Annotated in this window: 59 protein-coding genes, 1 other RNA gene and 2 other annotated features; of the genes, 51 read left to right on the top strand and 9 right to left on the bottom strand. The window is 44.9% G+C overall.

Going from position 1 to position 56,786, the window contains the following annotated elements; all coding sequences use genetic code 11:
- The first annotated feature begins 76 nt into the window (after positions 1–76).
- The 16 genes from B5G00_RS08050 to queA all read left to right on the top strand — a co-directional run bounded on the left by B5G00_RS08050 (position 77) and on the right by queA (position 17,488).
- Positions 77–457 carry a GntR family transcriptional regulator gene (locus tag B5G00_RS08050; protein WP_087271181.1) on the top strand — a complete coding sequence of 127 codons (381 nt, stop codon included), beginning with the start codon at positions 77–79 and terminating at the stop codon, positions 455–457.
- Positions 450–1,331, top strand: a complete 882-nt coding sequence (locus B5G00_RS08045) for an ATP-binding cassette domain-containing protein (protein WP_087271177.1) — start codon at positions 450–452, stop codon at positions 1,329–1,331. Before B5G00_RS08050 ends, B5G00_RS08045 begins: the two co-directional genes overlap by 8 nt.
- Before the next feature lies 1 nt (position 1,332).
- The gene (locus B5G00_RS08040) at positions 1,333–2,013 is read left to right on the top strand and encodes a hypothetical protein (RefSeq protein WP_087271174.1); all 681 of its coding nucleotides are present in this window, start codon (positions 1,333–1,335) and stop codon (positions 2,011–2,013) included.
- Positions 2,014–2,028: 15 nt separating this feature from the next.
- Positions 2,029–2,736 carry a hypothetical protein gene (locus B5G00_RS08035; protein ID WP_087271171.1) on the top strand — a complete coding sequence of 236 codons (708 nt, stop codon included), beginning with the start codon at positions 2,029–2,031 and terminating at the stop codon, positions 2,734–2,736.
- Positions 2,737–2,825: 89 nt separating this feature from the next.
- The gene (locus tag B5G00_RS08030) at positions 2,826–4,481 is read left to right on the top strand and encodes a 2-isopropylmalate synthase (RefSeq protein WP_087271168.1); all 1,656 of its coding nucleotides are present in this window, start codon (positions 2,826–2,828) and stop codon (positions 4,479–4,481) included.
- A gap of 64 nt (positions 4,482–4,545) precedes the next feature.
- Entirely contained in the window at positions 4,546–5,397 is an 852-nt protein-coding gene (locus B5G00_RS08025) for a cell wall hydrolase (protein WP_087271166.1), read from the top strand.
- Positions 5,398–5,413: 16 nt separating this feature from the next.
- Complete coding sequence (gene thrC / locus B5G00_RS08020) at positions 5,414–6,904, top strand: threonine synthase (RefSeq protein ID WP_087271163.1); 1,491 nt, start codon at positions 5,414–5,416, stop codon at positions 6,902–6,904.
- A gap of 74 nt (positions 6,905–6,978) precedes the next feature.
- Positions 6,979–7,803 carry an HD domain-containing protein gene (locus B5G00_RS08015; RefSeq protein WP_087271159.1) on the top strand — a complete coding sequence of 275 codons (825 nt, stop codon included), beginning with the start codon at positions 6,979–6,981 and terminating at the stop codon, positions 7,801–7,803.
- Between the two features lie 36 nt (positions 7,804–7,839).
- Positions 7,840–8,022: non-coding RNA, 6S RNA (gene ssrS, locus B5G00_RS08010), on the top strand.
- 27 nt (positions 8,023–8,049) lie between these two features.
- Complete coding sequence (locus tag B5G00_RS08005; protein ID WP_087271156.1) at positions 8,050–9,114, top strand: aldose epimerase family protein; 1,065 nt, start codon at positions 8,050–8,052, stop codon at positions 9,112–9,114.
- A 169-nt stretch (positions 9,115–9,283) separates the two neighbouring features.
- Positions 9,284–10,714, top strand: coding sequence for a SpoIID/LytB domain-containing protein (locus B5G00_RS08000; RefSeq protein WP_242971321.1), 1,431 nt, complete (start codon positions 9,284–9,286; stop codon positions 10,712–10,714).
- A gap of 20 nt (positions 10,715–10,734) precedes the next feature.
- Complete coding sequence (locus B5G00_RS07995) at positions 10,735–11,676, top strand: YihY/virulence factor BrkB family protein (protein WP_242971320.1); 942 nt, start codon at positions 10,735–10,737, stop codon at positions 11,674–11,676.
- Between the two features lie 41 nt (positions 11,677–11,717).
- Positions 11,718–11,940: a binding site (T-box leader), on the top strand.
- A 272-nt stretch (positions 11,941–12,212) separates the two neighbouring features.
- Complete coding sequence (gene pheS / locus B5G00_RS07990) at positions 12,213–13,232, top strand: phenylalanine--tRNA ligase subunit alpha (protein WP_087271149.1); 1,020 nt, start codon at positions 12,213–12,215, stop codon at positions 13,230–13,232.
- A gap of 14 nt (positions 13,233–13,246) precedes the next feature.
- Positions 13,247–15,664, top strand: coding sequence for a phenylalanine--tRNA ligase subunit beta (pheT, locus tag B5G00_RS07985; RefSeq protein WP_087271146.1), 2,418 nt, complete (start codon positions 13,247–13,249; stop codon positions 15,662–15,664).
- A gap of 43 nt (positions 15,665–15,707) precedes the next feature.
- Complete coding sequence (locus B5G00_RS07980; RefSeq protein WP_087271142.1) at positions 15,708–16,313, top strand: histidine phosphatase family protein; 606 nt, start codon at positions 15,708–15,710, stop codon at positions 16,311–16,313.
- A gap of 149 nt (positions 16,314–16,462) precedes the next feature.
- Positions 16,463–17,488, top strand: a complete 1,026-nt coding sequence (queA, locus tag B5G00_RS07975; protein ID WP_087271139.1) for a tRNA preQ1(34) S-adenosylmethionine ribosyltransferase-isomerase QueA — start codon at positions 16,463–16,465, stop codon at positions 17,486–17,488.
- Positions 17,489–17,575: 87 nt separating this feature from the next.
- Here queA and B5G00_RS07970 read toward each other — a convergent pair whose 3' ends face one another.
- The gene (locus B5G00_RS07970) at positions 17,576–18,907 is read right to left on the bottom strand and encodes an MATE family efflux transporter (protein WP_087271136.1); all 1,332 of its coding nucleotides are present in this window, start codon (positions 18,905–18,907) and stop codon (positions 17,576–17,578) included.
- A gap of 262 nt (positions 18,908–19,169) precedes the next feature.
- On the opposite strand from B5G00_RS07970, the gene B5G00_RS07965 reads away from it, so the two are divergent.
- The gene (locus tag B5G00_RS07965) at positions 19,170–20,309 is read left to right on the top strand and encodes a glycerate kinase family protein (RefSeq protein ID WP_087271132.1); all 1,140 of its coding nucleotides are present in this window, start codon (positions 19,170–19,172) and stop codon (positions 20,307–20,309) included.
- Between the two features lie 122 nt (positions 20,310–20,431).
- The gene (locus tag B5G00_RS07960) at positions 20,432–21,967 is read left to right on the top strand and encodes an ASKHA domain-containing protein (RefSeq protein ID WP_087271129.1); all 1,536 of its coding nucleotides are present in this window, start codon (positions 20,432–20,434) and stop codon (positions 21,965–21,967) included.
- 55 nt (positions 21,968–22,022) lie between these two features.
- On the opposite strand, the gene aroA is transcribed toward B5G00_RS07960, so the two are convergent.
- Positions 22,023–23,300: a 3-phosphoshikimate 1-carboxyvinyltransferase gene (aroA, locus tag B5G00_RS07955; protein WP_087271126.1), complete on the bottom strand. Its 1,278-nt coding sequence runs from the start codon at positions 23,298–23,300 to the stop codon at positions 22,023–22,025.
- 8 nt (positions 23,301–23,308) lie between these two features.
- The gene (locus B5G00_RS07950; protein WP_087271123.1) at positions 23,309–24,406 is read right to left on the bottom strand and encodes a prephenate dehydrogenase; all 1,098 of its coding nucleotides are present in this window, start codon (positions 24,404–24,406) and stop codon (positions 23,309–23,311) included.
- Positions 24,407–24,709: 303 nt separating this feature from the next.
- Between B5G00_RS07950 and B5G00_RS07945 the strand changes: the two genes are divergently transcribed.
- The 3 genes from B5G00_RS07945 to leuS all read left to right on the top strand — a co-directional run bounded on the left by B5G00_RS07945 (position 24,710) and on the right by leuS (position 31,460).
- Positions 24,710–26,797, top strand: a complete 2,088-nt coding sequence (locus tag B5G00_RS07945) for an elongation factor G (protein ID WP_087271120.1) — start codon at positions 24,710–24,712, stop codon at positions 26,795–26,797.
- 202 nt (positions 26,798–26,999) lie between these two features.
- The gene (locus tag B5G00_RS07940) at positions 27,000–28,652 is read left to right on the top strand and encodes a hypothetical protein (RefSeq protein WP_087271118.1); all 1,653 of its coding nucleotides are present in this window, start codon (positions 27,000–27,002) and stop codon (positions 28,650–28,652) included.
- A gap of 85 nt (positions 28,653–28,737) precedes the next feature.
- Positions 28,738–28,974: a binding site (T-box leader), on the top strand.
- Between the two features lie 71 nt (positions 28,975–29,045).
- On the top strand, positions 29,046–31,460 hold the full coding sequence (leuS, locus tag B5G00_RS07935; protein WP_087271115.1) for a leucine--tRNA ligase: 2,415 nt from the start codon (positions 29,046–29,048) through the stop codon (positions 31,458–31,460).
- A 440-nt stretch (positions 31,461–31,900) separates the two neighbouring features.
- On the opposite strand, the gene B5G00_RS07930 is transcribed toward leuS, so the two are convergent.
- Complete coding sequence (locus B5G00_RS07930) at positions 31,901–32,506, bottom strand: GNAT family N-acetyltransferase (RefSeq protein ID WP_087271112.1); 606 nt, start codon at positions 32,504–32,506, stop codon at positions 31,901–31,903.
- Between the two features lie 214 nt (positions 32,507–32,720).
- On the opposite strand from B5G00_RS07930, the gene B5G00_RS07925 reads away from it, so the two are divergent.
- From B5G00_RS07925 to B5G00_RS07860, 15 genes are all read left to right on the top strand, one after another.
- Complete coding sequence (locus B5G00_RS07925) at positions 32,721–33,794, top strand: alpha/beta hydrolase (RefSeq protein WP_087271109.1); 1,074 nt, start codon at positions 32,721–32,723, stop codon at positions 33,792–33,794.
- An 85-nt stretch (positions 33,795–33,879) separates the two neighbouring features.
- Positions 33,880–34,335: a flavodoxin family protein gene (locus B5G00_RS07920; protein WP_087271106.1), complete on the top strand. Its 456-nt coding sequence runs from the start codon at positions 33,880–33,882 to the stop codon at positions 34,333–34,335.
- 122 nt (positions 34,336–34,457) lie between these two features.
- Positions 34,458–34,733 (top strand): hypothetical protein, encoded by a 276-nt coding sequence (locus B5G00_RS19320; RefSeq protein WP_242971319.1) that lies wholly within the window; start codon positions 34,458–34,460, stop codon positions 34,731–34,733.
- Positions 34,734–34,747: 14 nt separating this feature from the next.
- Positions 34,748–34,960: a dihydrofolate reductase family protein gene (locus tag B5G00_RS19315; RefSeq protein WP_242971318.1), complete on the top strand. Its 213-nt coding sequence runs from the start codon at positions 34,748–34,750 to the stop codon at positions 34,958–34,960.
- 71 nt (positions 34,961–35,031) lie between these two features.
- A complete protein-coding gene (locus B5G00_RS07910) occupies positions 35,032–35,901 on the top strand; it encodes an alpha/beta fold hydrolase (protein ID WP_087271102.1) in 870 nt (289 codons plus the stop codon).
- 142 nt (positions 35,902–36,043) lie between these two features.
- Complete coding sequence (locus tag B5G00_RS07905; RefSeq protein WP_087271099.1) at positions 36,044–36,400, top strand: hypothetical protein; 357 nt, start codon at positions 36,044–36,046, stop codon at positions 36,398–36,400.
- A gap of 203 nt (positions 36,401–36,603) precedes the next feature.
- The gene (locus tag B5G00_RS07900) at positions 36,604–36,882 is read left to right on the top strand and encodes an acylphosphatase (RefSeq protein WP_087271498.1); all 279 of its coding nucleotides are present in this window, start codon (positions 36,604–36,606) and stop codon (positions 36,880–36,882) included.
- Positions 36,883–36,901: 19 nt separating this feature from the next.
- Positions 36,902–37,267, top strand: a complete 366-nt coding sequence (locus B5G00_RS07895; protein WP_087271096.1) for a DUF4186 domain-containing protein — start codon at positions 36,902–36,904, stop codon at positions 37,265–37,267.
- Between the two features lie 31 nt (positions 37,268–37,298).
- Positions 37,299–37,886 (top strand): GNAT family N-acetyltransferase, encoded by a 588-nt coding sequence (locus B5G00_RS07890; protein WP_087271091.1) that lies wholly within the window; start codon positions 37,299–37,301, stop codon positions 37,884–37,886.
- A gap of 10 nt (positions 37,887–37,896) precedes the next feature.
- Positions 37,897–38,226 (top strand): MmcQ/YjbR family DNA-binding protein, encoded by a 330-nt coding sequence (locus B5G00_RS07885; protein WP_087271086.1) that lies wholly within the window; start codon positions 37,897–37,899, stop codon positions 38,224–38,226.
- Positions 38,227–38,237: 11 nt separating this feature from the next.
- Positions 38,238–39,329 carry a hypothetical protein gene (locus tag B5G00_RS07880; protein WP_087271083.1) on the top strand — a complete coding sequence of 364 codons (1,092 nt, stop codon included), beginning with the start codon at positions 38,238–38,240 and terminating at the stop codon, positions 39,327–39,329.
- A gap of 9 nt (positions 39,330–39,338) precedes the next feature.
- Positions 39,339–39,686: a hypothetical protein gene (locus B5G00_RS07875; RefSeq protein WP_087271080.1), complete on the top strand. Its 348-nt coding sequence runs from the start codon at positions 39,339–39,341 to the stop codon at positions 39,684–39,686.
- Between the two features lie 25 nt (positions 39,687–39,711).
- On the top strand, positions 39,712–40,548 hold the full coding sequence (locus B5G00_RS07870) for a hypothetical protein (RefSeq protein WP_087271077.1): 837 nt from the start codon (positions 39,712–39,714) through the stop codon (positions 40,546–40,548).
- 303 nt (positions 40,549–40,851) lie between these two features.
- Entirely contained in the window at positions 40,852–42,045 is a 1,194-nt protein-coding gene (locus tag B5G00_RS07865) for an MFS transporter (RefSeq protein WP_087271074.1), read from the top strand.
- Positions 42,035–42,907 (top strand): aminoglycoside 6-adenylyltransferase, encoded by an 873-nt coding sequence (locus B5G00_RS07860; protein ID WP_087271071.1) that lies wholly within the window; start codon positions 42,035–42,037, stop codon positions 42,905–42,907. The genes B5G00_RS07865 and B5G00_RS07860 overlap by 11 nt, the downstream gene beginning before the upstream one ends.
- Here the strand turns inward: B5G00_RS07860 and B5G00_RS07855 are convergent.
- On the bottom strand, positions 42,901–43,380 hold the full coding sequence (locus B5G00_RS07855; RefSeq protein WP_087271068.1) for a YbaK/EbsC family protein: 480 nt from the start codon (positions 43,378–43,380) through the stop codon (positions 42,901–42,903). The two genes, B5G00_RS07860 and B5G00_RS07855, sit on opposite strands and share 7 nt — an antisense overlap.
- 91 nt (positions 43,381–43,471) lie before the next feature.
- Complete coding sequence (locus tag B5G00_RS07850; RefSeq protein WP_242971317.1) at positions 43,472–43,699, bottom strand: ABC transporter permease; 228 nt, start codon at positions 43,697–43,699, stop codon at positions 43,472–43,474.
- Between the two features lie 116 nt (positions 43,700–43,815).
- Between B5G00_RS07850 and B5G00_RS07845 the strand changes: the two genes are divergently transcribed.
- The 7 genes from B5G00_RS07845 (at position 43,816) to B5G00_RS07815 (ending at position 47,747) form a co-directional block, all read left to right on the top strand.
- Positions 43,816–44,472 (top strand): lysoplasmalogenase family protein, encoded by a 657-nt coding sequence (locus tag B5G00_RS07845; protein WP_087271065.1) that lies wholly within the window; start codon positions 43,816–43,818, stop codon positions 44,470–44,472.
- Between the two features lie 30 nt (positions 44,473–44,502).
- A complete protein-coding gene (locus B5G00_RS07840; protein ID WP_087271495.1) occupies positions 44,503–44,976 on the top strand; it encodes a methylated-DNA--[protein]-cysteine S-methyltransferase in 474 nt (157 codons plus the stop codon).
- Positions 44,966–45,406: a GNAT family N-acetyltransferase gene (locus B5G00_RS07835; protein ID WP_087271060.1), complete on the top strand. Its 441-nt coding sequence runs from the start codon at positions 44,966–44,968 to the stop codon at positions 45,404–45,406. The genes B5G00_RS07840 and B5G00_RS07835 overlap by 11 nt, the downstream gene beginning before the upstream one ends.
- Positions 45,407–45,635: 229 nt before the next feature.
- On the top strand, positions 45,636–46,007 hold the full coding sequence (locus tag B5G00_RS07830) for a GntR family transcriptional regulator (RefSeq protein WP_087271057.1): 372 nt from the start codon (positions 45,636–45,638) through the stop codon (positions 46,005–46,007).
- Positions 46,008–46,009: 2 nt separating this feature from the next.
- On the top strand, positions 46,010–46,861 hold the full coding sequence (locus B5G00_RS07825) for an ABC transporter ATP-binding protein (RefSeq protein ID WP_087271054.1): 852 nt from the start codon (positions 46,010–46,012) through the stop codon (positions 46,859–46,861).
- Complete coding sequence (locus tag B5G00_RS07820; protein ID WP_087271050.1) at positions 46,858–47,511, top strand: ABC-2 transporter permease; 654 nt, start codon at positions 46,858–46,860, stop codon at positions 47,509–47,511. Before B5G00_RS07825 ends, B5G00_RS07820 begins: the two co-directional genes overlap by 4 nt.
- 14 nt (positions 47,512–47,525) lie before the next feature.
- The gene (locus B5G00_RS07815) at positions 47,526–47,747 is read left to right on the top strand and encodes a hypothetical protein (RefSeq protein WP_087271047.1); all 222 of its coding nucleotides are present in this window, start codon (positions 47,526–47,528) and stop codon (positions 47,745–47,747) included.
- A gap of 539 nt (positions 47,748–48,286) precedes the next feature.
- Here the strand turns inward: B5G00_RS07815 and B5G00_RS07810 are convergent.
- Positions 48,287–50,032 (bottom strand): Rqc2 family fibronectin-binding protein, encoded by a 1,746-nt coding sequence (locus B5G00_RS07810; protein WP_087271045.1) that lies wholly within the window; start codon positions 50,030–50,032, stop codon positions 48,287–48,289.
- A 163-nt stretch (positions 50,033–50,195) separates the two neighbouring features.
- On the opposite strand from B5G00_RS07810, the gene B5G00_RS07805 reads away from it, so the two are divergent.
- From B5G00_RS07805 to B5G00_RS07775, 7 genes are all read left to right on the top strand, one after another.
- Positions 50,196–51,074: a YicC/YloC family endoribonuclease gene (locus tag B5G00_RS07805; RefSeq protein ID WP_087271492.1), complete on the top strand. Its 879-nt coding sequence runs from the start codon at positions 50,196–50,198 to the stop codon at positions 51,072–51,074.
- A gap of 14 nt (positions 51,075–51,088) precedes the next feature.
- Positions 51,089–51,361 carry a DUF370 domain-containing protein gene (locus tag B5G00_RS07800; protein ID WP_087271042.1) on the top strand — a complete coding sequence of 91 codons (273 nt, stop codon included), beginning with the start codon at positions 51,089–51,091 and terminating at the stop codon, positions 51,359–51,361.
- Positions 51,354–51,986, top strand: coding sequence for a guanylate kinase (gene gmk / locus B5G00_RS07795; RefSeq protein WP_087271039.1), 633 nt, complete (start codon positions 51,354–51,356; stop codon positions 51,984–51,986). The genes B5G00_RS07800 and gmk overlap by 8 nt, the downstream gene beginning before the upstream one ends.
- 4 nt (positions 51,987–51,990) lie before the next feature.
- The gene (gene rpoZ, locus B5G00_RS07790; protein ID WP_087271036.1) at positions 51,991–52,245 is read left to right on the top strand and encodes a DNA-directed RNA polymerase subunit omega; all 255 of its coding nucleotides are present in this window, start codon (positions 51,991–51,993) and stop codon (positions 52,243–52,245) included.
- A 75-nt stretch (positions 52,246–52,320) separates the two neighbouring features.
- Positions 52,321–53,661, top strand: coding sequence for a 30S ribosomal protein S12 methylthiotransferase RimO (gene rimO / locus B5G00_RS07785; protein ID WP_087271033.1), 1,341 nt, complete (start codon positions 52,321–52,323; stop codon positions 53,659–53,661).
- Positions 53,645–54,187 (top strand): CDP-diacylglycerol--glycerol-3-phosphate 3-phosphatidyltransferase, encoded by a 543-nt coding sequence (gene pgsA / locus B5G00_RS07780; protein ID WP_087271030.1) that lies wholly within the window; start codon positions 53,645–53,647, stop codon positions 54,185–54,187. Before rimO ends, pgsA begins: the two co-directional genes overlap by 17 nt.
- Before the next feature lie 16 nt (positions 54,188–54,203).
- Positions 54,204–55,499 carry a competence/damage-inducible protein A gene (locus B5G00_RS07775; RefSeq protein ID WP_087271027.1) on the top strand — a complete coding sequence of 432 codons (1,296 nt, stop codon included), beginning with the start codon at positions 54,204–54,206 and terminating at the stop codon, positions 55,497–55,499.
- On the opposite strand, the gene B5G00_RS07770 is transcribed toward B5G00_RS07775, so the two are convergent.
- Complete coding sequence (locus B5G00_RS07770; RefSeq protein WP_206423781.1) at positions 55,471–55,788, bottom strand: hypothetical protein; 318 nt, start codon at positions 55,786–55,788, stop codon at positions 55,471–55,473. The two genes, B5G00_RS07775 and B5G00_RS07770, sit on opposite strands and share 29 nt — an antisense overlap.
- The gene (locus B5G00_RS07765; RefSeq protein WP_087271021.1) at positions 55,781–56,149 is read right to left on the bottom strand and encodes a hypothetical protein; all 369 of its coding nucleotides are present in this window, start codon (positions 56,147–56,149) and stop codon (positions 55,781–55,783) included. Before B5G00_RS07765 ends, B5G00_RS07770 begins: the two co-directional genes overlap by 8 nt.
- A 252-nt stretch (positions 56,150–56,401) precedes the next feature.
- On the opposite strand from B5G00_RS07765, the gene B5G00_RS18990 reads away from it, so the two are divergent.
- A complete protein-coding gene (locus B5G00_RS18990) occupies positions 56,402–56,551 on the top strand; it encodes a hypothetical protein (RefSeq protein WP_164496689.1) in 150 nt (49 codons plus the stop codon).
- Positions 56,552–56,786 lie beyond the last annotated feature (235 nt).

Below are 56,786 nucleotides of genomic sequence, written 5' to 3'. Positions count from 1 at the left end.
TGTAAAGCAAGATTCAGAGAAGAAACAAAAAAGAATTTATGGGTCCATAGACAGAATAGAAAGGATGTGAGAAATCTTGCAGGAACTTTTGAATCAGGAGAAATCGATTTATCTTCAGATTAAGGAAATGATTGAAAGAGATATCCTGAGGGATATTCTCCTGGAAGAGGAAAGAGTGCCCAGCACCAATGAGCTGGCGAAACTTTACGCCATTAATCCGGCCACAGCAGCTAAGGGCGTGAATCTTTTAGTAGACGAAGGTATTTTGTATAAGAAAAGGGGAATCGGTATGTTTGTAGCGGCAGGCGCCAAGGAGGCGATCCGAAAGAAAAGAAGGGAACATTTTTTTGAAGACTATGTAAAAGCCATGTTGGCAGAGGCAGCTAATCTGGGGATCAGCAAAGAGGAACTGATTGAAATGATCGCATGGAACCAGGGAGGGAAAGAAAATGAGTGAAAAAATTTTACAATGCAGGGGAATTGTCAAGGAATACAGGAAACAGGAAGTGCTCCACAATATAGACCTGACACTGGAGCAGGGGAAGATTTACGGCCTCATCGGAAGAAATGGCGCCGGGAAGACTACGCTGCTGTCTATTCTTTCCGCCCAGAATCCGGCCACTTCAGGAGATGTTCTTCTGAATGGAGAAAAGGTGTGGGAGAACTCCAGGGCCCTTGAGGAGATTTTCTTTTCCAGGGAAATCAGTCCCAATGGAGTGGGAGATTCCTCTGGTCTTAGGGTAAAGGATTATCTGGAAATGGCAGAGGCCTATCTGCCTAAATGGGATAAGAATATGGCAGAAGAATTAGTAGAACTGTTTCATCTGGATAAAAAGAAAAAGACATTGAAGCTGTCTAAGGGCATGCTTTCCATGCTTTCTATTGTGCTGGCACTGGCCGGCAAGGCGGAATTTACTTTTATGGACGAACCGGTTTCCGGCCTGGATGTAGTGGCCCGGGAACAGTTTTATAGACTCTTACTGGAAGAGTTTACAGAAAGCGGCAGGACTTTTGTTATCTCTACTCATATCATTGAGGAAGCGGCAGACCTGTTTGAGGAAGTAATCTTCCTCCATGAGGGAAGAATTCTTTTGAAAGAAAATACCCAGGAACTGCTGGAGCACAGTATCTATGTCAGCGGCAGAGCAGAGGAAGTAGATGAGGCAGTTAAAGGAAAAGAAATCCATCACCAGGAAATCTTAGGCAGGAGCAAAAGTGTTATGGTCAGGCTGAAAGAGGGAGAAACCCTGAACCAGACCCAGGGAATCACACTGCAGCCAATGAACCTTCAGAAGGTATTTGTTTCTTTGTGCGCCGGGGAGGAAGAGTGATATGAAGAGAGGTAAGAGAATCCTAAAAGTCGTATGGGAGAATGTCTGGGTGGGATCAGGTATGGTTTTCCTACTATGCATAGCACAGTTTTTCCGTCTTTCCCAGTGGAGCCTGGAAAGTGTGAAAGAAATTGCAGGCTCTATGTTTGCAGGGGGACTTGTCATAGTGTCAGCGGCTACTTTAATGCTTATGGTCTATTCCAGATATAGCGTATATGAACCTTTGAAAATTTTTATGGGATATACCAGAAAAAAATCATTTGAGGATATGCAGTTTGCCAAGCTGCTCAGCGCTCTTTTCATAGCCCTTATTTCCGCAGCGGCTGTTACGTTTGGAAGGTGGCCTTCTGTGAAAACAGAAGATTTGACCATGGTCTTCTGGGGCTTTGTGCTGATGATGCTGGTACAGGGAGCTATGGAGCTGCTGACAATCCTCTATCTAAAGACCAGAAAACAGTGGATCGTCTTGGCTGCTATAGTAGTTGCCTGCGCCGGTATCGGGGGATTTGTGGGTTATAACGTTATGGCCATCATAGATGCAGAGGATATCATTGAGATACAGATGTCGTTCTTGTTTTTACAGGAAAATCCGCTGCTCTGGCTGCTGGTTTTTATAGTAGTCTATCATCTTATGGAATACTTTTCCTGGAAGCTGTTGAAAAATCTGGAAATCCGCATATAGCAGGAGGTGGAGAGTATGTGGAAAAGCGTAAGAGCACTTTGGAAGATCAGGAAAAAGGAGTTTTATATCTATATTTCACTGACTGGAATAGTATGGATTTTTGGAAACCTGTTTACCGGAGCCATGAAAGCAGGGACGCAGCTGCCTGGGGCTCTGCCTTTCGCCACCATGCTGGCTGCTTTTGGAGGCATAATCATGTGCGTTATAGGCTTTGGCACAGAGGTATTCTATGGATATGATTTTTATTTGCGTTTTGGTCATACCAGAAAGGAATTTCTTTTTGTATCAGGCATTGTGACCTTTTTTCAGAGTCTGATCATGGTTGTGGAACTGAAGATTTTTCTGGAACTGGAAATGCTGATTTCTCATAGTCTCTTTTCCGGCTCTCCGGGGACCAGACAACTGGAGACTGCGATCAGTATTTTTTCAGATTATGTATCTATACCCTGGCTTCCAGTCTATGGGCTGCTGATCACAGGACTGTCCTGTGCAGGAGGGGCATTTATCCATCGGTTTCACACAAGAGGCGGCTGGATACTGGTCTTTTTATGGCTTCTGGCGGCTGGAGTACTGCCGAAGATTATTCAGACACCCTGGTTTCATGAAGCGGCAGGGAATATTCTGAAAACTGCCATGGTTATACAGTTGTTTTTCGGAGCGCTTATAGGAGGCGCACTGTATCTGGCAGGGGTATTTGGGCTTCGGAAAGCAGGCGTAAACTGAGTAAATTCCTCCAAAAGAATTGACGTTTTCACCGGAAAATGGTATCTTAATAAGAAGCTATTGTAAAGTGGAATGGGAGGAATTGAAGAATGAAAAATTGCGGTAAATACAAAAGGCAGTATTTTCTTCCCCCGGTGAAATGTTTGGACTGGGCTGAGAAAGACTATGTAGATCATGCACCGATCTGGTGCAGCGTGGATCTGCGGGATGGAAACCAGGCACTGGTGATCCCCATGAACCTGGAACAGAAGATTGAATTCTTCAAAATGCTGGTGAAAATCGGATTTAAGGAGATTGAGGTGGGATTTCCTGCCGCTTCTGAAACGGAATATACCTTCCTCCGTACTCTAATTGAAGAAAACCTGATTCCTGACGACGTGACCATCCAGGTACTGACTCAGGCCAGAGAGCATATTATCAAGAAAACTTTTGAAGCAGTAAAAGGAGCGAAGAATGTCATTGTACATGTGTACAATTCTACTTCTTTAGCCCAGAGAGAGCAGGTGTTTAGAAAATCCAAAGAAGAGATCAAGAAGATCGCTGTGGATGGAGCAGTTCTTCTGAAAGAACTTACAGAGGAGGCAGATGCAGACTACCGTTTTGAGTACAGCCCGGAAAGTTTTACAGGTACAGAGCCGGAGTATGCTCTGGAAGTATGCAATGCTGTATTAGATGTATGGCAGCCCACTGCAGACAGGAAAGCCATCATCAATCTGCCGGTTACGGTCCAGCACTCCATGCCTCATGTTTACGCCAGCCAGATTGAGTATATGTGCAAGAACCTGAAATACAGAGATAATGTAGTAGTATCCCTCCACCCTCATAATGACAGAGGCTGCGGTGTGGCCGATGCGGAGATGGGACTTCTGGCAGGAGCTGACAGGATTGAGGGAACCCTTTTTGGAAACGGTGAGAGAACAGGAAACGTAGATATTGTTACCCTGGCTCTGAATATGTATTCTCAAGGGGTGGAACCTAATTTGGACTTCAGCAACATGACACAGATCAGTGAGAAATATGAAGAATTTACCGGCATGAAGATCAACGAGAGAAGTCCATACAGCGGCGCTTTGGTATTTGCTGCATTCTCCGGTTCTCACCAGGATGCCATTGCAAAAGGTATGCACTGGCTGGAGGAGAAAAAGCCGGATCATTGGACTGTGCCATATCTTCCCATTGATCCGACAGACCTGGGAAGAAATTATGACGCAGATGTTATCCGTATCAACAGCCAGTCCGGCAAGGGCGGTGTGGGATATATCCTGGAGACCAAGTACGGTCTGAACCTGCCTGCCAAGATGAGAGAAGCCATGGGTTATACCGCTAAGGCTGTATCTGATCATACTCAGAAGGAACTGAAACCTGAGGAAATTTTTGAACTGTTTAAGAAGACTTTTGAGAATGTAAAATCTCCTCTGGATATCACAGAGGTGCATTTCCAGCAGAAAGAGGACGGGATCACTACCCAGGTGACCTCAGAGTTTAACGGAAGGTCCATTACCACAGAAGCTGCCGGAAATGGACGCCTCAATGCAGTGAGCAATGCCCTGAAGAAAGCTTATGATTTCCAGTATGACCTGGTAACTTATCAGGAGCATGCTCTGGAGCAGAGTTCCAGTTCCAAGGCTATCGCTTATGTGGGAATCCGGAAGCCAGATGGAAGTCTGGCCTGGGGCGCGGGAGTAGACCCCGATATTATCCGGGCTTCAATTGATGCTCTGGTGACAGCCATCAATAACAGATAATTAAAAAAATAAGAGAGACCTTTTGAAGGAATTGTGACAATAGAAAACAAAAGGAAAAAAGAGTATGAATATTATTTGTACAATTTTAGCCGGCATCCACTGTCTTATAGAGCGTGTGTCAGAATGGGCGGGGAGACGGAAAATATCCAAGAAAAGCAGGCGGGACAAAGCTGTTTTTGTAGTGGGAGCCATTGCTGTGGCAGCTATATCTTTTTCCTGTAATAGTGTTCATGCCCAGGGAAAGAATCAAGAAGAAACTCCGAAACAAAAGGAGGAACGGCAGGAAGAGGCTGACCCAGAGGAGGACGAGGTCTGCGGGCTGGGGTCCATTATCCAGGGCGTTCTGGCTGGACAGGAGGCCCAGTCGGAAGTGACGAAGGTGGGAACCTCCTTTGAAGTTGTCCTTGTAGGTCAGAGGGTAAGTAAGAGAGAACTGGATTCTCATCTGGATTTTGCAGAAAAAGGTTCAGAAAATCTGGAACTTTTGAAGAATGAGTCTATTGGCATGTCAGAACAACATCTGACTATGTCAGATGAAGATTATGAAACTCTTCTGAAAATCGTAGAGGCAGAAGCCGGAGGAGAAGATGATATAGGAAAAATCCTGGTGGCTAATGTAATCTTTAACCGGATAGAACATCCGGAGTTCCCATCTACGGTTACAGAAGTTGTGTGGCAGAATGTGGCGGGAAGCCCTCAGTTTTCGCCTACTGTAGACGGCAGGATCCATACAGTAACAGTGTCAGAGGAAACCAGAGAAGCAGTAAACAGGGCCATTGATGGGGAAGATTATTCCCAGGGAGCCTTGTATTTTGTAGAGGAATCTACTGCAGACCAGGATAATGTAAAATGGTTTAAAAGTGATCTGAAATATTTATTTAAGCATGGGGTTCATACGTTTTATAAATACCCCTAAAGAAAGGATACAGAACATGCAGGTATTATATAAGAGTACAAGAGGAACAGGAGAGAAGATTACAGCATCTCAGGCAATTCTGAAAGGACTGTCTGATGACGGAGGATTATTTGTACCGGACAATATCCCAAAACTGGATGTTGATCTGGATACTCTCTCAAAGATGGACTATCAGGAGATCGCCTATGAAGTTATGAGCCGTTTTCTGACAGATTTTACAGAGGAAGAGCTGAAATCCTGTATCGAGAATGCTTATGACAGCAAGTTTGATACAGAGGAGATCGTTCCCTTGGTAAAGAAAGGGAACACCTATATCATGGAGCTTTTCCATGGACCAACTATAGCTTTTAAGGATATGGCTCTGTCTATCCTGCCTCACCTGCTGACTACTGCTGCTAAGAAAAACCAGGTGAAGAATGAGATCGTGATCCTCACAGCTACATCAGGAGACACGGGAAAGGCTGCTATGGCAGGTTTTGCAGACGTACCGGGGACAAAGATTATTGTATTCTACCCGAAGAATGGCGTCAGCCCTGTTCAGGAGAAACAGATGGTGACCCAGAAAGGGGAAAATACTTATGTGGTGGGCATTACCGGAAACTTTGATGATGCCCAGTCCGGCGTAAAGAAAATGTTTAATGATAAAGAACTGGCAAAAGAGCTTGACCAGGCCGGGTATCAGTTTTCTTCTGCTAATTCTATCAATATCGGACGTCTGGTTCCTCAGGTGGCTTACTATGTCTATGCCTATGTGAAGCTGATGGAGAGAGGGGAGCTTCAAAAAGGAGAAGAGATCAATGTAGTAGTGCCTACTGGAAATTTTGGAAATATTCTGGCTGCCTATTATGCAAAACAGATGGGAATTCCCTATGGAAAATTTATCTGTGCTTCTAATGAAAACAAAGTATTGTTTGATTTCTTCCGCACAGGCTGTTATGACCGGAACAGAGACTTTATCCTTACCTCCTCACCGTCTATGGATATCCTGATTTCCAGCAATCTGGAACGGCTGATCTACCGGATTGCAGGAGAAGACAGTGAGAAGAACCGGGAGTTGATGAACGAACTGACAGAAAAAGGCGTTTATCAGATTACTCCTCAGATGGAAGAAGGATTAAAGGAATTCTACGGAAACTATGCCACAGAGGAAGAAACTGCAGAGATCATCCGCAGATTTTATCAGGACAATCAGTATGTACTGGATACTCATACAGCTGTAGCAGCAGAGGTTTATGAGAAATATCTGACTGAAACAGGAGATGATAAGCCTGCAGTGATTGCTTCTACGGCAAGTCCGTATAAATTTACCAGAAGTGTTATGACTGCTATTGATAAAAAATATGGAGATATGGATGATTTTGCTCTGGCAGATGAACTGGAAAAGATTTCAGGAGTAAAGATTCCCAGAGCCATAGATGAAATCCGTACAGCGCCGGTGCGCCATAATACAGTGGCGGAAGCAGGAGAAATGCCGGAAGTGGTAAAGAAGATATTGAAGATCCAGTGACGGAAATGTTTGGAAAGAGAGATAGAATATTACCTTTCTCTTTTTAGGGGACAGAGAAAAAACGGAGGCGCACCATGGGAAAAATTGACTTTGATCATGCCAAGCTGGAGTTTGAAAAATATCTTCGGAATTTTGACCTGGAAAATTCCAAAATCCGCTTAAAGCAGGAACATACTTTTGGCGTGGTAAAGGCGGCAGACTATATCTGCAGTAGGGAAGGAATGGGAGAAGAAGACAGAGAACTGGCTCTTCTCATTGCCCTTCTTCATGATATTGGAAGATTTGAACAGCTGAAAGTCTATAATAGTTATGATGACAATCGCTTTGACCATGCCATGTTTGGCGTCCGGCTGCTTTTTGAAGAAGGAGAGATTCGTAAATTTATTTTATCCGGAGATTATGATGATATCATCAGACAGGCCATTGCTTTTCACTCTTTGTATAGTCTTCCAGAAGTTCAGGACCCAAGGACCCTTCTCCACTGTAAGATTATCAGAGATGCAGATAAACTGGATAACTTCCGGGTAAAATCTGTGGACAGTCTGGAGGCTCATTTTGATCTTACCAGGGAAGAAATCCAGAGGGAAGGGGTTTCTGAGAATGTACTTCAGGCAGTGAGAGAGCACAGATGTGTGTATAGAGAAGAAAGAAAAACTCACCTTGATATGTGGATTTCCTATCTGGCTTTTATTTTCGATTTGAATTTTCCTTCCAGTTTCCGTTTCATCCAGGAAAATGATTATATAAATAGGTGTATTGACCGGATGGACTATGAGGGAAAAAATACCAGAGAAGCCATGGAGGAAGTGCGGAAAATCTGCCTGGAATATGTACAGGAAAATAAGATCTGTGTAAAAACAAGGTTAAATTTCCCTGAGACAGATATGCATTTTTGTTGAAATAATCCATATACTAGAGTATAATAAAAATTAGAAAAAGTCCTGGGGTGTTCGACGCTCCCATTATTTTTGAACCTACATTACTTTAAACGGGATTCCTATATTGCCGGTTTCAATGTCAGGCCGTCATTATGCAGCGGAAGACAGCGCGCCGGTTGCGGTTGCCCACCTGGCTTAGGCTAGGAGTCAGAAGATGGGAAACGGCACTTTGGGACTTTTATTTTTGTTCAAGGAGAAATACATATTATGGGGATCGTGAAAAAACCGTTTGGTAAAAGCCCGGACAACCGGGAAGTTTTTTTGTATGAAATTAAAAATGCCAATGGCATGAGTATAGGAGTCAGCGATTTTGGCGCGACGCTGGTAAATATTCTTGTGCCGGACAGAGATGGAAAAATGCTGGATGTAGCATTGGGCTATGACAGCGCAGAGGGATATTATGACAATTCCTGCCATTTCGGGGCGGTGATCGGAAGAAATGGAAATCGTATCGGAGGCGCCAGATTTACCTTAAATGGAAAGGAATACCAGCTGGCAGTCAACGATAATAAAAATAACCTTCACAGCGGACCGGACTGGTATCGTACCCGGATATGGGAGGTGAAGGCAGTAGATGAGGAAAAGAATTCCGTTGTCTTCGCTCTTTCCAGTCCAGATATGGACCAGGGATTTCCAGGCAATTTCCATACAGAGGTTACCTATACATTAACAGATGAGGATGAAGTGCAGATCCATTATGAAGGTGAAGCAGATCAGGATACCATCGTAAACATGACCAATCATTCCTACTTTAACCTGGCGGGACATGAAGCTGGTTCGGAAGCCCTGCTGGACCACAAGGTGCAGATTCTGGCTCCAGAGTACACACCTGTATCTGATTCAGAAGCTATCCCCACAGGAGAGATTGCTCCGGTAGAGGGAACGCCTATGGATTTCCGGGAGCCTAAGAAAATTGGACAAGATTTAGAGGCGGACTTTGAACAGCTGAAATTTGGCGGTGGATATGACCATAACTATGCCTTGACAAGAGAGAAAGGCTCCATGAGAAAAGCTGCCGTTGCGGAGTATGAGAAAAGCGGTATTGTCATGGAAGTATATACAGATCTTCCGGGCATGCAGTTTTATATCGGCAATTTTATTGATAATGAAAAAGGAAAAAATGGATGTGTTTATCAGAAACGGGGCGGATTCTGTATGGAAACACAGTACTATCCTGATGCCTGCAATCAGGCTTCTTTCCAGAGCTCTGTTTTGAAAGCCGGAGAAAAGTATGATACAACAACTGTATATAAGTTTTCTGTAAAAGCTTGATGCAGGAATTTAATTCCCGCGAGCAATGAGCCAATTGGGCTGTTTCGGGATTCCATAGCTTCTATGGGGTTCCGGACAGCTTTTTTCTTTGATGGGAAAGAGCAAAAGTGGGAGTGTTCTCACTTTTGAAAAAATTTCATATATTGGAAGTATGGACTGGAAAGATAAAATGAAATGGAAAATTTTAATCATACTGGCGGCTCTTGTGGGAATCTTGATTGTGTGGTGTGCAGGGAAAGCAGGTGAGGAGAGAGAAACTGCAGAATCTGAGATTTTAAAAGAGTTTGTTCTGAAAGAAAATGAATGGGCCAGTGCGGCTGAAGTGGTTTCTTCCCTGAAGGACAGTATTCAGGAGCTGGCCAATGATACCATTACAGAAGTGGCTGGGGCAGCAGAAACTGCCGGACAGAAAAATGCCGCCATTGAAGAAGAAAGCCAGGAGCTGCCGATTCGAGTGCTGGTCATGGACAATGGCTACAGCAGCTATTATCATGACGGGATTACAATAGAATTTCAGGGGACTTGCCAGGGCAGCGGCGGAGAAACCTATCAGACAGGGGAAACTCTGGAACTTACAGGAGACAGCACCCAGCTGGGAGAGGGGAGCTATACCCTCTCTCCCGGAGAAGATAAGGCCTGCATGAAGGTAACCTCTTTATCCAGAGGCCAGGGGGCTCCTTCTTATCGGGGAAGTCTGACTGTGTATCGGGATGAGAACGGTCTCAGACTGGTGAATACCCTTCCCCTGGAAGAATATCTTTATGGAGTAGTGCCCAGTGAAATGCCCGCCTCTTATCCTGAAGAGGCGCTGAAAGCCCAGGCGGTCTGTGCCAGGACTTATGTCTGTGTCCAGATGATGAACAGCTCCCTGGAAAATCTGGGAGCCCAGGTGGATGACAGTGTTTCTTACCAGGTATATCAGAACAGTGGAGAAGCGGAGGCTGCCAGCCAGGCAGTGAGGGAAACCGCCGGGGAAATTCTTTTAAATAATGGTTCCCCTATTAACGCATACTATTTTTCTACGTCTCATGGAAAGACCAGTACGGATCAGGTCTGGGCAGCCTCTGCCCCTTCTTCATATCTTCAAAGTGTGGAGTGCACCTATGACTCACAGGAACCTTGGTATCAATGGGAAGTGGACCTTTCTCTGGGAAAGATACTGGAAAATGTTCAGGGGATGTTTGAAGGCGTATCCTCTGTATCTGGAGTGGAGACAGGAGAAGAAGAAAATGACAGCGGTGTGTTGAAGCTGGTAATCCATACAGACCAGGGAGATAAGGAAATACATAGTGAATATGATATTCGGACGGCCCTTGCACCAAAAGGACTGTCTATTACCAGACAGGATGGTTCCCAGGTTATGGGAAGTTCTCTCCTTCCCAGCGCATATTTTACTCTCCAGGAGCTCAGAGATGAAAAGGGCGGCCTCACGGGTTATAAAGTCCTGGGAGGAGGATATGGTCATGGCGTTGGCATGAGCCAGAACGGTGCCAAAGGAATGGCGGATGCAGGGAAAAATTATCAGGAAATTCTGACTTATTTTTATAAAGATGTGGAAATTGGGAATATTAATGATATTGTAAAAGCCGGGGATTCGTGAAAAACAAAGGGGATGATGGTGTGGAAAAAATAAAAAAAGCGGTGAAATTTATACAGGGATTTGCAGTGAATTTAAGCGAAAAGCATATGTCGGCATATGCTGCTCAGGCTGCCTATTTTATTATTCTCTCCTTTATCCCTTTTATGCTCCTTCTCATGACTTCCATAAAGTATACGCCTCTGACCAGGGAAGAAGTAATCAATGTGGTAATGCAGGTTTTTCCTGAGAACTTTGAGGGATTTATCCGAGGGATTGTAGGAGAAGTTTATGCCAAATCTCTGGGTGTGGTGCCGATTTCTGCGTTGATTGCTCTCTGGTCTGCAGGAAAAGGAATCCAGGCGCTGACAAATGGATTTAATACTATCTATCAGGTACAGGAGACCCGTAATTTTATTGTTACCAGAATTCGCTCTGTAATTTATACACTGATTTTTGTAATCGCCATTGTCCTTACTTTGATACTTCAGGTATTTGGAAACAGTCTTCAGCGGGAACTGAGTAATAGGTTTCCTTTTCTGGATAGGCTGGTGACCACAATTATCAGTATGAGACTGCTGATTTCCCTTGGCCTCTTGTCCCTTGTGTTTCTGATGCTGTATAAATTCATTCCTAACCGAAAGGCTACATTTCGTAGCCAGCTGCCGGGAGCTGTGCTTTCTGCCGTATGCTGGTCAACCTTTTCTTTTTTCTTTTCTATTTATCTGGACTTTTTCAATAATGCGGCCAATATGTATGGAAGCATGACAACCATTGTATTGATTCTGCTGTGGATGTATTTCTGCATGATATTTGTAATGATCGGAGCCCAGGTAAACTATTATTTTGAAGAGCAGTTCCATTGGATACATCAGAGTGCAATAGAGGCTGTTCGGAAGGAGTACCAGCTTTTGACCAGGGAGGAGGATGAAGAAGAGACGAAGGAAGAGGAACAAGAAGAGAAGAAAGAAAAAAGAAATTCTTGACACAGCCTGTCAAAATGGCTACAATAGGGTACAGACATAAAACAAAGGCTGTGAAGGTGCCAGTAGATATTTATTTTCTGCCAGAGAGGGAGAGTCACCGGCTGAAAGCTTTCCTCAGTTCAGATAAGTATTGAGTTTCACACCGGAGCCGCACTTCTGAAACCCAGTAGGTTGTGCCGTTGCTGTGCGTTAAACAGGAAAGAGTGCCTGCCGTTCACGGCGGGAACAAGGGTGGTACCACGGATATTTTGCTTCGTCCCTTTTGGGGACGGAGCTTTTTTATTCTATAGGAAAGTCCTCCGGACTGTCCTATAGAATAAAAAGCCCTCCGGGCAGGATGCACACGCCGCAATGAGGTATGTTACCGCTTTGCGGTATTGCGGCGGCGCGCAAAGTGTTCAAGTCCCTCAAGATTGAGGGGAGGGGGAGCTGAGGTGGGCTTGCCCACTTTGTTCTACGACTGCGCTATAAAAAAATCCGTAAGTATTCCGCTGCAGCGGAGGGTATCAGTATCAAATTAAGAAAAGGAGATTATCATGGAAGAAAAGTTAAAGCAAATTCAGGAAGAAGCTGCGAGACAGATTCGGGAATCCGGAGCTCTGGATAAACTTAATGAAGTCCGTGTGGCGTTTTTAGGAAAAAAAGGTGAGCTGACAGCGGTTTTAAAAGGCATGAAGGATGTGGCTCCTGAAGACCGTCCAAAGGTAGGCCAGTGGGTCAATGAGGCCAGAGGGAAAATCGAAGCTCTCCTGGAAGAGACAAAGCAGAAGCTGGAGGCAGAAGCTCTGGAGCAGAAGCTGAGAGAAGAGGTTATTGATGTAACCCTTCCTGCAAAGAAAATGGAGGCGGGACACAGACATCCCAATACCATCGCCCTGGAAGAAGTAGAGAGAATCTTTATCGGTATGGGCTATGAGGTAGTGGAAGGCCCGGAAATCGAATATGATGAATACAACTTTGAGAAACTGAATATTCCAGAGGGACATCCTGCAAAGGATGAGCAGGATACCTTCTATATCACAAAGGACATCCTTCTCCGCACTCAGACCTCACCGGTACAGGCCAGAATTATGGAGCAGGGCAAGCTGCCTATCCGTATGATCTCCCCGGGACGTGTGTTCCGTTCAGACGAAGTAGACGCTACCCATTCCCCTTCTTTCCACCAGATCGAAGGACTGGTTATTGATAAAAATATTACCTTTGCTGACTTAAAGGGAACGCTGGAAGAGTTTGCAAAGGAACTTTTCGGACCAGAGACAAAGACAAAATTCCGTCCTCATCATTTCCCGTTTACAGAGCCCAGTGCAGAAGTGGATGTATCCTGCTTTAAGTGTGGAGGCAAAGGCTGCCGTTTCTGTAAAGGCTCCGGCTGGATTGAGATTCTGGGCTGCGGTATGGTACATCCTCATGTACTGGAAATGTGCGGCATTGATCCCAATGAGTACACAGGTTTTGCTTTCGGCGTAGGTCTGGAGCGTATTGCTCTGCTGAAATACGAAATTGACGACATGCGTTTATTATATGAGAATGACACAAGATTCTTACGTCAGTTCTAGGAGGAGAGAAGAGAATGAATACATCTTTATCATGGATTAAAAAATATGTGCCGGACCTGGATGTGACAGCCCAGGAATATACAGATGCCATGACTTTGTCAGGAACAAAGGTGGAAGGTTATGAGAAGTTGGACGCTGACCTGGACAAAATTGTCATTGGTCAGATTGAGAAGATCGAAAAGCACCCAGATGCAGACAAGCTCATTATCTGCCAGGTAAATATTGGAACAGAAACCATTCAGATCGTAACAGGAGCTCCTAATGTAAAAGAGGGAGACAAGGTTCCTGTAGTTTTGGAAGGCGGAAGAGTTGCAGGGGGACACGATGGTAAGAAGACTCCCGGCGGTATCCAGATCAAAGCTGGAAAATTAAGAGGCGTGGAGTCCTATGGAATGATGTGCTCCATTGAAGAGCTTGGCTCTACCAGAGAGTTTTATCCCGAAGCTCCGGAATATGGAATTTATATTTTCCCTGAAGACGCAGTAGTGGGAGAAAGCGCTATCCACGCTCTGGGACTGGACGACGTGATCTTTGAATATGAGATTACTTCCAACAGAGTGGACTGCTACAGTGTTATCGGTATTGCAAGAGAGGCTGCGGCAACTTTTAATAAAAAATTCGTTCCTCCTGTAGTTGAGGTAAAGGGAAACAGCGAAGACGCTCATGACTATGTAAAGGTTACTGTGGAAGATACAGAATTGTGCCCAAGATACTGTGCGAGAGTGGTAAAAAATGTAAAAATCGGACCTTCTCCAAAATGGATGCAGAGATGTCTGGCAGCCAACGGCATCCGCCCCATTAACAACCTGGTAGATATTACCAATTACGTTATGGAAGAGTTTGGACAGCCTATGCATGCCTATGACATGGATACAGTTGCAGGACAGGAAATCGTTGTCCGCCGGGCAAAGGACGGAGAAAAATTTGTGACCCTGGACGGCCAGGAGAGAACTCTGGATGATTCTGTGCTGATGATCTGCGACGGTGAAAAGCCTATCGGTCTGGCAGGTATCATGGGAGGAGAGAACTCTATGATCACAGACCACGTTTCCACTGTACTTTTTGAGGCAGCTAATTTCAACGGAGTAAATATCCGTCTTTCCAGCAAAAAGGTAGGGCTTCGTACAGACGCTTCCGGAAAGTTCGAGAAAGGTCTGGATCCCAATAATGCCCAGGCAGCTATTGACAGAGCCTGCCAGCTGGTGGAAGAATTCGGCTGCGGCGAAGTCGTAGGAGGAATGGTGGATGTATACACCACAAAGAAAGAGCCTGTACGGGTTCCTTTCGAGCCGGAGAAGATCAACAACCTTCTGGGTACAGAACTGTCCAAAGAGGAAATGCTGGAGTATTTTAACAGAGTAGAACTGGCATATGATGAGAAGACTAATGAAATCGTAGCGCCTACTTTCCGCCATGACATTTTCCGTACCGCAGACCTGGCAGAGGAAGTAGCAAGATTCTATGGTTATGATAATATTCCTACCACTCTTCCAAAGGGAGAGGCTACTACGGGAAAACTGCCTTTTGATCTGCGTATCCAGCAGACAGCCAGAGATATGGCAGAGTTCAACGGATTTTCTCAGGGATACTGCTATTCCTTTGAGAGCCCTAAAGTATTTGACAAGCTTCTGCTGCCCGCAGATGATCCTCACAGAAAGGCCATTGTGATCGCAAATCCTCTGGGAGAAGACTTCAGCATTATGCGTACCCTTTCCTTAAACGGTATGCTCACTTCTCTGGGAACTAACTACAAGAGAAGAAATAAGAATGTCCGCCTGTATGAGATGGGAAATATCTATATTCCAAAGGCTCTTCCATTAACAGAGCTGCCTGATGAGAGAATGATCTTTACTCTGGGTATGTACGGGGATGGAGATTTCTATACCATGAAAGGCGTGGTAGAGGAATTCCTGGATAAGATCGGTATGAGCAGCAAGGAAGACTATGACCCCAATGCAGGAAAGACCTTCCTTCATCCGGGACGCCAGGCAAATATTGTCTATGAAGGAACTGTTATCGGTTATATGGGAGAGGTGCATCCTACTGTTGCAGCCTCCTATGGAATTGGCGACAGAGCTTATGTAGCTGTGCTGGATATGCCCTCTATCATGAAGTTTGCTACCTTTGACAGAAAGTATGAAGGAATCGCAAAATTCCCTGCAGTGAGCCGTGATATCAGTATGGTGGTGCCGAAAAATATTCTGGCAGGCCAGATTGAGCATATCATTGCCCAGAGGGGAGGCAAGATCCTGGAGAGCTATGAACTTTTCGATATTTATGAAGGAAGCCAGATCCAGGAGGGCTATAAGTCTATGGCCTACTCTGTAACCTTCAGAGCTAAGGACAGGACTTTGGAAGATGCCGATGTAAATGCAGCTATGAAGAAAATCCTGAATGGTCTGGAAGGACTGGGAATCGAGCTGAGAAAATAAAAACGGACTGAGATGCAGCCGGGCATAAAAGGAGTATGTATAAGTGAAGATTTATATTGTACGACATGGAGAAACCTGCTGGAATGTCCAGAGGCGGCTTCAGGGCGCTTCAGACACAGAACTAAATGAAAAAGGGACAGCCCTGGCTGAGATTACGGGAAAGGCACTGAAAGAGGTGCCTTTTTCCTGCTGTTTCACCAGCCCCTTAAAAAGAGCCAGGGACACGGCAAAGCTGGTGCTGGGAGACCGGGAAATCCCTATTTATGATGACGAAAGGATCCGGGAGATTTCCTTCGGCGTATGGGAGGGGAAGGACTCCGCCCTTCTTCCCCAGGAAATGCTGGACAACTTTTTCCATCACCCGGAAAAGTATATTCCCCCGGAAGGAGGAGAACCCCTGCCTCATATTCTTCAGAGAACAAAGGACTTCTGGAAGGACATTACCTCCCGAAAAGAACTTCAGGACAAGACGGTGCTTATCGCATCCCACGGCTGTGCCATACGGGCCCTTCTCCACAATGTATATAAGGAAGAAGGGCTGGAAAATTACTGGCATGGGAAAGTGCCGCCTAACTGCTGTGTGAACATAGTGGAAGTCCGGGAAGGAAAGGCAGCGCTGCTGGAGGAAGATAAGGTGTATTATCATTGAACTGCTTGACAAATCCTGCCTGATGATATATAACAAGACATTGCAGACCAGAGCAGAAACTGCCAAAACAGGGACTGATGTCCCAGGTTAGAATACAGCGGCAGGAAAACTCTTTTGGTCTCAGAGTATTTGGAAGATAGGAATAGATTATGAAAACATCAGATTTTTATTATGACCTGCCGGAGGAGCTGATCGCCCAGGACCCTCTTGCAGACAGGTCCTCCTCCAGGCTCATGCACCTGGATAAGAAAACAGGAGAAATTACCCATACAGACTTTAAGCATGTGATTGATTACCTGAATCCGGGAGACTGCCTGGTAATCAATGATACAAAGGTAATCCCTGCCCGGCTTTATGGAAGCAAGATCGGCACAGAGGCCGGCATAGAAATCCTGCTTTTAAAGAGAAAGGGAGACAATATCTGGGAGACTCTGGTAAAACCGGGGAAAAAGGCGAAAGTGGGAACCAGGATCAGTTTTGGCGATGGCCTTCTGATCGGAGAGGTTATTGATATCGTAGAGGAAGGAAACCGTTTGATCCGCTTTGAATATGAGGGGATTTTCGAGGAAATCCTGGATAAGCTGGGAGAGATGCCTCTGCCTCCTTATATCACCCATAAGCTTCAGGATAAAAACCGGTATCAGACGGTCTATGCAAAACATGAGGGAAGTGCGGCAGCTCCCACAGCAGGCCTCCATTTTACTCAGGAGCTTCTTCATCAGATAGAGGAAAAGGGTGTGAAGATTGCCCATGTAACCCTTCATGTAGGGCTGGGAACTTTTCGCCCGGTAAAGGTAGACGATGTAGAAAGCCATCATATGCACTCTGAGTTTTATGTGGTGGAAGAAGACCAGGCGAAGCTGATCAATGATACGAAGAAGGCGGGAAAACGGGTTATCTCTGTAGGAACCACAAGCTGCAGGACCCTGGAATCTGCTACAGATGAGAATAGAATCCTTCAGGCTAAGAGCGGCTGGACGGAAATTTTTATTTATCCGGGATATCAGTTTAAGATGATTGATGCTCTGATCACCAATTTCCATCTGCCGGAATCCACCCTTTTGATGCTGGTGTCTGCACTGGCAGGAAAGGAGCATATCCTGGCGGCCTATGAAGAGGCGGTGAAGGAAAGGTATCGGTTCTTTAGCTTTGGAGATGCTATGATTATTGAATAAGAACAGACAGAACCCCGGAAATGCTGATAGAATGGGCATTTCCGGGGTTGCTTTATGCCATAGCGTCTTTTACGCAAGCAGCTGATGTTAATGGCTCCTGACTGCTCTGCGGTAGATAAACACAGAAATCACCCCGGTCACAGCTTCTGCAATCCAGAATGCATTCCAGACTCCTGCAGGACCAAAAGCTCTGCCAAGGAGGAAAGCAGCGGGGATAATGATCACCACATAGCGGAGCAGGGAGATAATAAGAGAAGGGGTTCCCTTTCCCAGGCCTTCCAGGGCGCCGCAGGAGGTGATGGATAAGGTGGAGACCAGGAAACCTCCACTGATGATCCGAAGGGCCAGGCTTCCTGCTTCTATAGTCTGAGGATTTTCTGTAAACAGTCCCATAAGCTGATCAGGGATCAGAAGACAGATGACGGTTCCGATGACCATGATACAGCCGTCAATAGCCAGGGTAGTGAGATAAATTTTATTTACTCTGTGATATTCCTTTGCACCGTAATTATACCCTACCAGAGGCCGGATCCCCTGGATGATGCCGTTGGCAGGAAGATATAAAAAAGTCTGGAGCTTATAGTAAATTCCCAGGATCGTTACATAAATCTGGGAAAAGGAAGCCAGGATCACATTCAGGGAGGCAATCAGCAGGGATGGAAGGGCGATGTTCAGAGAAGCCGGAATGCCAATGGAATATAACCGGGCCGTAAGCTCCTTTTCCCTCACCAGATGCTGAATCCCGATATGGAGAGGAAGGGTCCCTGAAAAATAGACTCCCAGATAGATCACAAGGGATACTACCTGTCCCAGCCCGGTGGCCAGGGCTGCTCCTTCGATTCCCATTTCCGGGCAGGGACCAAGGCCGAAGATCATGATGGGATCCAGGATAATATTAGTGATACATCCAGCCATAAGACTGACCATACTGACGGTCATCTGGCCAGTAGACTGGAAGATTTTTTCAAAAGAAATCCCCAGAGTAATTATGGGAGAAAAGGCAAATACGATCATGGAATAGCGCATGCCCAGCTCAAAGAGAGAAGCCTGGGAAGTAAACATCCGGAGAAAGGCAGGCATTAGGGCAATGGAGCCAACAGCCAGCAGCAATCCATGGAACAGAGCCAGAACAAGTCCCCAGGTAGCCGCCCGGTTGGCCTTTTCTTTTTCCGAAGCGCCCAGATAAAATGCAATGACGGCATTGATCCCTACGCCAAAACCAATGGCGATGGCATTGATAAAGTTCTGGACAGGATAGACCAGGGATAGGGCCGTCATGGCGTCTTCGCTGATCTTTGCCACAAAAAAACTGTCTACAATATTGTACAGAGAATTCACCAGCATAGAGATCATCATAGGAAATCCCATGGATAAGATCAGAGAGAATACTGGTTTTTCCTTCATAAAAGTTTCGTTCATTTTTCTTATCACTCCTTGTGTAATAATATTTACTGCCGCTATGAGCAAAAGAAAAGCCACATAATCACCGACGGCGATTATGTGGCGAAAAATGGGATGCTCCCAGAAAAATCCACATGGAATTTTAGCAGTACCATTATATGCAGAACCTTCCAAGATTGTCAAGATATTATTTAACAAGAAAATACGTTGAACTGCGAAAGGATTCGTTTTATAATCAAAGAGATTGAAAGAACAGAAGAACCAGACAAGGAGTAAGGGTATGAAAGTAGTGATTGCGATTGATTCATTTAAAGGGAGCCTGTCTTCTCTGGAGGCAGGAGAGGCAGCAAAAAGGGGAATATTGAAAAGTAATCCTCAGGCACAGGTAGAGATCAGACCGCTGGCAGATGGAGGCGAAGGAACCGTAGAAGCATTGGTCCAGGGAATGGGAGGACGTACCTGTAAAGTGACAGTTACAGGACCTCTTGGAAATCCGGTAGAGGCAGAATATGGAATTGTAGGAGAGAACACGGCGGTAATCGAAATGTCTGCGGCAGCAGGAATTACTCTGGTTCCGGACCAGATGAGAAATCCTCTCTATACCACTACCTATGGAGTAGGAGAAATGATAAAAGATGCTGTTGAAAAGGGATGCAGAAGATTTCTAGTGGGAATCGGAGGCAGTGCTACCAATGATGGAGGAGTGGGGATGCTCCAGGCTCTGGGTTATGAATTTTTGGATGCTGAAGGGAATGAGGTTCCTCTGGGGGCCAGAGGGCTGGAACAGCTGTCAGCCATCAAAGACGAAAAAGTTCTCCCCCAGTTAAAGGAATGTGAGTTCCGTGTTGCCTGTGATGTGGTAAATCCTCTGTGCGGACCTCAGGGCAGCAGCGCCATCTATGGCCCTCAGAAAGGGGCAGATGCGGAAATGATCGACAAGATGGATAAGTGGCTGGGCGCCTATGCAGAGCTGGCTGGAAAAACCTTTCCTCAGGCAGATCCAGAGAGACCGGGAACCGGAGCTGCAGGCGGCCTGGGCTTTGCTTTTCTTACTTTTACAAACAGTGTTCTGGAATCAGGGATACAGATTATTCTGGAAGAAACCAGACTGGAAGATTATGTGAAAGATGCAGATGTGGTTGTTACCGGAGAAGGACGCCTTGACGGACAGACGGCTATGGGAAAAGCGCCTGTAGGAGTAGCCAGCCTTGCAAAAAAATACGGGAAGACTGTAGTTGCCTTTTCAGGAAGTGTGACCAGAGATGCAGTAAAATGCAATGAAAAAGGAATCGATGCATTTTTCCCTGTTGTCAGGGGAATCTCCACTTTGGAAGAAGCTATGGAGCCGGAGACTGCAGGGCAGAATCTGTCTGATACGGCAGAACAGGTATTCCGTCTTATAAATTTAAAATCTATATAAAGCAAAAAATATACCCTCTCTGAACAAGAGGCCTGTGTGTCCCTGTACAGAGAGGGTAGGATTTTCCCAGCACAAGACAGCTGGAAGGGACAGAAAGATGAAGGACAGAAAAGGAGAAGAGAATGGAAACAGCGAAAAAGCCAGAGGGCTGGAGCCGGAAAATTTATCTGGAACTGACGCCTCCAAGCCAGGAGGATAATGCCTCAGATCAGGAGCGGATTTTGAGGGCTCTGAGAGGAGAATATAGAGAGGTCAGCTGCAGCCTTCTAGTCTTAAAGAAGCTCTATCCTCTCTGCTGCCAGGCTGACTGGAAGATTACACTGCTTCTTGTATGGAACGGGAAAAGCTGGGAACTGGCAGATATAGAACCGGGAGATACTTCAGGTGAACATTATGGGTTCTGCACGGATTTGGGGAGTACGACTTTAGCCGGAGAGCTGGTAGACATGAATACGGGGAAAGTTCTCTGGCAGAAATCTGTGTTTAACCATCAGATTGCCTATGGGGAAGATATTCTTACAAGGATTTTTTACGGAAAGGACAATCCTCAGAAGCTGGAAGAAATCAGGAAAGCCACAGTAGACAGCTTTTTGGAACTATTTGAAAAAATGGAGCAGGATACCGGAATCTCCGGGGAGCAGTGTGCTTCTATGGTCATAGCGGGAAACACTACAATGATGCATTTCCTCTATGGTCTGGACGCTTTCTGCGTATTTTCCGCCCCTTACGCAGTGTGCACCCTGAAACCGGACTGCTATAGAGCCGTGGACCTGGGATTTCCTTTAAAAGGATATGTATACGCTTATCCTGGACAGGCGAACTATCTGGGAGGAGATATTTTAAGCGGTATAGTAGAAACAGAAATATACAAAGGGGAAGAGATTTCGGTTTTTCTGGATATCGGGACTAACGGAGAACTGGTCATTGGAAATAAGGATTTCCTGGTGGCAGGTGCAGGCGCTGCAGGACCGGCTTTGGAAGGCGGTGTAGTAAAAACCGGTATGCGGGCGGAACCAGGAGCCGTGGACCAGGTTCATATAGAAAATGGACAGGTACAGATCCATGTGATCGGTGAAAGGGCGCCGGCAGGAATCTGCGGTTCCGGTATTGTGGATCTGCTGGCTGAGATGTTTCTCAATGGCTGGATCGATGTAAGAGGACGTTATGTGGAGGAAGCTTCTGAAAAAATCCTGGAAGTAGAGGGAGAACTGGCTGCCGAATATGGGCCCGGCCTCTTTTTCTTCCAGAAGGACATAGAAGAGTTTCTGAAGACAAAAGCCGCAGCCGGGACCATGGTGGAATATATGATGGGAGAATTGGGACTGGAAATGAAGGATATTGGGCGTTTTTATGTGGCAGGAGCCTTTGGAACCCATATTTCTAAAGAGGCTGGAATTACTGTAGGGCTTTATCCGGATATTCCCAGAGACAGGCTTCTTCTTCCGGGAAACAGTTCCCTGGCCGGCGCAAGGAAAATGCTTCTCCACAAAGAGATTAAGGAAGAGGTGGAGAAAATCCTGGATAAGATGACCTATATCCAGTTTGGGGCTGTAGACAATTTCCTGCATCTCATGGTGGCGGCAGAGGCCATTCCCCATACAGATATCCACAGATATCCAACGGTGGAAAAACAATTGAAAAAAAGAGGACTGCTGTAGCAGGAAAGAGCCGGAAAATTCCGGGACATCTTCACTGGGGACAGCAGTCCTCTTTCTAATGCTGAAGACTTTGAAGGTCTTCGTAGAATTTCGGGTAAGAGATATTTACACAATCTGCCTGGGTAATTTCTGTCTCTCCTTCTGAAGCCAGCCCTGCTACAGCGAAGGACATGGCAATCCGGTGATCCAGATGACTGTCCAGCTGGGCTCCGTGGAGAAGAGGGCCTCCTTTAATGATCATACCATCTTCTGTAGGCGTTACATCGGCCCCCATAGCCTGTAAATGATGGACCATAATATCCAGGCGGTTAGATTCTTTTACTTTCAGTTCCTGGGCATCTCGGATCACTGTGACGCCTTCTGCAAAAGCAGCCATTACCGCTATGACAGGAAGTTCGTCGATGAGAGTGGGAATCAGCTCTCCCTGTATCACAGTACCTTTCAGGGAGCTGTATTTTACAAGAAGATCTGCCGCCGGTTCCTGACAGTGCTCACGCTGATTTAAAATCTGGATATTGGCGCCCATCTGCCGACATACCCGTAGGATTCCGTCTCTGGTAGGATTGATTCCCACATTCTTGATCAAGATTTCAGAGCCTGGCACCAGAAGACCTGCGGCTATAAAATAGGCAGCGGAAGAAATATCTCCCGGTACCTGGACTTCCTGGCCGGTGAGAGCAGGTTCCGGTTCAATAGTTACAGTTGTATTTTGGCTTGTCACTGTGGCCCCAAAGGAGCGGAGCATTAACTCAGAATGGTTTCTGGAAAGGAATGGCTCTGTAACACTGGTAGGCCTATCGGCGTAAAGACCTGCAAGAAGCACACAGGACTTCACCTGGGCGGAACTTACCGGGGAATTATAATGAATCCCTTTGAGAGGGCTGCCCTGGATCTCCAGGGGTACACAGTCGTTGCCACGGATGCTTTTTATATTTCCGCCCATAGCGGTAAGAGGAGTGATAATTCGTCTCATAGGCCTCTTCTGAATGGATTCGTCCCCGGTCAGAGCACTTTGAAAATTCTGGCCTGCCAGGATACCGCTGAGGAGACGGACAGTTGTGCCGCTGTTGCCTGCGTCCAGAATATCAGAAGGAGCAGTAAGGCCGTGGAGTCCTTTTCCATGGATAAGGATTTCACCCGGTTTTTTCTCGATTTCAATTCCCATTTTCTGAAAACAGTCTATAGTGGAAAGACAGTCCGCGCCTTCCAGAAAATTAGTAATACTGGTGGTACCCTTGGAAAGAGCGCCCAGCATTACACTGCGATGGGAGATGGATTTATCTCCCGGAACCGTCACTTCCCCTTTTAATGGAGCTGATTTGCTGAATTTCATAGATTTTTCTACCTCTCGTAAATAATATAATTTCGCTTTTTAAGCTGCTCTGCAGCAAGCTTCTGGGCTTCCTCTTCATAAAATTCGATTCGGAGAACGCCGTCTTCAAACTCCCGGTTGTGGACAATGCCGATATTTTTAATACTTATATTGTTCATGGAAAGAATCGTGGCAATGGTGGCAATGGCGCCTGTTTCGTCTACCACATCACAGTATAAGGTAAAAGATTTTTTCAGAGGACCGCTGGGAGCGTCACTGAAAGAATTCCGGTATTCCCGTGACTGGGCAAACATTTCATAGAGACCGTTCTCATCTCTCTGGTCTACCAGATACTTGGCCTGGACAATCTGCCGGATATACTCATCCAGGACTCTGGAAATATACTCCGGGTTCTCCAGGCAGATCTGCTGCCACATATGAGGAGAAGAAGAGGCAATCCTGGTAATATCCTTAAATCCTCCGGCGGCAATGGTCTTCATATGCTCCTGAGGAGAATCCAGTTTCTTTACTACGTTTACCAGAGAGGCTGCTACAATATGAGGCAGATGACTGACAGAGGCAGTGATAAAGTCGTGCTCATCCCAGGACAGGATTATAGGCAGGGCTCCGATAGAGGAAACCAGTTCTGTATAAGCACCGATTTTATCAAGTCCCGCTTCCTCCGATGGAGTAAGGATATAATAAGCGTTTTCAATTAAGTGATCGGTAGAATATTCATAACCTGTTTTTTCGCTGCCGGCCATGGGATGACCACCGATAAAATTGCCCGCCATGCCAAGAGCAGTGATCTGACGGTGGATTTCTCCTTTTACACTTCCTACATCTGTGAGGATACAGCCTGGCCGTATGGTTTCTTTCAGCCAGGGGAGACACTCCAGATTATAATCTACTGTGGCGCAGAGAAAGATATAATCGCAGAGAGCAAAACGGGTATCCCGTTCTGTGCAGGGGATATCCACAATGCCGTCAAAGACTGCGTCCTCCAGAACCTCTTTGGTCCTGTTATAGGCCAGGATCTGGTAATCCGGATGAAATTTTCGAATCGCTTTTGCAATGGAGCCTCCGATGAGCCCCAGTCCGATAAAACCTATGGTGGTGGTTTCCATTTAAATGTGTACTCCTTCTGAAACTTAATATTCTGACATGCAGAGAGCTGATAAGCTGATACCTGGGTTCATGTACCAGTTTTGCTGACTACCAATAGTAATAATTTTATGATAGGTGTTGAAAAATGTCAACAGTTTAGTGCTTTAAAGTGAAAAATAAAGAGGATTTACAACAAGTAGGGCAGAATACCCTGTGATTTCAGAAATGGTTTGTAAAAACCTTGTCTAATTTGAATGAAATACTTGAATTGTTGAGAAATTTTTAGTAGAATATACACATATTAAGTTTGGGAGGTATTACATATGGACGTTTTTAGAACCGACAGAATTAGAAATGTGGTCCTGCTCGGCCATGGCGGTGCCGGTAAGACGAGTCTGGTAGAAGCGATGGCTTATTTATCAGGTATTACAAGCCGCTTGGGGAAAGTGACAGATGGAAACACCGTGAGCGACTATGATAAAGAGGAGATAAAGAGAAAGTTTTCAATTTCAACATCTGTTGTACCAATCATATGGGGTAAGGTAAAAATCAATGTATTGGATACGCCAGGCTATTTCGACTTTGTGGGGGAAGTGGAAGAAGCTGTTGCAGCGGCAGATGCAGCTATTATCGTGGTTTCCGGTAAGGATGGCATTCAGGTAGGAACCCAGAAAGCATGGGAGCTTTGCGAGAAATATAAGCTTCCGAGAATGTTCTTTGTTACAGAGATGGATATTGACGATGTCAGCTATCGTCAGGTAGTGGAGGATCTTACAGAGATGTACGGAAAGAAGATCGCTCCTATCCATATGCCCATCCGTGAGGAAGGAAAATTTGTAGGATATGTAAATATCGTAAAACAGGCCGGAAGAAAATATATCGACAGAGGCAAGAAAAAAGAATGCCCGGTGCCGGATTATCTTCAGGAGTATCTGGAAAAATATCACGAAATCCTTATGGAATCTGTGGCAGAGATCAGCGAGGAATTTATGGACCGTTATTTCGCCGGCGAAGAATTCTCAGTAGCTGAGGTTTCCGCAGCACTGAAGATGAATATTTCTGAAGGCAGCATCATTCCTGTATGTATGGGCTCTACTATCAATATTCAGGGCGTGGCAAATCTGCTGGATGATATCTGCGGATACTTCCCAAGTCCGGATCAGAGAACCTGTGCAGGTATGAATTCCAAGACAAATGAAATCTATCAGGCAGATTACGATTTTACAAAAGCAAAATCTGCTTATGTATTTAAGACTATCGTAGACCCATTCCTGGGCAAATATTCTCTGGTCAAGGTATGCTCCGGCGTTATCAAAGGAGATGATACCCTTTACAACACAGGCAAAGAAGCAGAGGAAAAGCTGAATAAGCTTTATGTTCTTGAAGGCTCCAAGCCTCTGGAAGTTCCGGAGCTTCATGCAGGGGATATCGGCGCTATTGCAAAACTGAGTACTGTAGCCACAGGAGACACCCTTGCTACAAAGAATACCCCGCTCCTCTATGGAAAAACTGAGATTTCCACACCTTATACTTATAAGAGATATAAGACCGTGAATAAAGGTGATGAGGATAAGGTATCACAGGCTCTGAGCAGAATGATGCAGGAAGACCTGACTTTGAAAGTTGTAAATGACTCCCTGAACCGTCAGACTTTGCTCTATGGAATTGGTGAGCAGCATCTGGATATCGTTGTTAGTAAATTAAAAGAACGCTATAAAGTAGACATTGTTCTTTCTGAACCTAAGGTTCCATTTAAAGAAACCATCCGGAAGAAAGCAGATGTAGAAGCAAAATATAAGAAACAGTCCGGCGGCCATGGTCAGTATGGACATGTTAAGATGATCTTTGAGCCATCCGGAGATCTGGAAACTCCCTATGTATTTGAACAGACCGTTGTAGGCGGAGCCGTTCCAAAGAACTACTTCCCTGCAGTAGAAAAAGGTGTTCAGGAATCTGTGGTAAAGGGACCTCTGGCTTCTTATCCTGTAGTTGGTATAAAGGCTACACTTTATGATGGATCTTATCATCCGGTAGATTCTTCGGAAATGGCATTTAAGACTGCTGCTATCCAGGCCTTCAAGAAGGGCTTTATGGAAGCTTCACCGGTACTCTTAGAGCCTATCGTTTCCATGAAAGTCAGTGTTCCTGACAAATTTACAGGAGACGTTATGGGTGATCTGAATAAGAGGAGAGGCCGTGTGCTGGGAATGAATCCAGACACAGATCATAAAGGAAACACAGTGATCGAGGCTGATGTTCCGATGCTTTCCATCTATGGATATTCTACAGACCTTCGTTCCATGACAGGCGGCAGCGGAAACTTCTCCTATGAATTTGCCCGTTATGAGCAGGCTCCTTCTGATATTCAGGAAAAAGAAATCGCAGCAAGAGCAAAAGCAGAAGAAGACTAAACTTTACCAAGGTAAATCTCTTTCTTATAAAAGGAAACCGCCCTTATACAGGAAAACTGTACAGGGCGGTTTCTCTTTTTCAAAGCCCCTTTTGCGGGCTTTTTCTTTTCTGTGAGAAATCGGATGACAACCTGCAAAGGGAGTGTTACAATGGAACAACACAGACCAGAACAAACTGTGTAGAAAGGTATGGTAAAGATTTATGAAAAAGAAAATTCTGGCAGGGTTGGTCATCATTTTTCTGGCCTTTATTTATTACTATGTGACTCTTCCTGCTGTGAACATCCACGAAAGCGGATTCTGGGCCTTTCTGGGGGGACTGGTGCTGCTGATCCTTATTATTTACGGCATTCGGAAAAGAATTGCCACCATCCATCAATTGAAGTCCGATAAGGTACTAAAGGGCGGGCTGGTGCTCATATTGGCCATTGCAGTTGTCTATGCAGTTGGAGCCCTTTTGTCTTCTCCAGTTGTCAATGCAGAAAAATATCAGGCTCTGATGGAACCGGAAGAACGGAACTTTGCAGAAGATATCAAAGAAATCAGCTATGACCAGATTCCCCTTTTGGATAAAGAGTCGGCAGAACTGCTGGGAAACAGAAAGATGGGAAGTATGGTGGATATGGTGTCCCAGTTTGAGGTGAGCAGTCTCTATTCCCAGATCAATTATAAGGAGCAGCCCTATCGGGTAAGCCCCCTGGTCTATGCCAGTCCTATTAAATGGCTGACCAATCAGAAGGAGGGGATTCCTGCCTATGTGCGTATTGATATGGCGACACAGAATACAGAGCTGGTAAAGTTAGATGAAGGGATCAAGTATTCGGAATCAGAATACTTCAACAGAAATATTTACCGGCATTTGAGATTTAAATATCCTACCTATATGTTTGACCAGATAAGTTTTGAGATTGATGATGACGGAACTCCTTATTGGATCTGTCCGGTAAAGAAGTTTAACATCGGTCTTTTTGGAGGCCAGACCATAGGCAGAGTGGTACTATGCAATGCCCAGACAGGAGAATGCCAGGACCTGAAGATCGAAGACTGTCCCAAATGGGTAGACCGGGCATATCCGGCAGATCTTCTGGTGGAACTGTATAATTATCATGGCATGCTGCAGAATGGATTCTTTAACAGTGTGCTGGGACAGAAGGGATGCCTTCAGACTACAGAAGGATATAATTATCTGGCCCTTGATGATGATGTGTGGGTTTACACAGGGGTGACCTCTGTGAGCGGAGATAAATCCAATGTGGGATTTGTCCTTATGAACCAGAGGACTATGGAGACCAGATACTATGCCTGTGAAGGCGCTCAGGAGCGGTCCGCCATGGACTCTGCAGAAGGACAGGTGCAGAACCTGAAGTATACAGCGGCATTTCCCCTTCTTCTGAACATCTCTGACCAGCCCACTTATTTCATGGCTTTAAAGGACGGAGCCGGTCTGGTGAAGAAATATGCCATGGTCAATGTTCAGAAATATCAGAATGTAGCCATCGGAGATACGGTTCAGGAATGCGAGGAGAATTATGTGGAACTGCTGAAAAGCAGCGGTATTGAAGTCAGCGGAGCTTCAGACAGTGACCTCAGTGCAGAGGGCGTCATATACCGCATGGCCCAGGCTGTGCTGGATGGAAACTCTCATTTCTACATTACACTGGAAGGACAGGAGCTGATTTTTGATATTCCGGTAACAGAGTTCCCGGAAATCGTAGGCTATGATACCGGAGACCAGATTTCTCTCAGGTATGAGGAAGAAGAATCCATCTGTACTGTTACCCAGCTTGAAGGCCGGGAAGCGGAAACTAAGCAGGTACAGACAGAGGAAGAGACTTCCGGGGAAGAAGAGGGATGATTTTCCTTTTTCGAACGGGAAGAAATCTCGTTCAGGGGTTGACAAATGGAAAATCCCTGAGTAAAATGTGTAATAGTTTTATAAACTAAAAACTGTGAAGAGGATTATTAAGAAACCCTGCGTGTCAAGAGAGCTGCCGTCTGGTGCAAGGCAGTCACGTAAGCTTCCCAACTGGCCTCGGAGTTCCCAAATCGAACTTTCCCCATTGGCGGATCAGTAGATGCGGGCGGGATTTCCCGTTACAGAAAAAATGAGTGCACAGAATAATTTAAACCTGTGAATTAGAGTGGTACCACGGAATTTAAGCCCTTTCGTCTCTAGCTGGAGAAGAGAGGGCTTTTTGTATTGCCGATACGATCAGAAACCGGCAGAAAGAATAAGGAGGAAAAGAAAATGGCAGTACCATATAATCATAAGGCCATTGAAGCAAAATGGCGTAAGATCTGGGATGAAAAACCAGTGAACGTAGATGACGGCAAAAAGCCAAAATATTATTGCCTGGATATGTTTCCATATCCATCAGGAAACGGACTTCACGTAGGACACTGGAGAGGTTATGTAATCTCTGACGTCTGGAGCCGTTACAAATTAATGCATGGATATTATCTGATCCATCCTATGGGCTGGGATGCTTTTGGTCTTCCGGCAGAAAACTATGCCATTAAGATGGGCGTACATCCTGCAAAATCTACTGCAGAAAATGTGAAAAATATCAAGAAACAGATTCAGGATATCGCTGCAATCTATGATTGGGACAGAGAGGTAAATACTACAGATCCTAATTTCTACAAATGGACTCAGTGGATCTTTGTAAAAATGTTTAAAGAAGGCCTGGCCTATGAGAAGGAATTCCCCATTAACTGGTGTCCTTCCTGTAAGACTGGTCTGGCAAATGAAGAGGTAGTAAACGGTAAATGTGAGCGCTGCGGTGCAGAAGTAACCAAGAAAAACCTTCGTCAGTGGATGCTCCGCATTACCAAATATGCAGACCGTCTTTTAAATGACCTGGACAAACTGGACTGGCCGGAAAAGGTTAAGAAGATGCAGACCGACTGGATCGGAAAATCCTACGGCGCAGAGGTGGATTTCCCGGTAGAAGGCAGAGATGAGAAAATCACTGTGTATACTACAAGACCGGATACTCTCCATGGAGCAACCTTCATGGTTCTGGCTCCTGAGCATGCTCTGGCAAAGAGCCTGGCTACAGAGGAGACAAGGGAAGCTGTAGAAAAATACATCTATGATGCTTCTATGAAATCTAATGTAGACCGTCTTCAGGATAAAGAAAAGACCGGCGTATTCACAGGAACCTACGCCATCAATCCACTTAATGGAAAGAAAGTGCCTATCTGGCTTTCTGATTACGTACTGGCTGATTATGGTACAGGAGCTATCATGTGTGTACCGGCTCATGATGACCGTGACTTTGAATTTGCAACAAAATTCAATATTCCGATCATCCAGGTAATCGCTAAGGACGGAAAAGAAATCGAAAATATGACAGAGGCTTATACAGAAGCTTCCGGAACTATGATCAACTCCGGAGACTGGAACGGCATGGAATCTGCAGTTCTGAAGAAAGAAGCTCCTGAAATGATCGAGAAGATGGGAATCGGAAGAAAGACAGTAAATTATAAGCTTCGTGACTGGGTATTCTCCCGTCAGCGTTACTGGGGCGAGCCTATTCCCATCATCCACTGTCCAAAATGCGGAAACGTACCGGTTCCGGAAGACCAGCTTCCTCTGACTCTTCCAGAAGTAGAATCCTATGAGCCTACCGGCACAGGAGAATCTCCTCTGGCTGCTATTGATGAGTGGGTAAACACCACTTGCCCATGCTGTGGTTCTCCAGCCAAGAGAGAGACCAATACCATGCCTCAGTGGGCAGGTTCTTCCTGGTATTTCCTCCGCTATGTGGATAACAAAAACGACAAAGAACTGGTATCCAGAGAAAAAGCAGACAAATACCTTCCAGTAGATATGTATATCGGCGGTGTAGAGCATGCAGTTCTTCATCTGCTGTATTCCCGTTTCTATACCAAGTTCCTCTATGATATCGGCGTGATCGATTTTGACGAACCATTCCAGAAGCTGTTTAACCAGGGTATGATCACCGGCAAGAACGGTATTAAGATGAGTAAGTCAAAAGGCAATGTGGTTTCTCCAGATGATCTGGTAAGAGACTATGGCTGTGACTCTCTGCGACTTTACGAACTTTTCGTAGGTCCGCCGGAACTGGATGCAGAATGGGATGATAGAGGAATCGACGGCGTTTACCGTTTCCTGAACCGTTTCTGGAAACTGGCCATGGACAGCAAAGATGCAAATGTAGCTGAGACAAAAGAAATGGTGAAGCTTCGCCATAAACTGGTTTATGACGTTACGCAGCGTCTGGAAAGCTTCAGCCTGAACACAGTTATCTCCGGTTTCATGGAGTACAATAACAAGCTCATTGATATGGCGAAGAAAACAGGAGGAATCGACAGAAAGACTATCGAAACCTTTATCCAGCTCTTGGCTCCATTTGCTCCTCATGTGGCAGAAGAGCTGTGGCAGGAATACGGCCATGAGGATTCTGTATTCCATACCCAGTGGCCGGAAGCTGATGAGGAAGCTATGAAAGATGACGAGATCGAGATTCCTGTACAGATCAACGGAAAGACAAGAGCCGTTATCAGCATCAGTGCAGAAGCTTCCAAAGAAGAGGCTATTGCCGCAGGAAAAGAAGCGATTGCCGATAAGCTGACAGGAAACGTGATAAAAGAAATCTATGTTCCTAAGAAGATTATTAACATAGTAATGAAATAAGAAACAGAAAGCCGGGAACCCGCTTAAATTGGGAACCCGGCTTCTTTTATATTCATTAATGATACTAATCAAATTCTTTGGCGTCTTTCTGTTCATTCGGTCCGGCCAGGGCGTGGGAATGAGAGGAAAATCTTATGGTTGAAAAAATTTTCTGCTTGACATATAATATACTTAACAAGGAAGCCGATACGATAGTTCACACCTATCCGTTTCCGGCGAAATATTGTACTGAGAATAGCACCTTTACTTTACCAGAGCGGGGGTGCTATTTTCTATGTGTAAAATTCAGAATGGCGACAATCAGTAAAGCAGTGCTTACAATCAGGCTTAATTCCTCATATGTACTCATAAAAACCGCCTCCTTTCTGCAAGGCTCAGAAACGGAGGTATTCACACCCTATCGGCTCCCTGGGTAAGTATATTATATTGTCATGGTTCAATCAGGAATCCTGTACCCCGATTCCCAGCAGAATTTCACGGTCTAGTTCAGGAAAGGGTATGACTGGAGCCGGAGCAGCTCCGTGTGTGCTGATGATCTTTTCCATCCAGATCATATGGTACCAGCGGCCAAATTTTAGACCGCAGTTATAAAACTTTCCAGCCAGACGATAGCCCAGATGGGCATGAAATTCTGCACTGTTTTTGGTCAGGTATTCGTCTTCTGTCTCAGGATATCCGATACAGGCATATAAATTCGTGATATTCTGAGCTTTGCAGATTTCTTCAATGGCACTGTAAAGCTTTCTGCCGATTCCCATTTTACGTTTGGTCTCATCAAGATAGATGGTCATTTCTGAAGAATGGTCGTAAGCAACTCGTCCTACAAAATCGCTTGTATAGGCATAACCTAGGATTTCACCCTCCTTTTCTGCCACGAGATAGGGATGCTTTTTTAAGGTGTTTATTATTCTGCCTTTGAACTCATCAAGAGAGGGTACCTCATACTCAAAAGAAATAGCAGTTTTCTCTACATAAGGCCGGTAGATTTCCAGCAATTTTTCTGCATCCTCTGTTCTTACTATTCGAAGCTTTATATCTGATATCATAAATTATTTTGGGCCTCCATTCAAATATATTTCTGGATTGTATGTTTTGGTAAGATTATATTATCGGAGGGAAGAGAAGTCAATGAACCGGAAAAATCTTTAATGGAAAAGAACAGTAAAAACCCTCAGGTATATATTCCACAACTAAAACATAGCTTCTTCAGCCATTTCCCATGGTCTATAATATAGGTGACTATAAACAGGAGGTGAAGCTGTGAAAAAATACAGACTGTTAGCGGGCTGTCTGGCATTGGCGGTTTTTGGGGCAGGCTGCGGGCAAACAGGAACTGAGGAAAACAAAAGGAGCAGTGAGCAGTCTGCGCCAGTCAGGGAAGAAAGCCTGGATCAGGAAGAAGCTTCAGATCAGACAGAAGAGGCGGCGACAGAAACGGAAGGTGAAACAGTAACAAGAGGAGCGCTCCCGGAAGAACTGGCAGAGATTCCCCAGGATTATTTTTCTCAGTCAGATCAGCAGGGAACCCTCGTGGAATTAGAATATGACACCTATGAGTCTATGACCTATGAGGAGCAGGAACAGGTCCTTCATAAACGGGCGATTGTATATCTGCCCTACGGCTATTCAGAAGATACCCAATATGACGTATTTTATTTAATGCATGGAGGATGGAGCAACGAGACCACCTATCTGGGAACGCCGGACCAGCCTGGTGAATTTAAAAATGTGCTGGACAATGGTATTGCTGATGGAAAAATCCAGCCAATGATCGTGGTTTGTCCCACTTATAATAATGAAAGTGAGTCGGACAGCTCTGATTATTCCCTGGCTCTTCGCCTGACTGAGAATTACCACAACGAGCTGATCAATGATCTGATACCGGCAGTGGAAGGTACATATAGTACCTATGCGGAGGATACAACTTTAGATGGAATCCGAAGCTCCAGGGATCATCGTGCTTTCTGCGGTTTTTCCATGGGCTCTGTGGCAACCTGGAGGACTTTCCAGTATTGTCTGGATTATTTTCGATATTTTATGCCCTCTAGCGGAAATCTGACCTCAGATGGCGAGTACATGGCTTCTATTGTGAAAGATTCCGGACATGAATGGGATGACTTTTTTATCTTTGCAGCCTCTGGGACTGAAGATTTTGCCTATGCTTCTTTTAAGAATCAGATAGAGGCTATGGCAGATGTCAGTGACGGCACATTTCGCTATGCAGATAATGAAAGAGAGGGTAATCTGTATTTCCTGGAGCAGGAGGGAGGCGTCCATAGCGGTGAGTATGCCATGGAATATTTCTATAACGGTTTATGCTGGATCTGGAAGTAAAAGGCATGTCAGCGCAGATGACATACGGAGCCTTGCAAGAATGCAGACAGTATTCTAAAATTTAAAACACAGGAGGAATTTTAAAATGAGTATTTTATTTATTAACGGAAGTCCAAACAAGAACGGAAACACAGCAAAACTGGCGGCAAAGCTTCTGACAGGAAAAGAGTATGAGACTTTGGAGCTGGTGGATTATAAGCTGTATGCCTATGGACAGAAATTCGAAGATGACCAGTTTTCAGAGATTTTAGAGAAAATGAAAGAAGCAGATACAATTGTTATCGGCTCTCCTGTCTACTGGCATAATATGTGCGGAGCAGTGAGAAACCTTCTGGACCGTTTCTACGGCCCTGTGAGCTCAGGAGAACTGTCAGGAAGAAAATTCGCTTTTATATTCCAGGGGGCTGCACCGGAGCTGTGGATGCTGGAAAAAGCAGAGTATACCATGAGCTGTTTTGCAAAGATGTATGGCATGGAATATGCAGGTATGGTGACAAATGAGAGAGAAGCAGAAAAAGTTTCTGAAAAACTTGGGAGGTAAGCGCTGATGAAAAGACCTTATGTGATCTGCCATATTCTTAGTTCCCTGGATGGAAAAATCAACGGTCCTTTACAAAGGAATTTACCGGATTTGCGAAACCGGTGCTGGAAGAGAAAAACCAGGTGCCGGAAGGCGATTTTGTGGCAGATGACCGGGCAGAAATGTACTATGTATCTCTGGATATCCAAGGGGAGATTGGCTGGCAGTCCGGGACTTTTGATAACAGGGGCAGGGGAGAAGCCCATGTCATTGAAATTCTTACAGAAGCAACCTCTGCTGCGTATAAAGCTTATCTGAGAAGAAGAGGAGTTTCCTATATTCTTGCCGGAAAGGATGAGCTGGACTGCAGGCTGGCATTGGAAAAATTATATGAACTTTTTCATATTGAAAACTGTTGATCTGCGGCGGCGGTATGGTAAACTGGAGCTTTCTCCAGGCAGGAATGGTAGACGAGCTTAGTCTTGTGCTGGCACCGGTGACAGACGGAGGAAAGGGTTCAGCGTCTCTCTTTGCCCAGCTTCCTTCTCAGAGGGAGGGGAGTCCGGTAGAATTTACGCTGGAAAAGGCAGAGAAAATTGGAGACGGCGGGCTGCACTTAAAATATCTGGCCAAGAACGCTTTGTAAAATCTTATAGATGATTTCTCACAGAGAATGTGTTAGAATCGAAGAAAGCACAGAAGATGTGAGGAATAAAATTGGAAGAATTAAAAGTACATACGTCTTATGGAAATATAAATGTTTATAAAAGAGGAACTGGAGAAAAAATCCTCTTTCTCCTCCATGGCAGCGGCACAGACAGCGCCATGCTTTCCTGGTGGGGGATGATAAAAAATTTTACCAGAGAATATACGGTATACGCCCCAGACCTGCTGGGTTACGGAAAAAGTGACAAGCCGGATATACGAGGCGAAAATTTTTATCCTGTTCATATCCAAGCCCTGAACGAAATGGCAGATCAGTTGGGTGCCGAAGAATTCTATCTGGCAGGTCTGTCTATGGGTGGAGCAGTGGCCATTGGATATGCGTTGAAATATCCGAGCAGAGTAAAGGCCTTATTCCCCATTGATTCCTGGGGACTGACCTTAACTCTGCCATTTCATCCTTTGTCTTACTGGTTTATACAGAAGACAAATCTGACCCTGTGGCAATATAAGCTTCTGGGGAAAAGCAAATGGCTGGTCCAGTACATGCTTCAGGAGTATCTCATTGGGAGTAAACGGAAAATAACCAATAAAATGCTGGGTGAAGTTCAGAAAGCCTGCCAGGAGGAATCCTGCGGAAAGGCTATGCAGGATTTTCAGAGAAGCTCCTGCGATAAGAAGAGGGCAATTCCCTGCTACGTTCAGGAACTGCATAAGCTGAAAATGCCAGTGATCTTCATACACGGGGAAAAAGATCCTCTGGTACCGGTAAACGATATTTTTAAGGTGGTAAATTTATGCCCCAATGGAAAAGTTCATGTAATGAGAGGCTGTAAGCACTGGCCTGTAAGGGAGCGTCCCGAAGAGGTGACCATGATCATCTTGGAAAATACAGATGAGAGGCAGGCAGAGGAAAATGGATAAAAAAGTCTGTGATACGGCCACAATATAATAAAAACCCGGCTGGTCAGGATATAGAGATTAATAGGAAATGCTTTTCCCTGCAGGTTATGATAAAATAGTACTATCATTTATGGCAATATGCAGAAGACAGGGGAGAGTGGACATGAAGAAATATCTGGGTCTGCTGCTGGGCGGATGTTTGCTGGCAGGATGCAGCATGGCGGACTTTAACGGGAGCAGAACGGGAAATGACAGCCAGTTCCTTATGGAATATACGATTTTTAATACTACAGATTCCCAGTTGCTGGAGCTGAAAAAGGGAGATAAGATACACGGAGAAATTGAAAAGAAAGCAGGAAAACTTGCTGTTACCATTCAGCAGGAAGGGAAAGAGCCTATTTTAGAGAGCCGGGATATGCCCTCAGGTTCCTTGAATATTGAGATTGAGGAAGATGGGGCCTATCGGATTACGGTGACAGGAGAAAAGGCAAAAGGCAGCGTCAGCTTTACAAAAGAGTAGGTGACGGTCCTGCAGGACTGATTACGAGAATAGTCAGATATCAGTTGTTCCTCCAGAAAAGATTTGATACAATGGAATTTAACAGGAGGAGCAAAAAGTCAGTTGAAAAATACTATATTGTTTTTCTATTTTCGCCTTCCATGGAAGGCGATTTTGTATTTTCAAGAAAAGTGTTGATTTATGACAGACAGGAGCTGAGGAGAATGTTTAAAGAAAAAGAGATTAGAAAACACCTGATCTTTTCCGGCAGGGTCCAGGGCGTGGGTTTCCGCTACCGGGCTATGAACATTGCCCAGATGCTGGGGCTGACCGGCTGGGTGAAGAATCGCTGGGACGGAAAGGTGGAGATGGAAGTCCAGGGAAAACGGGAAGAAATTGGAAAGATGATCTCCATGCTGTATCAGCAGAGATTTATCTGGATTGAGGATATAGAAGAAAAGGAAATCCCTGTGGAAAAGGAAAGCAGCTTTTCTATTCACTGAAAGAGGGGAGAAGAAGGTTATGACGGAAGAAGAATGGCTGAAGCAGCTTTTTGCAGGGCTTTCCAAATCCAGTTTTCGCAGCAGATTTCATCTGAAAGAACAGGACAAGGAGTATGTGAGGCAGAAGGGACTAGACAAAATCCAGGAGCATGCTCAGGATTTTATAGAAAAGAGACTGGCTCCGGCAGTGATCCCAAACGATGGAAAGCAGACTCCTATGCGAGGCCATCCGGTTTTTATCGCCCAGCATGCTACGGCGATCTGCTGCAGAGGATGCCTGGAAAAATGGCATAAGATCCGGGCAGGAAAGGAACTTACCCCCAGGCAAAAGGAGTATATTGTACATGTGATTATGCTTTGGATCAAGGGGGAGATGGAAAGATGAAGAAGAAAAATCCGTCTTATGGAGAATAAGAATGGAAAGCAAAGAGATTGTAACAAAACGGCTGCTTTTAAGAAAACTTCAGAAGGAAGATTGTGGATTTTTCCATAAGCTTCTGAGTGATCAGGAGGTGAACCGTTTTCTTCCCTGGTTCCCGGTAAAGTCCATGGAAGAAACAGAGCAGTTCTTAAAAGAGCGTTATCTGACCGTATATGAAAAGGGACAAGGCTATGCCTATGTCATATGCCTGAAAGAAACAGGAACACCTGTAGGATATGTGAACATCAGCGGTGAGGAAAGCCATGACCTGGGATACGGGCTGGCCAGACAATACTGGAACCAGGGAATCGTCACAGAAGCCTGTCAGGGCCTGATCCAAAGAGTGAAACAGGAGGGGCTGCCTTATATTACAGCTACTCATGACAGAGAAAATATTCCCAGCGGAAAGGTAATGAGAAAACTGGGAATGAGTTACCAATATTCCTATGAAGAACAATGGCAGCCGAAAAATTACAAGGTGATATTCCGGATGTATCAGCTGAATTTTACCATGCCAAAAGAATGGCGGTATGACCGATACTGGAAGGAATCTCAGATACATTTTGTAGAAGAAGAGTTATAAGGAGAAGCCTATGAAAACCAGAGAAGAAGCAGTTCAGTATGCCCTGACCTTTCCTGATGTTTACAGAGACGAGCCTTTTCACGATCTAAACTGGACGGTGATCCGCAAAAAGAAAAGCAGGAAGGTGTTTCTCTGGATATTTGAAAAAGAGGGACATATCTGGCTGAATGTAAAGGCAGACCCGGAGTGGAGAGATTTCTGGAGAGAGGTATATCCTTCGGTGGTTCCGGCCTATCATTTGAATAAAAAATACTGGAATTCCATTATTTTGGACGGCACTGTACCGGAGGAGAAGATACGGCAGATGATAGGTGAGAGCTATGATCTGGTAAAAGGATAACAAGTGAGAAAATGAAAAGATATGGTTTTATGGTGTGGGGATTTTTCTGCCATTTTTGGATTGATTTTTCCTGCTCATGGTTTATTTTTCAGGAGGTTGTAGGGGAGGCTGGCTGGTATACACTCTTATTCTTTTATAATTTTTTTGCCTTTGCTTTAGAGCTGCCTCTGGGAGTTCTGCTGGACAGGATTTGTGAGAAGAATAAGGGCAGCTTAAAAGGCTATTCCTGGACAGGAATTGCAGGAATTTTTCTGGTGCTGCTGGCGCTGTATGGAGATATTCCCCTGTGGCTGGGCGTTTTTCTGGCTGGTTTTGGGAATGCTGCCTTTCATGTGGGAACAGGTGCTCTGGTCCTGGCTGTATTTCCAGAGAAAATCTGGCCCTCAGGGCTATTTGTATCTTCCGGGGCTCTGGGAATCTGCCTTGGAAAGCTGCTTTCCGGGAAAACCGGTATGAAAATAGCTGTGGGAATAATGCTGTCACTGCTGTTTTCGGCGGCAATTCTTGGAGAGGCGGCAGGGAAAAAGAAGAAAAAATACAGGGAAATCCAAAGGGAAAGGGTTCCGATGGCAACTAAAGGAGTATTACCGGAAACTGCATTTGACCTGCTCTCAGTGCTCTGTATTTTTATGACTGTGGTTCTCTGCTCCTATCAGGGAATGGCCCTTTCTTTTCCCTGGAATCAGACTGTAAAGACTGGTCTGATCCTGGCGGGGGCTACGGCAGCAGGAAAGCTTGCAGGAGGTATTGGAGCGGACCTGACAGGTATGAAAAAAACAGTTGCTTTATCTCTGGGTCTGGGAGGAATCCTGCTGCTGCAGCCTTCCTCTATGTGGTCCGGGACTGCCGGAACCCTGCTTTTTAACATGACCATGCCGATTACCCTGGTGCTTTTGTACAGGACCTTTCCGAAATGGACGGGAATTTCTTTTGGCCTGCTGACCTTTGCTCTGTTTATAGGTTTTTTGCCTTCTTATTTTGGAGTTGGAAGCCTTCCAATGCCTTTTGGAGCCGGTTTTTTATCTTTTCTGTCCTTAATTCTTTTATGGATGACTATAAAGAGAAGGGAAAGGGCAGGGCAGCAAGGGAAAAGCGATCAGTAGGAGGAAAATATGCATATTTGGATAAAAACCCTGTTCCTTTCTCTGGTTCTTACCTGGATCATCGAGACCCTGGTTTTTCTGGGAATGGGAATCCGAAAAAGGAAGGATCTGTTGCTGCTGTTTTTTATAAATTTATTTACAAATCCTATGGCAGTAACAATCTATCAGCTTCAGCCAGTTCATAGTGGCTTTATGAGCTGGATAATTCAGATTTTTCTGGAAATTTTTGTGGTTTTAATAGAGGGAATCCTGCTGTATAAATGTATGGGGAAAAGGAAAAATCCATGGCTTTTGTCTCTGGCGGCCAACGGAGTTTCTTATTTGTGCGGAGCGGTTTATACGGTGTTGATACATTGAAAATAGAAAATGCTAGGAGGAGGCTATGAGAGAGAAAAAATTTGCAGGTGTTGCTAATTGGAGGAGCCGGTTGTTTTGGGAAGTTTTATTTGCTGCGGTAATTTTTTTCCTGGCTATAAACCCGGAGGAGGTCCAGGCGGACCTGATCCTGGAGCCGGAGGACCAGTTCTATCAGGCACATGCTGACCAGTGCGAATATGTGGACCGGAATTATTATACAGATGGCAGCGTGGACTTCTGGACGGCGCCTAACGGGAGGAAAAAGGGGAGTTTTCCGGCAGATACCAGGCTTCAGGTTACCCATGTATATACAGACAGCCAGGGAGCGCAATGGGGTGTGTTTCTGGATCAGGAAAGCGGCTGGATACTGATGGCGGATGTATATCTGGATTATGACAGCAGGCAATTCAGAGAAGACCATGAAGAAGAAATCCTGCCAGGAGAAGAGCAGGTGCTGGCAGAAGGGGAAAAGGTTGTATTCTGGTCCTATCCCTGCTCGGGAGAGAACTGGGGAACAGAAGAATTACAGCAGGAACTAAAATTTTCCGAATTTTACACGGACAGCCAGGAACGGCTCTGGGGAAATGTAGGGTACTATATGGGAAGCAGAGATTTCTGGATCTGCCTTTCCGAACCCGGAAACCAGGAGATCCCCATGGAAGAGGAGCCGCCTAAAGTACCGGGACAGGCAGTAGAGACACAGGGACAAACAGCAGAACAGGAAAATGCTGTCTCAGAAGAAACTCTGGAGAAAATAAAAGGACAGGGAAGTCTGCCGGTGTGGATATTTGCTCTTCCGGCTCTTCTGACAGTTGTCGTTGCCGGAGGATGTATCTGGTTTTTCTGGTTACGGAAAAAGTAGATTTTCCTTGTATTTGGACAGGCATTGTGCTATACTTTTTTAGGTTGCCAATGCAGCGGCAGCTTTCTTAAAAGGTAATTTTTGAAAAAGGAGGGCGCACAAATGGGCTGGAAAACACCATTTTTAATGATTAAAAAAGGTAACTTTTTTGGTGTTCAGGCTATAAGTGCGCCCATTTTTAGAAGATGACCTTATCTGTGGCAGGGCCTTAGGAGAACAGGAGACTGTTCTGCCGAGCGCAAAAGAATGCCGTCTGAAATTCTGAAAATGGGCATTATCTAGGAAGAATGAGAGGATAATGCTATGAACATCAAGAAACAAATTTCCAGGTTATATCTTTATGAAATTGTAAGCGGTCTGCAGATTGTAGATGCGGTATGGGTATTTTTCCTTTTGCAGCGGGGATTTTCCCTGGGACAGGTGGGAATTGCCGAAGGAGTTTTCCACGCAGTAAGTATGTGCTTTGAGATTCCAAGCGGTATGGTATCGGATACCATAGGCAGGAGAAGGACGCTTATGCTGTCGGGAATCGTATCGGCTATGGCTGCTTTCTTTATGATTGCTTCCGATAACTTTTACATGATTCTTCTGGCTATGGGGATCAATGCGGTCAGCTACAACCTGGTTTCCGGTACCAGAGAGGCTCTGACATATGACAGCCTCCTGGTGACGGGACAGGAGGAAATGTATCTGAAGGTAGCGTCCAGACAGGACTTCCTCTATGAGGCCCTGTTTGCCTTTACCAGCCTGATGAGTGTGGTAACGGTAAGTTTAGGCTACAAAAAAGCCTATCTGCTTGGAATTCTTCAGGGGATTTTGTGCACATTCTGCGCATCTCTTCTGAAAGAAGCTGTTGTTGAAGAGAAAGAGAATAGAGAAAAAATGTCTCTGGGAATCATGGCAAAAGAAGTTGCCGGACATTTTGTGAGAACGGCTAAGTTTCTGAGAAAGACCCCAAAAGTTGCCTGGCGGATGGCCTATTCCGGATTGGTATGTGCAGCAGTGTATGTGGTCTACATGCTTCTGCAGGACCATCTTGTAGCCGTGGGACTTGAGCCGGGATTTCTGGGAATTCCTCTGCTGCTGATTTCCTTGTGCACTATGGCAGGAGCAGTTCTGGCGGAGAAAAGCAGAAAGATTTCTTCCAGAAAGCTCTATCTGGCAGGGGGGATCCTTACAGGGCTTTCTCTGATCTTTGCCGGGAGAAATTCTCTGGTGATTTCAGTTATGGGAGGAGGAATTGCCCACTGTGTCAGCGAGGTCATCATGCTCCGTACGGAAACTGAAAATCAGAAGTTCTTTTCCAGCGAATCCCGTGCTACAATGGTATCAGCAGGCAGTATGGCTTACAGTGTTTTTATGACCATTTTAAGTCCCGGAGCGGGGGCTCTGGCAGATGTTCTTTCTGTTTCAGAAGCCTTTGCTCTGCTGGGGCTGTTGGCTGCTGCTGCCGGTGTGATCATGTTTTGCAGGATGAGGTGTGAAAATGAGAAGTGAAAAAGAAATGTTTGAACTGCTGATTTCTACAGCCAGGAATGATGAACGGATATTGGCTGCTTATCTGGAGGGTTCCAGGACAGTACCCCAGGTTCCAAGAGATATTTTTCAGGATTATGATCTGGTCTATGTAGTGACAGAAACCAGGCCTTTTATAGAGGAGAAAGAATGGATCAACAGGTTTGGTCAGCGCCTGTATATGCAGTATCCAGATGAAGGAATCTGGGATAATGGGAATCATGAGAACTGCTATGGATGGCTGATGCAGTTTGCAGACGGCAACCGTCTGGATCTCCATGTATGTACCCTGGCTTTTGTAAAGGAACAGTTAAAGAAAGGGGAACCTTATCGGATTCTTTTAGACAAAACCGGCTGCCTGCCCCAGCCCGGAGAAAATCTTGAAAAAGTATACTGGGTGAAGAAACCTTCCCAGGAAGAATTTCTGGCAGTCTGCAATGAATTCTGGTGGTGTCTGAATAATGTGGCAAAAGGTTTGTGGAGGGAAGAACTCCCCTATGTGATGGAACAGCTGAATTTCGTGATACGGCCAATGCTTTTTAAAGTTCTTGCCTGGAAGGCTGGAAAGGACCATGATTTTTCTGCCAGTGTAGGAAAGGGAGGAAAATATTTGAAAAACTATCTGCCGGAGGCGGTTTATGAAAGCTATATGAGAACCTATCCGGCAGGAGAAAAAGAAGCGATACAGAAAAGTGTCTTTGAGATGTGCAGTCTTTTTGAGACAATGGCCAGGGAGGTGGCCCAGGCTCTGGGATTTTCCTACCATGAAGAGGAAGGGAGAAATTCCAGAGCTTATCTGGAACATGTCTGTCAGCTCCCCAAAGATGCAAAAGAGATTTACTGATCCATAGGTTTGCAGACGTCTATCCAGTCTTTGGAGTTTGTATAGTTTTCCAGCTCGCTGCAGGTGAGCTCAATAGCGGAGTTTCCGCTGCCTGCAGCAGGGAAAACGGTCTCAAAGCGCTTTAAAGACTGGTCCAGATAGATTTCCGTATGAGAAGGATTGGCAAAAGGACATACGCCTCCGATCCCATGGCCGGTGAGCGGTTCTACGTCCTCTTTTGCCAGCATTTTGGCTTTCATGCCGAAGAAATGTTTGAATTTACTGTTGTCGATTTTCATATCTCCTGCGGTGACAATGAGGATTGCATGGTCCTTTTCTTTGCTGTAAAAAGACAGGGTTTTTGCAATCCGGGCAGGGGCGGTTCCTACTGCCTGGGCAGCCAGCTCCACAGTAGCGCTGGACTGGGAAAATTCCCGGATATCATTCTCCCTTCCCAGGGATTTGAAATATTGTTTTACAGATTTTAGTGACATGGTGAATAATTCCTTTCTGTTTTATATAAAAGTTTGTTGAGTTTTGCTGCTATAGAGTTATTTTATATAGTTATTTGGAAGATGTCAAAGTTTATTGCACACTGATATTTTCAACGATAGACATTTTCTGTAACTGTTTTGCAGGTCCCCGAATCGCCAAAAAAGAAGTAAACAAAAAGATGACCCAGTGCATGGGAAGACCGATAATACAGCCTAAAATAACTCCGCTTATCCCATAGGTCCCTGCTTCGGCAATTATCATTTTTACAAGCTGCCGATTACTCATTCCAATCGCCCTCATACCTCCGTATTCTTTCATTTTGGCGGCAACTCCCATATTATTTTGGGGCATAGCATGTATGAATGAATAAATAGCTGAAAAAGACATAGAAATGCGGTATAATTATAAAATACAGAAAAATAAGGGGGTGCTTTATGCTGTATGTGATCTGGGGGATTTTAGTCCTTCCTGTGATCATTGTGGGAATGATCCTGCATTTTAAGATCAAGGAATGGGGGAAGCGCAGATGGAATATCCTTCCCAAATGTCTTTCTACCTGGATGATCGTGTGTACTGGTTTTTTGGGGATTTGGGCCAGAGGAGACAGCCAGGGACTGGATAAGAAATGGATTTTGGCGGCCCTGGTCCTTTTCCTGCTGGCAGACGGTTTTCTGGAAGTACAGTTTTTCCTGGGAATGGGAGTATTTGCAGCAGGACATCTGATCTTGATCGGATGGTTTCTCACAAGAGGAGCCTATACGCCGGTAAGTTTTTTCTGGTGGGTACTCTTTATGGGAGTTTCCTTATATCTGTTCCGCAGGGAACTAAGGGGAGCCAGAGAGAATCCCAAGCTGTATGCCATGATCTTGTATCCTGCAGTACTTATGGGAATGACAGCGGTGGCTGTTATGCTTCCTTCAAAGCTGGGGCCGGATTACCTGAGAGCAGCAGTGGGAGCAGTGCTGTTTGCGGTTTCGGATTTAATGGTGGGAAAGGGCTTTTTTAACAAGCTGTCAAAGCCTATGAGCGTACTGGCGTTGAGCCTCTATTATGCAGGAATATTTTGCATAGCATTGATTACGTGGATATAAAAGGAGATAAGAGTGGAAGAAAAAACAGAAATGATTTATGGAGAAATTTATCAAAGTCCCATAGGAGCTCTGACAATATTGTCTGGAGACAAAGGAATTAAGGCCATAAAATTTTATGAAGATGAGAAGGTGAAAGTCCAGGGCAGGACTAATGAGATGACCCAGTGGGCGGTGAAAGAGCTGGAGGAATATTTTCAGGGCAAGAGAAAGGTCTTTACCGTACCCTGTGTTCCCCAGGGAACAGATTTTCAGAAAAAAGTATGGGAGGCTCTTACTCAGATTCCCTATGGCGAGACAAGGACTTATAAAGAAATTGCAGAGGCAGCAGGAAACCCTAAAGCCAGCCGGGCGGTGGGAATGGCAAATAACAGGAATCCTATCCCCATTATCATTCCCTGTCATAGAGTGATCGGAACCAATGGAAGCCTGACTGGCTATGCAGGGGGATTGAATGTTAAAGAGTACTTGCTAAAACTGGAAAGAGAGAATTGCGATGAAAATTGAAGTTATAAGCCCATCAGATAATTCCTGGAATTCTCTCATAGAATTTGCAGAACACTGTTCCTGGCAGGGAGGAAAATATCTGGCGGAAGATATGAGAAAAAATTTTTCTGACTGGGAACGGGTAGTGGCAGCAGTAGAAGAAGGGAAAATTGCAGGGTATTGTGCGGTGTCAAAAAGCGACTGCATCAACAATGCAACCTATACACCATATATCAGCTATGTGTTTGTAGATGAAAAATTCCGGGGGAACAGACTTAGTCAGTTGCTGATTGAAAAGGCAGAAGATTATTTGGAATCCCAGGGCTTCCATGAGGTTTTTGTAGTCAGCCATTTTGAGGGCTTTTATGAAAAATATGGATATGTACATATTGATACAAAGCCAGCTTACTGGGGAGAGATGCAGAAAATCTACAGACATAAGCTTTCATAGAGGCTGCCCGTTCAGAACAAGAGGTCTGTTCTTGTGCAGAGCGGGTATCCTTAATATACAAGGAGATTTGAATTTTTGAAAGTATGCAGGGAAAGGAAGATTGGTTTGCTTGTTTACGATAGCTGGCAGGCCGGTTTTCCTTTTTTAAAATTTTAAAATAAACAGTATATAACACTTGACAACAGTTAACTGCTGTTATATACTGTTTGCAACGAAGGAGGAACAATGCATGAAGATAATCATAAACAATTCTCTGATGATCCCGATCTACGAGCAGATTGTAGACCAGATCAAGACACTTATCCAGAAAGGGGAGTTAAAGGAGAATGATAATCTGCCTTCTGTACGGGCTTTGGCCAGGGAACTGAAGATCAGTGCTCTGACAGTGAAAAAGGCCTATGACGATCTGGAAGCGGAAGGCTTTACCGTTACGGTTCACGGCAAAGGAACCTATGTGGCGGCGACCAATACAGAGCGGCTTTTGGAGGAGCAGAAAAAGGAAGTAGAGGCAGATTTGGAAAAAGCTATACAGAAAGCCAGACGATGCGGAATCAGCGATGAAGACTTAAAAGACATTTTTGAGTTATTGTTGGAGGGATGATTATGTTAAAAATCGATCATTTAAGAAAGAACTATGGAAGCTTTGCTTTAGACTGTACCCTGGAAGTGCAGCCAGGCTGTATCACAGGACTGATCGGCCAGAATGGAGCGGGAAAAAGCACTACATTTAAGGCAGCTTTGGGCCTGATTTCTACAGAGGGCGGGAGTATTCAGATTTTTGGAAAGGACCTGAAGGACTTTACCGCAGAAGACAAACAGGGACTGGGAGTTGTCCTCTCCGATTCCGGATTCAGCGGATATCTGACTATTGAAGACATTATCCCTGTGATGGAAAGTCTCTATGCCAAATTTGACAAGACCTTTTTTAAAGAGCAGGTAAAGCGGTTTCAACTTCCTGAGAAGAAACGTCTGAAGGATTTTTCTACGGGAATGAAGGCAAAGCTGAAGGTTCTGGCAGCGATTTCTCATAATGCAAAACTGCTGATCCTTGACGAGCCTACAGCAGGTCTTGATGTGGTGGCCAGAGATGAACTTCTGGAAATGCTCCGGGAGTTTATGGAAAAGGACGAGGAACGGTCTATTCTCATAAGCTCCCATATTTCCAGTGACCTGGAAACTTTGTGTGATGACCTTTACATGATCCATGAAGGAAAGATCATTCTCCATGAAGATACAGATGTGCTCCTCAGCGACTATGGACTTTTGAAAGTGGACAGAGAACAGTATACGGGATTGGATAAAGAATATATTCTGAGAAGAAAAAAGGAGAGCTACGGATATAGCTGCCTGACAAACCAGAAACAATATTATGTGGAGAATTATCCAGATATTGTCATTGAAAAAGGAAATATTGATGAAGTGATAACTATGATGATCAGAGGTGAAAGATTATGAAAGGATTATTGATAAAAGATTTTCGGTTAATGAAAGTTCAGAAAAATTTTTTGACTTTAATCACAGTCATAGGAGTTTTTATGGCTCTGTTTTCTGAAAATGTATCGTATACGATTGGCTTTATATCTTTTATATTTTCGCTGTTTTCAATAAGCTCTATCAGTTATGATGAGCTTGACAATGGAAATGCTTTTTTGTTTTCCCTGCCCGTTACCAGAAAGACTTATATCATCGAAAAATATTGTTTCGGAATGATCATGGGACTGGGGGCCTGGATTATAATATCAATGCTGTCAGTAGCTATAGGAATCGGAAGAGGACAGGAGCCTGTTGGAGAATTAATTACAATTGCTTTTATAATTCTGCCCCTGGTATTATTTATGCTGGCAGTGATGGTGCCTGTAATGCTGAAATTTGGGGCTGAAAAGGGAAGAGTTGCGGTAGTCATTCTCTTTGCAGTGCTTTATTTGACAATAGTAATGCTGGCAGAGAGTGTACAACAGTGGGGAGAAGATTTTTTGCCGATTCTGGATTCTCTTCCTGAAATAGGAATTGGAACTTTTCTGGGAATCCTGATTGCTGCTGCTGTTTTAATTTTACTTTTGTCCGTGAGAATCAGTATCGGAATTGTAAAAAAGAAAGAATTTTAAGAGGGAAAACAAGTATGAAAAATTCAGGCAGATGTCCAAAATGCGGTTCTGTAGATATTGTTCGTGTTCCGGATAATCCCCGTCGTTATACCAGCGGAAACAATATCTATACCACTTCAATAACTTTAATAGGGAAAATCCCTGTTATCCGCTATGTATGTTGCTGCTGCGGCTATGTAGAGAACTGGGTGGAGAAGGCAGGGGAGCTGGATACCATTAAAAGAAATTTTGGATAAAGTGGAAGTATATGGATTTTGGAAATGAAAACCATCAAGAAGAGAAATTTACGGTTGAAAAATGGTTTTTACAATTTGAACCGTAGTTTTAAACAGGGTAAAACGGTTAAATTTGGAATTTCCAAAATATAACCGTACTTTTTCCAGAAATTAAACGGTTAAAAAAGGCATTCGTTAAATTATAACCGTACAATAGCCTGGAAATGAACGGTTATAATGGCATTTTTAGGATTATAACCGTATAACAGTCCGGAAATGAACGGTTAAATATAGCAATTTTGAATTATAACCGTATAATCCTGGAGAATCCCCAAGTTTAGTGATGATTTATGCGAAAAATAGGGGATAAAAAGAAAAGCTCAGAGTAAGGCGTTTCCGCATTAACCAAAATTGAGAATATTTATACATTTTATTGCTCATTCTGCGCTGCTTTGAGCTTATGGTCTGTCTCAAAGCAATGCTCGACAAATTGGCATAAAATGTATAAATACTCCTGAAATATGATTCATGCCACAACGCCTTGCTTTTTATGAAGATTATTATTCCACCTGCTCAATCCCGGAGATATCCGGTTCAATCATCAGGGAATAGTTGGTGTAGTAGACGACAAACCCTGGTTTGGCGCCGTTGGGTTTTTTCACATGTTTTTTCTGGATATAATCAATTTCTACTTTGGGGGCTGTTCTGCCGCTGGAATAGTAGGCGGCCAGCCGTCCGGCTTCTTCAAAGGTTCTGTCAGGCAGTTCTTCATTATTGCTCTTTACGATTACGTGGGAGCCGGCCATTTTCTTGGCGTGAAACCACCAGTCATTTCCTGTGGCAAATTTAAAAGTCAGCTCATCATTCTGATAATTATTTTTCCCTATATAGATATGGTAGCCGTCGCTGGAAATATAATGAAGTGGTTTGGACTTTGCCATTGCCTTCTTTTTATTTCCGGAATAATGTTTCTTGATATATCCGTATTCGGTCAGCTCGTCTTTAATCTGGGACAGATCGTTTTCCTGAAGAGCAATGTCCAGTGCCGTGCTGATGGATTCCAGATGCTGGATTTCTTCTTCCGTATCTTTTAACTGTTCCTCCAGAGCCTGGGCAGTACGTTTCAGCTTATTGTAACGGTCAAAATATTTCTTGGCGTTTTCCTGAGGGCTCATAGTGGGATCCAGAGGAATAGTAATCTCCTCGTTGGTATAATAATTCAGAGCCTTAAAGGATTTGCAGCCTTCCTCCAGGTTATATCCGTAGGTGTTGATCAGTTCTCCGTAAACTTTGTACTTGTCCATTTTCTGAGTATCCTTCATCTGCTTGGACTGGAGATCCAGTTTTTTCCGATTCCGCTCCAGGGCGGTCTGAACGATCCGGCGAAGGTCAGAAGATTTCTGACGGATCCGGGTAATCTGATCTTTCTGGGCGTAATACTGTTCCAGTACCTGGGACATGGAAGAAAAGCTTTTTACAGGAGCGTTCATATATTTTGTCAAAGGAAGGGCGGCGTATTCCACCGGCTCTTCTTTTTCGTTATAGACAATATTTGGCTGGAAATTACCTTCCTTTACATCTTCCATAAGCCTTTGAAAAGTATGAAAGAGATGCTCCTTTGCCGGAGGCGTGAGAGATTTTGCCGGCTGACTGCCGTCCAGAGAAGCCCGATGGCAGATTTCCTCGGCAATACAGGGGCTGATCCCTGTAAGGGAGGTATAGAGGGCTTTGGACAGATTTACAGGCTTTTCACATACAGATTGGGAAAAGTCTTCCTCGGACACAGTCATAGGATTATATTTTTCCTGAGTCTTTGGGAGAAAGTAGGCTCTGCCTGGAAGTACTTCCCGGACAGAGCTTACATTTCCGGAAATATGCTTGATGCTGTCCAGGATCATCCGCTCTTCATTTAAGAAAATAATATTGCTGTGTTTTCCCATGATCTCTACCACCAGGATTTTATGGCACAGATCGCCCAGCTCATTTAAATGCTCGATTTCAAATTCAATAGCTCTTTCCATATCCGGCTGGGTCACAGAGACGATCCTTCCGCTTCCGATATGTTTCCGAAGAAGCATGCAGAAATTAGGGGCGGTTAAGGGGCTGGTTTTATTTTTATCTGTAAAATAGATCAATGGAAGGGAAGCGCTGGCGGAGATCAGGAGACGGTACTGAGTCTTGTTGCTTTTTATGGTGATCAGCAGCTCATCTGCCTCCGGCTGGGCGATTTTATTGATCTTTCCTCCCACGATAGTATCTTGAAATTCTTTTACCATGTTTGCAATGGTGATTCCGTCAAATGCCATAGTCTTTGCACTCCTTTATCAATCATTTGGGGATATCCTTTTTATCTTATCATAAATTTTTGTAAGAAGCAAAAAAATGTTTGACGGGTATGTGCCTTTGACTTATAATGACTATGTATGTTTATGCCCTCAGGCAAATAATGGACACAGAAAAGAGTTTTACATGATTAAAAGTATGACCGGCTTCGGCAGAGCCGAGCTAGTAGACGAAGAAAAAAAGATCACCGTAGAGATGAAGTCTGTGAATCACCGGTATCTGGATATTAATATGCGGATGCCAAAGAAGCTCAGCTTTTTTGAGGCGGCGATCCGTAATCTTTTGAAAGAGTATATCCAGAGAGGAAAGGTAGATCTCTTTATTACTTATGAAGATTACACTCAGAGCAGAGTTTCGGTAAAATACAATCGGGAGATTGCACAGCAGTATCTTACCTACATCAGGGAGATGGGCAGTGAATTTGGACTTGAGACAGAGATCACTGCGGCGGCTCTTTCTAAATATCCGGAAGTGTTTACCATGGAAGAGCAGACTCCTGATGAGAAAGAGCTTTGGACAGCTCTGGAACAGGTGATCCGCGGCGCAGCCGGACAGTTTGTAGAGAGCCGAACCCAGGAAGGTGCTCATCTGAGACAGGATATCCTGGAAAAACTGGAGGCTATGGATAAAAAGGTAGATCTGGTAGAAGCGAGATCCCCTGAGATTCTGCGGGAATACCGGGAGAAGCTGGAAGGCAAGGTGAAAGAGCTTCTGGCGGATACCCAGATCGAGGAGAGTCGGATCGCAGCAGAGGTAATTCTTTTTGCCGATAAGATCTGTACAGATGAGGAAACGGTCCGGCTGAAAAGCCATATCCATCGTATGGAGGAAGTTCTCCATGAGAACGAAGGGATTGGGCGAAAATTGGATTTCATAGCTCAGGAGATGAATCGGGAGGCAAATACCATCCTCTCTAAGGCAAATGACCTGGAGACTTCCAATCTGGCCATTGATCTTAAGACAGAGATTGAAAAAGTCCGGGAACAGATCCAGAATATTGAATAAAGGCAGGAATGTCTATGACAAAGTTGTTGAATATCGGATTTGGAAATGTAGTAAATATGGATAAGGTGGTAGCGGTGGTCAGTCCCGACGCGGCACCTATCAAACGTCTGGTCCAGGCGGCAAAGGAATCAGGTAAAGCAGTGGATGCCACCCAGGGGAGAAAGACCAAAGCTGTTCTTATTACAGACGGCGATATGGTTGTGCTTTCTGCCCTTCAGCCTGAAACCATATCCAAGAGGTTTGGTACATTTCCGGAAAATGAAACAAGAGGGGAATATGATGTCTGAAAAAGGAATTTTAGTTGTGGTTTCCGGTTTCTCCGGTGCAGGAAAGGGAACACTGATCAAAAGGCTGATGGAAAAGTATGATAATTATGCTCTTTCCATTTCTGCCACTACCAGGGCACCCAGGCCGGGAGAAGAGCACGGAAGAGAGTATTTTTTCCATACAAAAAGAGAGTTTGAAGAGCTGATCCTTCAGGACGCGCTGATCGAATATGCTCAATATGTGGAAAATTATTATGGGACGCCCAAGGCATATGTAGAAAAACAGTTAAACGCCGGAAAAGACGTGATCCTGGAAATTGAGATCCAGGGAGCGCTGAAGGTAAAGGAAAAACTTCCGGATACATTGCTGCTTTTTGTGACGCCGCCTACGGCTGACGAACTGAAAAGACGTCTGATAGGAAGAGGCACAGAGACAATGGAAGTGATCCAGTCCAGGCTTTCCAGGGCTTTTGAAGAGGCCAAGGGTATGCCGGAGTATGATTATATCCTGGTCAACGACCAGCTGGAGGAGTGTGTGGACCGTATGCATGCCATTATCCAGAGTCAGCATGACAGGGCAGATAACTGTCAGGATTTTATAGAAAAAATAACAGAGGAAATTGCTGTATTCCAGAAAGGAGAATGAATTTATGATACATCCATCTTACACAGAACTTATGGAAGCTATTAACGAAGGAGCAGAGCTGGAGGATGAACCTTTAGTAACCAGCCGCTATTCCGTGGTACTTGCCACCAGTAAGAGAGCAAGACAGCTGATCGCAGGGAGAGAGCCTATGGTACCTGCTGCAGGAAAGAAACCTTTATCCACTGCGGTAGAGGAGATTTATAAAGGTAAAGTCCACATTCTGCCGGAAGATCCTGAGACAGAAGAGGAAGAGAACTAAAAAGATGAATATTATGTACAGGGACTGCTGACAGCTTCTTGCCGGCGGTCCTTTGTGCTAATCCAAGGAGGTTTCATGAGAAAGGTACTGTTTATTTCTCTGGGCTGCGACAAAAACCTGGCAGACTCGGAAGACATGCTTGGTATGCTGGTAGAGAAAGGCTACGAGATTACCAATGAGGAAAAAGAGGCAGAGGTGATCGTTATCAATACCTGCGCCTTTATCCATGATGCAAAAGAGGAAAGTGTTAACAGTATATTGGAGATGGCCCAGTATAAAGAAACCGGCAGGCTGAAGGCCCTGCTGGTCACCGGCTGTCTGGCTCAGCGTTATCAGAAAGAGATTACAGAGGAGATCCCGGAAGTAGATGCTGTTCTGGGAACGGGAAGCTGGGACGAACTTATCCAGGCCCTGGATAAAGTTTTTGATGGAGAAAAGTATCTGGATTTCCAGGATGTGGATCGTCTTCCTCAGGCAGAAGGAAAAAGGGTGATCACCACAGGGGGATATTACGATTATCTGAAAATCGCGGAAGGCTGCGATAAACGATGTACTTACTGTATTATTCCAAAACTTAGAGGAAAATATCGGAGTATTCCTATGGAGAAGCTGGTGTCTCAGGCAGAGTATCTGGCCTCTCAGGGTGTGCGGGAACTGATCGTGGTGGCCCAGGAGACCACTATATACGGACAGGATCTCTATGGAGAAAAATCCCTTCATATCCTGCTGAAAAAGCTTTGTCGGATACCGGGAATCCAGTGGATCCGTATTCTCTACTGCTATCCTGAAGAGATCTATCCGGAGCTTATTCAGACAATGAAGGAAGAACGGAAGATCTGCCATTATCTGGACCTTCCCATTCAGCACTGCAATGACAGAATTTTAAAGAGAATGGGGAGAAGAACTACGAAAGCGGAACTGGTTCAGATCGTAGAGACTCTTCGGAGAGAAATCCCGGACATCATCCTGAGAACTACTCTGATCACAGGATTCCCAGGAGAGACCCAGGAGGAACATGAAGAACTGATGGAATTTATTGATACCATGGAATTTGACCGTCTGGGTGTGTTTACCTATTCTGCGGAGGAGGATACTCCTGCGGCCAGAATGCCGGACCAGATTGAAGAGGAAGAGAAAGAGAGACGTCAGGCGGAGCTGATGGAGCTTCAGCAGGAGATTTCTATAGATAAGGGAAACGGCAGGATTGGAAGCAACGTAGAAGTAATGGTAGAGGGAAAGGTGGCAGATGAAAACGCCTATGTGGCCCGGACCTACGGAGATGCTCCCGGAGTAGATGGTTATATGTTTATCAACACGGATACGGAACTGATGTCCGGAGATTTTGCTCTGGTCCATGTGACGGGAGCCCTTGAATATGATTTGATAGGAGAGTTGAAAGATGAATACACCGAATAAACTGACAATTGCAAGAGTGATCATGATACCATTCTTTGTAGCCTTTTTAATGTATGACATAACAGGGGCGGCAGATAAGTGGATTGCCCTGGTAATCTTTGTAGTGGCCAGCCTCACAGATACCCTGGATGGTTATCTGGCCAGAAAACATAACCTGGTAACGAATTTTGGAAAATTTATGGACCCCCTGGCGGACAAGCTTCTGGTATGTTCTGCTCTGATCTGCTTTACTGCAATGGGAAAACTGGCGGCCTGGATTACCATTGTGATCATTGCCAGAGAATTTATTATCAGTGGATTCCGCCTTGTTGCGGCAGATAACGGCATTGTCATTGCGGCCAGCTACTGGGGAAAATTTAAAACAGTATCTCAGATGATCCTTATCATCCTGATGATCATGGATATCCAGAATACAATCTTCCAGACTCTGATCACAGTATTTATTGTAATCGCTGTGGCTCTGACGATTATTTCGCTGGTAGATTATATTGCAAAAAACAGAAAAGTGTTAAGCATGCAGGATTAGGAAAGAGGGAAAACAGATGACAGCAGAATTGATCTGTGTGGGAACAGAGCTGCTTTTGGGAAACATTGTTAATACAAACGGCGCCTATATTGCTCAGAAATGTGCGGATCTGGGACTATCCATGTACTACCAGAGTGTAGTGGGAGACAATATGCGCCGGCTGTGCAAATGTTTCCGGGCAGCGCTGAAGCGGTCTGACGTGGTAATCCTTTGCGGCGGACTGGGGCCTACCCAGGATGACCTTACAAAAGAAGCAGTGGCCAGAGTCCTGAAGCGGGAGCTGGTGGAGGACAAAAAAAGCCGGCGTCACATTGAAAAATTTATGAAACAGTATCTGAGAAATACTCCGGGAAAAGCCATCACCCAGAATAACTGGAAACAGGCTCTTATACCTGAAGGGGCAATAGCGGTAGAGAATGACAACGGCACTGCTCCTGGAATCATTGTGGAAGAAGGGGAAAAGACGGTAATTCTTCTTCCAGGTCCTCCAGGGGAACTGATTCCGATGTTCGAGAGCAGGATTTATCCATATCTCTATAAAAAGCAGCCGGAGATCATTTCTTCCAGAACCCTGAAAATATGCGGAGTGGGAGAGAGTCAGGCTGAAACAGATATCCAGGACCTGATTCAAAAGCAGAAAAATCCCACAGTGGCAACCTATGCCAAGCCTGGAGAAGTCCACATCCGTGTGACTGCCAAAGCGTCAGATGAAGAGACGGCTCAGCGGCTTATAGAGCCTGTGGCTGAAGAGCTTCGGAAGAGATTTCAGGGAAATGTCTATACAGAGGAGGAAGACAAGACTCTGGAAATGGCAGTGGTAGAGCTTTTGAGAGAGAGGGGACTTACTGTGACAACTGTAGAGTCCTGTACAGGAGGAGCCCTTTCTGCCAGACTGGTGGATGTGCCGGGAGCTTCTGAGGTGCTGAAACAGGGATATATTACCTATTCCGATAAAGCAAAGAAAAAACTTGTCCATGTTAAGAAAGGTACCCTGAAAAATCACGGCGCAGTAAGCCGGAAATGCGCAAAAGAAATGGCTGAAGGAGGAGCTGCGGCTGCAGGAGCAGATGCAGCCCTGTCAGTTACCGGTTTTGCAGGCCCCGAGGGAGGAACAGAAGAGTATCCTGTGGGGACCGTCTTTATCGGATGCTGTTTTAAAGGGAAGACAAAAGTAAAGGAATGTCATTTTAATGGAGACCGAAGCAGCGTAAGGGAACAGGCAGTAGTCAACGCCCTTGTGCTGCTCCGGAGATGTATTTTAGAGGGAGATGAGACCGGCAGGCTCACTGGAGCATCTTCATCATCTGAATGATCCTGTCCATGCGGGCAGTCTCTTCAGGAGATTTTCCGGTTTTCAAAACTTCTATAATGGTTTCGATTTCTGCATTAGAAAACCTGGTACCGTTGGAACGGTTCCGAGAGGCAGCTGCCATAAGCAGCGGCAGGAGCTCCTGGGGACTTTTTCCAGAGCTTTGCTGCACGAAAGAATTTAACATAGCCAGTTTGGCCGGGTCCATTCCAGCCAGACCGGGATGATCCACCCAGGAAGTCTTTTCCTGGGTGTTTTTTTGCCCTTTATTGTCAGATTTTTGATTATTCACAGGAATCTGCACCTCCTTCCTCTACATCTTTCTGAGGGAAAGGCTTCTGGCTTAATTCAAACATCTGGACCATGGCCATGGTCTGGATGATATTGTCCAGCTGCTCTTTGGTCCGGCCATGACATACATTGCTGCAGGCGGTGAGCATTTCCAGAGGATTATTCTTTTCCCTGGATTGAGCGCAGATTTCTGTAGTGCCGGGAGAAGAACGGAAAAGCCGAAGGGTGTTTTTAAACTCCAGAAATTTTGCGAAGACAGATACAAAGGACTGCCCTTGGGCCGGAAGATATGGCAGGGCGGCCTTCAGCATTTCTATGGAATCTTCACTTACCATTTCGTCAAGAAGAGACTGATTATCCATATAATTCTCTTTTTTGCATTTTGCTCCATTATATGCCGGGAAAGAAAAATGTATGACCCGATATCCAACAGTTATCGGATGCTTCCCCAAAGCCATTCGATATCTGGAAACAGCAAATGTAAAATAAAGCCTAAAATAATGATTTGTCAACTTGCTATAACATCTCGAGATTTGTGCGTTTTAGCAGTATTTTGCACCACATGACCATTTGACTATGGAAATCATAAGATATAGGGAAAGGAGTTTTGCGTTATGGAAAGAGAGAAAACAAAACTTGTGGAGGAAGGCAACACCATTTATGAAATAGATCTGAACTGTATGAGAAAAAAAGAGATAGAACGGGAGAAAGTACTGAAAAGACAGGATGAAAATCAGAGCAGGGACACCTGTAGGAAACGTTAGGGGGCGTCTTTTGGCAGGCTGTCTGCTGTTATAAACAAGAAAACCCCTCAGCTTTCGGCTTTTCAGAGCCTGGCTGGGGAGTTTTTGTCTTGAAATACCATTCTGGCTGTGCTATCATAAAACCTGACTTTCAGAGTTAGATGGCAAAAAATGGTGTTAAGCCACAGATTAAAACCTGTGACTTAGCATCTTTTTTATTTGCGATTCTGTGAGAAAATAAGAGGTGAGGGGAAGT

It is taken from the genome of Blautia sp. An46 (genome assembly GCF_002161645.1).
Lineage (GTDB): Bacteria > Bacillota > Clostridia > Lachnospirales > Lachnospiraceae > Blautia > Blautia ornithocaccae.
Note: the sequence above shows the minus strand (reverse complement) of the source record. Positions and strands in the feature narration are given on the sequence as shown.

What these genes read in the sequence shown, in the direction of transcription:
- B5G00_RS08030 (WP_087271168.1), top strand. Translation starts at nt 2,826, where the DNA reads ATGAAAAATTGCGGTAAATACAAAAGGCAGTATTTTCTTCCCCCGGTG.
- B5G00_RS07965 (WP_087271132.1), top strand. Translation starts at nt 19,170, where the DNA reads ATGAAAGTAGTGATTGCGATTGATTCATTTAAAGGGAGCCTGTCTTCT.
- B5G00_RS08015 (WP_087271159.1), top strand. Translation starts at nt 6,979, where the DNA reads ATGGGAAAAATTGACTTTGATCATGCCAAGCTGGAGTTTGAAAAATAT.
- B5G00_RS07900 (WP_087271498.1), top strand. Translation starts at nt 36,604, where the DNA reads ATGTTTAAAGAAAAAGAGATTAGAAAACACCTGATCTTTTCCGGCAGG.
- B5G00_RS07940 (WP_087271118.1), top strand. Translation starts at nt 27,000, where the DNA reads ATGAAAAAGAAAATTCTGGCAGGGTTGGTCATCATTTTTCTGGCCTTT.
- rpoZ (WP_087271036.1), top strand. Translation starts at nt 51,991, where the DNA reads ATGATACATCCATCTTACACAGAACTTATGGAAGCTATTAACGAAGGA.
- B5G00_RS07890 (WP_087271091.1), top strand. Translation starts at nt 37,299, where the DNA reads ATGGAAAGCAAAGAGATTGTAACAAAACGGCTGCTTTTAAGAAAACTT.
- queA (WP_087271139.1), top strand. Translation starts at nt 16,463, where the DNA reads ATGAAAACATCAGATTTTTATTATGACCTGCCGGAGGAGCTGATCGCC.
- B5G00_RS07850 (WP_242971317.1), bottom strand. Translation starts at nt 43,699, where the DNA reads ATGAAAGAATACGGAGGTATGAGGGCGATTGGAATGAGTAATCGGCAG.
- B5G00_RS19315 (WP_242971318.1), top strand. Translation starts at nt 34,748, where the DNA reads ATGGTAAACTGGAGCTTTCTCCAGGCAGGAATGGTAGACGAGCTTAGT.
- B5G00_RS07865 (WP_087271074.1), top strand. Translation starts at nt 40,852, where the DNA reads ATGAACATCAAGAAACAAATTTCCAGGTTATATCTTTATGAAATTGTA.
- B5G00_RS07840 (WP_087271495.1), top strand. Translation starts at nt 44,503, where the DNA reads ATGATTTATGGAGAAATTTATCAAAGTCCCATAGGAGCTCTGACAATA.
- B5G00_RS07800 (WP_087271042.1), top strand. Translation starts at nt 51,089, where the DNA reads ATGACAAAGTTGTTGAATATCGGATTTGGAAATGTAGTAAATATGGAT.
- B5G00_RS18990 (WP_164496689.1), top strand. Translation starts at nt 56,402, where the DNA reads ATGGAAAGAGAGAAAACAAAACTTGTGGAGGAAGGCAACACCATTTAT.
- B5G00_RS07920 (WP_087271106.1), top strand. Translation starts at nt 33,880, where the DNA reads ATGAGTATTTTATTTATTAACGGAAGTCCAAACAAGAACGGAAACACA.
- B5G00_RS07830 (WP_087271057.1), top strand. Translation starts at nt 45,636, where the DNA reads ATGAAGATAATCATAAACAATTCTCTGATGATCCCGATCTACGAGCAG.
- B5G00_RS07905 (WP_087271099.1), top strand. Translation starts at nt 36,044, where the DNA reads ATGAAGAAATATCTGGGTCTGCTGCTGGGCGGATGTTTGCTGGCAGGA.
- B5G00_RS07880 (WP_087271083.1), top strand. Translation starts at nt 38,238, where the DNA reads ATGAAAAGATATGGTTTTATGGTGTGGGGATTTTTCTGCCATTTTTGG.
- B5G00_RS07930 (WP_087271112.1), bottom strand. Translation starts at nt 32,506, where the DNA reads ATGATATCAGATATAAAGCTTCGAATAGTAAGAACAGAGGATGCAGAA.
- B5G00_RS07970 (WP_087271136.1), bottom strand. Translation starts at nt 18,907, where the DNA reads ATGAACGAAACTTTTATGAAGGAAAAACCAGTATTCTCTCTGATCTTA.
- B5G00_RS07895 (WP_087271096.1), top strand. Translation starts at nt 36,902, where the DNA reads ATGACGGAAGAAGAATGGCTGAAGCAGCTTTTTGCAGGGCTTTCCAAA.
- B5G00_RS07885 (WP_087271086.1), top strand. Translation starts at nt 37,897, where the DNA reads ATGAAAACCAGAGAAGAAGCAGTTCAGTATGCCCTGACCTTTCCTGAT.
- gmk (WP_087271039.1), top strand. Translation starts at nt 51,354, where the DNA reads ATGTCTGAAAAAGGAATTTTAGTTGTGGTTTCCGGTTTCTCCGGTGCA.
- pheS (WP_087271149.1), top strand. Translation starts at nt 12,213, where the DNA reads ATGGAAGAAAAGTTAAAGCAAATTCAGGAAGAAGCTGCGAGACAGATT.
- B5G00_RS08040 (WP_087271174.1), top strand. Translation starts at nt 1,333, where the DNA reads ATGAAGAGAGGTAAGAGAATCCTAAAAGTCGTATGGGAGAATGTCTGG.
- B5G00_RS07845 (WP_087271065.1), top strand. Translation starts at nt 43,816, where the DNA reads ATGCTGTATGTGATCTGGGGGATTTTAGTCCTTCCTGTGATCATTGTG.
- pgsA (WP_087271030.1), top strand. Translation starts at nt 53,645, where the DNA reads ATGAATACACCGAATAAACTGACAATTGCAAGAGTGATCATGATACCA.
- B5G00_RS07960 (WP_087271129.1), top strand. Translation starts at nt 20,432, where the DNA reads ATGGAAACAGCGAAAAAGCCAGAGGGCTGGAGCCGGAAAATTTATCTG.
- B5G00_RS07810 (WP_087271045.1), bottom strand. Translation starts at nt 50,032, where the DNA reads ATGGCATTTGACGGAATCACCATTGCAAACATGGTAAAAGAATTTCAA.
- B5G00_RS07875 (WP_087271080.1), top strand. Translation starts at nt 39,339, where the DNA reads ATGCATATTTGGATAAAAACCCTGTTCCTTTCTCTGGTTCTTACCTGG.
- B5G00_RS07815 (WP_087271047.1), top strand. Translation starts at nt 47,526, where the DNA reads ATGAAAAATTCAGGCAGATGTCCAAAATGCGGTTCTGTAGATATTGTT.
- B5G00_RS08035 (WP_087271171.1), top strand. Translation starts at nt 2,029, where the DNA reads ATGTGGAAAAGCGTAAGAGCACTTTGGAAGATCAGGAAAAAGGAGTTT.
- B5G00_RS07835 (WP_087271060.1), top strand. Translation starts at nt 44,966, where the DNA reads ATGAAAATTGAAGTTATAAGCCCATCAGATAATTCCTGGAATTCTCTC.
- B5G00_RS07870 (WP_087271077.1), top strand. Translation starts at nt 39,712, where the DNA reads ATGAGAGAGAAAAAATTTGCAGGTGTTGCTAATTGGAGGAGCCGGTTG.
- B5G00_RS07860 (WP_087271071.1), top strand. Translation starts at nt 42,035, where the DNA reads ATGAGAAGTGAAAAAGAAATGTTTGAACTGCTGATTTCTACAGCCAGG.
- B5G00_RS07765 (WP_087271021.1), bottom strand. Translation starts at nt 56,149, where the DNA reads ATGGATAATCAGTCTCTTCTTGACGAAATGGTAAGTGAAGATTCCATA.
- aroA (WP_087271126.1), bottom strand. Translation starts at nt 23,300, where the DNA reads ATGAAATTCAGCAAATCAGCTCCATTAAAAGGGGAAGTGACGGTTCCG.
- B5G00_RS07775 (WP_087271027.1), top strand. Translation starts at nt 54,204, where the DNA reads ATGACAGCAGAATTGATCTGTGTGGGAACAGAGCTGCTTTTGGGAAAC.
- B5G00_RS07855 (WP_087271068.1), bottom strand. Translation starts at nt 43,380, where the DNA reads ATGTCACTAAAATCTGTAAAACAATATTTCAAATCCCTGGGAAGGGAG.
- B5G00_RS07945 (WP_087271120.1), top strand. Translation starts at nt 24,710, where the DNA reads ATGGACGTTTTTAGAACCGACAGAATTAGAAATGTGGTCCTGCTCGGC.
- B5G00_RS07825 (WP_087271054.1), top strand. Translation starts at nt 46,010, where the DNA reads ATGTTAAAAATCGATCATTTAAGAAAGAACTATGGAAGCTTTGCTTTA.
- B5G00_RS08005 (WP_087271156.1), top strand. Translation starts at nt 8,050, where the DNA reads ATGGGGATCGTGAAAAAACCGTTTGGTAAAAGCCCGGACAACCGGGAA.
- pheT (WP_087271146.1), top strand. Translation starts at nt 13,247, where the DNA reads ATGAATACATCTTTATCATGGATTAAAAAATATGTGCCGGACCTGGAT.
- B5G00_RS07950 (WP_087271123.1), bottom strand. Translation starts at nt 24,406, where the DNA reads ATGGAAACCACCACCATAGGTTTTATCGGACTGGGGCTCATCGGAGGC.
- rimO (WP_087271033.1), top strand. Translation starts at nt 52,321, where the DNA reads ATGAGAAAGGTACTGTTTATTTCTCTGGGCTGCGACAAAAACCTGGCA.
- B5G00_RS07820 (WP_087271050.1), top strand. Translation starts at nt 46,858, where the DNA reads ATGAAAGGATTATTGATAAAAGATTTTCGGTTAATGAAAGTTCAGAAA.
- B5G00_RS08045 (WP_087271177.1), top strand. Translation starts at nt 450, where the DNA reads ATGAGTGAAAAAATTTTACAATGCAGGGGAATTGTCAAGGAATACAGG.
- B5G00_RS08025 (WP_087271166.1), top strand. Translation starts at nt 4,546, where the DNA reads ATGAATATTATTTGTACAATTTTAGCCGGCATCCACTGTCTTATAGAG.
- thrC (WP_087271163.1), top strand. Translation starts at nt 5,414, where the DNA reads ATGCAGGTATTATATAAGAGTACAAGAGGAACAGGAGAGAAGATTACA.
- B5G00_RS07805 (WP_087271492.1), top strand. Translation starts at nt 50,196, where the DNA reads ATGATTAAAAGTATGACCGGCTTCGGCAGAGCCGAGCTAGTAGACGAA.
- leuS (WP_087271115.1), top strand. Translation starts at nt 29,046, where the DNA reads ATGGCAGTACCATATAATCATAAGGCCATTGAAGCAAAATGGCGTAAG.
- B5G00_RS08000 (WP_242971321.1), top strand. Translation starts at nt 9,284, where the DNA reads ATGAAATGGAAAATTTTAATCATACTGGCGGCTCTTGTGGGAATCTTG.